Below are 56,857 nucleotides of genomic sequence, written 5' to 3' on the forward strand. Positions count from 1 at the left end.
GCATGCCCGTGACTGATTTCAGATCGATCGCGTTGGCTCGACACCACGCAAGCAACTCGTCGAGCATCGCCGTCTTGGGCACGCCCAGACCATGTTGCATGCCCGTGACTGATTTCAGATCGATCGCGTTGGCTCGACACCACGCAAGCAACTCGTCGAGCATCGCCGTCTTGGGCACGCCCAGACCATGTTGCATGCCCGTGACTGATTTCAGTGAAACACCATACTCGTTACACAACGCGATTATCGCTTGGATTTCATTCTTATATTCTCCATACGGCTTTTCGTTTATCGGCCTCGCTTCGGCGCGTGGGTGGGCATACATCGCAGTTACGGGAGACGTATCTTGTTTTTTACCAACCAGCGTTGCCGCGCGATTGAGTAGCATAAATATTCGATTGTTTACATCCTTGACATCGACTTCTGTCATCCCTTTGTATGTTTTGTCCAAAAATCTTAACAGTGTATCTTTGATAACTATCTCGGGAATCGCGGGAGACTCACCCCCTTTCACTGCCCCAGATTCAGCAAGCTTACCAAGTAATCCCTGCCTTCTTTTAAGATTTCTGACAAGTCCCTCTGCCTGTGGCGGCACCGGTTGTTCGGGCGCCGGGGATCTTCCGTCTCTCATAACGCTCCTTGCTATTAGGGCTTCTAGGGTTTCGGTGCTTATCGGGCTGAAGCCGTTTCCTCAATCGGCATCAAGCGGGTTTTTATTTCCGAATCTGACGATTTACGGCCGCCGGCTTCAATGACCGAGACGGCTAGGCGTTGCGCCTGCCCGACCGCTTGAGCCAGTTGTCGCTCGAGTGAGGCGATCTGTTCGGTTTTTAGTTGCAACGCTTGTTCCAGGCCGGCAATCGTCAACTTGGCCACGGCCCGTTCCCGTTCTTGATCTTTGCCGGTCAATTCAGCATCCATGCGCGCTTTTTGTTCAACTTCGGCGCGCGCTTGCTTGGCCGCCGCTTCGGTCGCTTGCGCCAGTTCGGCCGGCGCCTGCTCCATCGCCAAGCGCAAGGTCTTCAACTCTTCTTCGGCTTCTTTGAGCGCGCGTTCCCGTTCATCTAATTTTTGTTGCCTCAATCTGATTGATTCGGCAAATTCCCGTTCGCGATCTTTGGTTTTCAGCCGGTACTCGTCCTCGGCCTGTTGACGTTCCACCTTAATCCGATAAGCATATTCTTCCGCTTCCCGGCGCCAGCCATCGCGTTTGGTTTGAATCTCTCGCGTCAACTGTTCTTGCTGACGAGCCAGCTCAGCTTGAAAATTCGCCACTTGTTTATTGAAAACCGCCACCCCTTCAACAATGAGCGCCTGGAAACTTTCCAGCTTGCCGATAATTTCCGGCAAGATCGGCAACGCGGCTTTATCTGCTTTGACGCTTAACGACGATTCGTCCTTAACGCCCTGGGTGTCAACTTTGGCTAAGAGTTCTTGGTAGGCGTCCAGAATCTGCTTTTTGGTGAGTTTTTCATTGGGCATAGTCATAGTTTATGACTAACAGAGCTAGCCAATAAATGCAACTGGGAGACCATTGAAAAACTTTTTTTAACGATCTCAAAGTCCTATTTTATCCACCAGGCCGGCGCCGTTGCAGGCCATTAAGTATGAATGAGCGCTAGAGGTTATTCATCCGTTCCAGTGATAAAATCTAGATAATTTTCTCTATTAACCACGGTAAATTTTGAGTCAGGATATGTTGTTTTCCAAAGATTTGGCGCCTGAACGTTGTTTTTGTCTGACCATTTCGCTTCATATGCTTCCAGCTTGCCGTCACGTTCTTCAACAAAATCAACTTCTTGTTGCTCGTATGTTCGCCAAAAATAACTGTTGCCGTAAATTTCTTGGTACGAGCGCTTCTTAAGGCGTTCGGTAAAAATGAAATTCTCCCACAGCACGCCGACATCATTGCGACTGTCGAGGGAGTTGTACTGGTTAATAATGGCGTTTCTAACACCATTATCGAGAAAGTAATACTTCTGCTTGTTGCGAATTTCATTCCGGAGATTTCCGCTGTAGCTTCCAAGTCGGCGGATAATAAAAGTTTGCTCGAGAAGATCCAGGTAGCGCTCGATCGTTTTTGAGTCGACCTGTAAACTCGTTGCTAGCTCGTTAAAAGAAACCTCGTTACCCATCTGGAGGGCGAGCATCTTCACGAGGTCGATCAGAAAGCGGGTGCCCTTGCGACTTTCAAGCGCCAAGACATCCTTGAACAGATATGAATCAACGAGTTCAGTTAGGATTGCAATTTTCTTTTCAGGCGTCTCCGCGGATATCACCTCTGGGTAAGAGCCATAGACCAGATAATCGCTTACTCGATCCTTAAGTTCGAGTCGACTATTGGCATGCGTGCTCAACAACTCGAGTTGCGAGATCGGATAGAGGGTGATGGTCCGTTTTCTACCAGTCAGCGGTTCGCCCAGATGGGCGGCGAGATCGAATGACGACGAGCCGGTCGCAACAATCTTTCGGTCCGGGTACCGATCGATCATGATTTTTAGCGCCATGCCAATGTTCGGAATGTGTTGCGCCTCATCGATAGCGATCAACTCATAATCACCGACGTACTCATCAATCAGGGAAAAATCTTGAGAGCTTAATGATTGTTGCGTGCGGATATTATCACCAGAATCAAGCTTATACTTGAGTTTCGTATGACTTAGCATTTCAGATAAGAGCGTTGTTTTGCCAACACGTCTCGGACCATATACAACCAGAACCCGTTTCGGTTCGAAAAACTTCTCTAAATTATCGTAATGACGTTCAATCAACATTTTTCTCCTCATTCAGAGTCTATACGAAGTCCCGCAATTATGTCAAATATCGGGACTTAAGATCCCGTAATTCATATACCTAGCGGGGAAATCCCGAGCGTAAGCTCGGGGAGGACAGCGGGCAAGCCAAACTTGCGCTCATGTGATGCCACGGGCGGAAGCCTGTGGAGATTCACCGACGCGGAAGTGAGGAAGTCTTTCTAGAGTTTTCTCTTTTAAGAAATCTTCTGCTAATTTAAGTCGCGTGATTAAAATGTCGCATCATCTTGACTGATAAGGAATGAGGCGAGAAGGTGACGACAGGAGGCTAGCCGATGTCACCGGAGCTCATAGGGGTAGTGGCGATTATCGCCGTGGCGCTCGTTTTTGATTTCACCAACGGCTTTCACGACGCCGCCAACTCGATTGCGACGATCGTCTCAACGCGGGTTTTAACGCCGCGCCAAGCGGTGGTGTGGGCGGCGGTTTTTAACTTTATCGCCTTTCTGGTTTTTGGCACGACCGTCGCCAAAACAATCGGCAAGGGTCTTATTGAGATCGAGCAGGTCAACCAGTTGGTGATCTTTGCCGGTCTCATCGGCACCATCGGCTGGAACATTCTGACGTGGTGGATCGGCTTGCCGACCAGCTCCTCGCACGCCTTGATCGGCGGTTATGCCGGAGCGGCAATTGCCAAGGCCGGTTTTGGGGTCATTATCGCCGCCGGTTGGACGAAAACGTTGGTTTTTATTGTCCTGGCGCCTTCAATTGGTTTGATTCTCGGCCTCATCTTAATGACCTTATTAAGTTGGCTGGTGGCGCGCCGACCGCCGCGTCAGGTTAATCTTTGGTTTCGCCGCTTGCAACTCATTTCCGCCGCCCTTTATAGTTTGGGTCACGGCGGCAACGACGCTCAAAAAACGATGGGCATTATCGCGAGCCTCCTCGTTTCATCGGGTTATTTACAAGACTTTGCCGTGCCGCTTTGGGTTGTTTTGGCCGCTCACGGAGCGATCGCCTTGGGCACCTTGGCCGGCGGTTGGCGGATCGTTAAAACGATGGGCACGCGGATCGTTAAGCTAACGCCGGTCGGCGGCTTTGCGGCTGAAACCGGCAGCGCCGCTAGTCTCTTTTTAGCGACACACTTGGGCGCGCCGGTCAGCACTACCCACGTCATCACCGGCGCGATCTCCGGCGTGGGCGCCGCCGCCCGAATTTCCGCCGTCCGTTGGGGCGTCACCTTGCGAATTGTCTGGGCCTGGCTCTTAACGATCCCGTGCGCCGGCCTCATGGCCTTTTTAACTTATGAGATTCTCCGGTTGCTTATCGCCGCGTTTTAAAAGAAATAGAAGGAGGACGAATGGCATTTTTTCCCAAAAATATCGATTTTTTTGAGCTGTTTGACGCGCAGGCCGAGCAATTGAAGGCGGCGGCGGTTTTACTGCGCGAGGTCGAGCACGTCAAGGATCTCAACGAGCACGCCCGGCGCGTCCGCGAGGTTGAGCACGCCGCCGATCAAATCACCCACAAAATTTTTCAAACCCTCAACCAAACTTTCATCACCCCGATTGATCGGGAAGACATTATTGCCCTGGCCAGCCGGCTCGACGATGTGATCGACATGATTGATGTGACCGTCAGTCACCTGGCGCTCTATCATGTTTCGCCGCAAACGCGGGAGATCGAGCAGTATCTTAATCTCTTAGATTCGATTATCGAAGAGGTCGGCAAGGCGGTGCCCGAACTCAAACGCGGCTCCAAGGGTCAGCAAACGATCATTAAACAATCCGAGATTATCAACTTTATTGAAAACCAAGTCGATCAACATAACCGACGGACGATTGGCGAACTGGTCAATAATAGCCAGGATCCGATCACTGTCATTAAACTCAAAGAGGTCTACGAGGATTTGGAGGCGATCGCCGACCGGTGCGAGGACGTGGCCAATATCCTGGAGACGATCGTGGTCAAGAATCAGTGAGCGATGAGGCAATAGGTCGTAGGCAAGAGGCGGTTCTAATGAATCTTGAATTTTTTACCCAAGATTTGCTCTAGGGTTTTAATAGTCAGTTTGACTGAAGGATTGTTAGTTGAAGAGAGAATAAGCCGCTTACCAAATCTTTCTAAGAACGGCGTCAACACCTCATCGGCCCATGAAGGCGAGAGCGCCTCAACGCCCTCAAAATTTAAATTTAGGTCATCGTTTTTACCAAGCGTGACGAGATGGGGCGAATAGGCGGCATAGGCCTCTCGACCCGCCTGGCGGGAAGTGAGGACTGCACCAAATTTTTTCATTGCGATTTCCATCAATTCACCTAAAAGTTATTTCTGCAACGCAACCGCGAATTTGCATCGGTGACTTTGATAATACCAATTTGGCGTCTTTGCCCGTTAGGGCCAAGAAGGCATCGCCAGACCAGAATTTGAGATTTGAATTCATTTGCATCATTGCTTGTCGAACAAATTTTAAGCCATTGCCCCGATGTTCCGGCGCTCGGGCGGTTATAATTTCGGTAAAAGCCACTTTCAAGGCCTCTTGATGCGTCACCAACTGGGGGCGAATTCTTTTGAGAGTGGCCAAGATGCCAACGCCTCGATCAGCGAGCAAGATCGTCCTTTTGCCTAAGTCGTATGCAAAAAGCGCCCCGGGAATGTCCGGCCAGTTGCCTAAGTTGTGATCGAAAGAATTATTGCCGATTTCGCCAGTGACGGCAGTAATCAGCGGGGCATTATGATGCTGTTTCGGATGGATTTGCAGAGCGGCATTCATGCGTTCCAGCCGCGCCTTGAAAGCGTCGCTCGTTGCGCAGTGCCACTCGGGGATGGGTTCGGTTGGGTCAAGGTCGCTGGCCCAATCGAGCGCGCTTTGCGTCAACCCTTTGGTTTGTTGTTGCAAATTGGCGAGAGAATAGTACAAACGTCCGCCTGGAGAGATAAAAGTTGCCGACAATGTTCCGGCTTTGTGCCACCGGCGTAAAGTGGCAATCGAGAGACCAAGGTAGCGCGCCGCTCGCCCAATTGAGAGATAGTTGCTTTTCATAATTTGCTTGACCTAAATCTAAAATAAGTATACATTTATATACTTTTTTGTCAAGTGTATACAATTTATGGAATGGGGATTTTGAGGCGATCGCCGACCGGTGCGAGGACGTGGCCAATATCCTGGAGACGATCGTGGTCAAGAATCAGTGATTAATTAGGTAAGTAGCCCTATACCTTTTCGATAAAAAAAAGCGCCCCGAAGGGCGCTTGACTTGATATCTCTTACCCTCCACTCGAACCTATAACGCAATAAATTCGAGTTCTTGAGGGTGAATCACCCTCATCCCTATCTCCTTGACGGTGAGAGCCTTGGCCCTCATCTCTCTTCGTGAATGGGGATAATTACATACCCTCTTTCGATACTCGTGCAGACGAATCTGCGCTAGAAGTATCGGCGAGATGAGGTACAGGCCTGGCGCCCTGGGGTTGTTTTTGGTTTTCAGCCCCCAACGCAACGGGAAGCCCTTGCCGTTCATGGGGGCATCGGACAGGCGTTTCCAAAACCACCAGTCGATCCCCTTTGCGAACCTTGCGGGCACGTGATCACCTCCCAGGATGAAAACGTCGACGTCCTTGTGAGACGCCAGCATCGCGCCGATGTCATTAACGCGACGCTTCCGCTTAATCCAGATCGAGAGCGCTAGTCCGCCAATGAGTACTCCAGGAATGTTATGCTCCTTGAGGTACTGATCGGCAGCTAATAGACCAGCGACACCTCTCTTTGGATTACCCGGTGACGGAGGTAGCTGCATTTGGCGGAGCGTGCAAGATAGTCCGATTGCCATGATCTCTTATCCTTACTCACTAGATCCAGACGGGTCTTCATCGAAATACCGCTGTCTAAGCGACTCCACGAATCGCCCGTTTTCGAGTTGGGCTTTATAGTTAGTAAGCCCTTGGATGTAGGGAGCCATAAGCTCCTCTAGTCCGATCGTGCTTTGCCCACCAGACTCCAAAAACACGACCACCTCTCGGAGGATGCGCAATAGCCCGTCTTTATCGGGCTTCAGGCAAGCCGGAATGCCGGGCAATGTTGCGCCGGCATTCTCGACAAGTTCGCGAGCTTGCGCCAGCCAACACTTGGCTTCCTCGTAAGCCACTACGATCTGGAGATATCTCCTGATCTCCGCCTCGGCGAAACCGAGGACTTCGTACTCTTTGACCATTTGGTCTTCTTCTGCGTTTTTTTCCATGAGTCACCTTGATTCTAATCGGCCCTGAAGACTTGCGGGCTGGTATCCAGCCACCGATTAGAGAGAGTACTGACACTCCTCATTCTCGAGATGGCATTAGCTATTCATCTAGAAAAGGAGAAGTGTCATTTTTGCTCGTTTTTTTCACTTACAAAGAGTTCTCTCGATAAATTCGAGGTCAATCCTCAAGAATTTTCGTCTGACATATCTAATTGTTAGAGGTACAAAAACGAGTAACTGTACCAGATGAGGGGGGGGTGTCAAGGGGGATTAGTTCAGGTTGAAGTGTCCATCGTGTTGCACCAGCTGCTACTTTTCAACGAACATCCCCCATATTTTAGTCAAGGGAAATGTGAATTTAGGCGACCTGTCGTTTATTCGCTTTATTACCGGCACGCTCGCAATGCAACCGAATCGCAACGATGACGGAAGTAAAGATATCGCTAAAGTTCGTTTGCCGAACTATCCCGAGGTTGAGAACATCCAAGCTCTCAATAGCTGGCTCCCGATTGCGCGCAACATTCAGAAATGCTTCAGCTGCCGTTACTGCATCGTGGATAACTACTACAATAAATCGCAAAATAATCAGGAAATTGGGATGCCACCCGCGAATCTCATAGATCAAATTTAATGCGCCCATATGCATATGGATAATGAATATCTTTCATCACCACCATTGCCTGAACCAGGCGTTGAACATGATCAGCCTGCTCGCGTGGCACAAGAAGATTTATTATCTCCTTCGCCGTTAGAATCGGCTGATTCTAGACACATCTACCAACCGGGCCAGCACGCTTGCCCGGTCAACTGTGCGTACTGCGTCATTACTGAAGTCGAATCGCGCAGAGATTTGTGGAACAAGAAGACGATCCTGGGCATCAATAAAGCCGCGACGATCCTCAATCCGCCGCCGGATCTAAATGACAAAAAAGCCATTCAGGAATTCTACGATTTTCCGGTTGAGCTACTGAAAGGCGATATCGTTGGCTTTAATGCTATCTCGGATCCGTTTTGGCCAAAGTATCAAGATGCATTACAGCATTTTTTAGACAAAGTCCCGCCAGTGGCCAAGTTGGCAGTCTTCGTCACCAAATGGAATCCATCGGATCGCGTGCTCGATCAACTAGCTGAAATCCCAAATGTTCGCCTGACCGTTTCGATTACGGGGCTCGATGGTTTGGAGCGCACAAAAACCACTCACCGATTAAGCGTGTTGCGCCGAGCCAAAAAACGCAATATCCAGACCTTCCCAATCGTTCATCCGTATATTGCCGGCATGACAGATTTAAGTTTTTTACCGGAGTTACGGGATGTGGGCTACGACGTGATTGATGTGAAAGGCTTGCGTTATAATCCGCAAACCATGAATCGTTGGATGCCGGAAGCGTCGCAACGCGTTTACCAAGGCACGGCCGAACGGGAAATCTTGCCCGAAGATGGCTGGCGAGAACAAGTTGAAGCGGCCGGTCTGCATTTGATGCCACCACGCGAGTGGTACCGAATTGGCTGGGATAAGCTCACACCCCACCTTGATCAGTCTGAAGCTCAAGAACTGACGCAAAAGATTTTTGATCGATCGAATGTGACTTCATCCGATTCAATCCAGGCTGTGTTTGAAGCCGCCGTGAATCGCCGACTCTAACTTGGATAGATGAGCGCTTGAAACGTTCGCAGGTGATAGATTATTTGATGGTCTTGTTGTAGCCATGGGACGTTCTGGTTCGGGGCACCATATTGTCGTCAGCCAACTTAGCTGTCAGGATTGAGCTAGCTTGGCCGCACGGCGGTCAAAATTTAATAACATGAGGTGAGAGCTGATGCTCACACTGGAGAAAACGGTCGGTTTTTTGCCGATCTATGCCGGGCAGATGGAGCCGGCAAGTTGTAGCCGGGTTTGGCGCGGACCAAAGCCGGTCAATGCGGTGCATCTCATCCATATGGGCAATGTAAAGGATGTAGCGCGTTTGAACCCCAAGAATCTTAGGATGAAGCAATGGCTTGAAAAGGCCGATGCTCACTGGAATAAACATCACCAGTGGCCATGGTATCTACGGGAAGTACTCGACCAACTCGCCTATAAGGCGATCGGTCACATAAAAATGAAAACGCGAGGCATCAGTTCGCAGGCGGTGCTCATTTTTGTGCCATGGCTGACTAAAGATTTTGAGTTTTCCCGGCACTATAAAACGCATCGCTGTCTGGCGCCACTCCTCAATGATGGGGAGAGTCGGTGTGGCGAGTGCGAGGAATGCCGATTGTACGATCAGGCCAAAGCGCTCCGCGAGGAAATCTTGGCAGGTATACGGCGCGCTATTAACGCCGCCGCCGAGTATGGAGCGGGATATGTTGGCTTGGGCGCTTTCACGAGTATCTTCACTGAAAACGGGATACTGGTAGAAAAGGAGTCACCGATTCCGATCACGAGCGGTAGCGACGGCACGGCCTACGGCCTTCAGCTCTGCATTGAGCGGGCGGCGCGACAGTTGGGTATCTCGCTCAAACGGAGCACGCTGACATTTGTCGGCGCTTCCGGATCGGTTGGTCGGCGTGGCTGCTTGTTGCTCGCTCGGAGGTTTGGTCGGATCATCCTTTCGGCGCGGAATCGGAGCGGTCTCGAGGGCGTTCGCAAGATGCTTCTCAATAACGGCATCAAGGAGCGGCGGATTGTTATCGAAACTGACATCAATCGCGCCGTGTCTCAAGCCGATGTGATCGTTTTGGCAACCTCGGCGGAAAGCGCCGCCGAGGTTGCGCTTGATCATCACGCAATTCGCCCGGGGAGTTTGGTGGCCGACGTGGGCAAGCCGCCTAATTTCGCAACTGACCCCATTGCTTTGGCCCAACTACCGTTTTTGGTAGTTGACGGAGCGAACATCCGTTTCCCGGGTGAATTTCAGGATGAGTCCTGGAAATTACTCGACCAGGGCGGCCAGAATGCGGTTTGGGGTTGTTCGGCGGAAACTTTTTTGCGTGGGCTGACTGGCGAGAAGGAAAGTACGTCGGTCGGTTCGCAAAGAAGCATCAAGCCGCTGCTTCAGGTCGTGAGGATGATGAAGCGGTACGGCTTTAGAGTGGCGGATTTGCGTTCCGGCGGGTCGCCTATGCCAGTGGCCCGACTGGAAGAGGTGCGGCGAATCCGTCAGCAAGAAAGTCGCCGGCAAAAAGTCGGCGGCAAGTTTTTTTACCTCATGCCGGCGCGCATGAGGTAGGGTGGGGTCTTCGCCAAGACCCCTTTTTTCTTGTCTAAAAATCTTCGAGCGTGTAGCCTAATAAACATGGACGATCAAACGATCAACAAATTGGCCGTGTTGGCGCGGTTGGAGCTTCAGGCTGAAGAGCGGGCGCGGTTTGCCGCCAATCTTGCGGAAATTATCGCTTACGTCGAACAACTGAATGAAGTTGACGTGGCCGACGTGGAACCGACCAGTCAGGTGACGGGCCTTTTGAATGTGTTGCGGGAGGATAAGAGGGATGAGGCAAGAGGAATGAGGAAAAAGGAATTGGAGCAAATGGCGCCGGAGATGAGGGAAGGCTACGTCGTCGTGCCAAGCGTTCTTAGTCAGCCCGATTTATGATTAGTAATTTTTGATTGATGATTTTTGATTAAATTCATCATGAACTATGAACCATGAACTATGAACCTTGCCATTCAAACAATCACCGAAGCCTCTAAGCTTCTCGAAGAAGGAAAAATCTCGTCGCGCGAATTCACTGAAGAACACCTCGAGCGTATTCGCGAACGCGATGAGAGCATTCATGCCTATTTAACCGTTGATCGGGCAGGGGCGTTGGAGGCGGCCAGCAAATCCGATGAGCGGCGAGCCGAGGGTAAGAGCTTGGGGCCGCTCGATGGCATCCCGATCTCGATTAAAGACGTGATCGTCACCGAAGGGATCGAGACGAGGGCCGCCTCAAAGATGTTGGCGGGGTTTGTGCCGCCCTATGACGCGACAGTGGTCGCGCGTCTCAAGGCGGCTGGCGCGGTCATTTTAGGCAAGGTCAACTGCGACGCCTGGGCGCACGGCTCAAGCACTGAAAATTCCGATTTCGGGCCGAGCAAAAATCCTTGGGATTTGGGTCGGGTGCCGGGCGGCTCCTCGGGTGGTTCGGCTGCGGCCGTGGCCGCGGGGCTGGGCTTGGCCTCGATTGGCACCGATACCGGCGGCTCGATCCGCCAACCAGCGGCGCTCTGCGGTGTGACCGGCTTAAAGCCAACGTACGGCCGGTTGAGCCGTTATGGTCTCATCGCGATGGCCAGCTCGCTTGATTGCCCCGGGCCACTGGCGCGAAGCGCCGAAGACTGCGCGTTGTTATTTGAAGTCATGGCTGGCCGCGATCTGTTGGATTCCACGAGTTTGCCCACCTCACCCCTTACCCCTTACGCCTCATCACCTGATCGGCCTTTGGCCGAGTTAAAAATCGGCTTGCCCAAAGAATACTTTGCCGAAGGTCTTGATTCGCAAGTCGGGGCGGCCGTTAATCAAGCCGTGAAAACGCTCGAAAAGTTGGGTGCCACGATCATTGATGTCAGCTTGCCCCTGACGCCTTACGCCTTACCCGCTTACTATGTGATTATGCCAGCCGAGGTTTCAAGTAACCTCGCTCGCTACGATGGCTTGCGCTATGGCTATAGTGAAATCCGAAATCCGAAATCCGAAATCCGAAACGCCAATGAATTGATTATTAAAAATAGAAGCCTTGGCTTTGGCGCCGAGGCGAAGCGGCGGATTATGATGGGCACTTACGTGCTCTCTTCTGGCTACTACGACGCTTACTACAAAAAAGCGATGCAAGTTCGCACGCTGATCGTCGAGGATTTTCACCAAGTCTTTGATCAAGTCGACGTTTTGGCCACGCCAACCAGCCCGATTCCAGCCTGGAAGTTAGGCGAGAAGGTGAACGATCCATTGCAAATGTACCTGGCGGATATCTACACCGTCTCGGCCAATCTGGCCGGCATTCCCGGCATCTCAATTCCTTGCGGCTTTGTCACATCGTCATCCTTGACCGGAAGCGATAGCGTTCCGGATCGAGGATCTCAACCCCTTCCAATTGGCCTTCAACTTCTGGGCAATCAACTAGATGAAGAAAAAATCTTGCGCGTCGCCATTGCCTATCAGCGCGCAACCGATTGGCATTTATATGAACCGAAATTCGAAAATTTCTAATGAACTTGTTGCATAATTCACTTTTTTGTTATTGCGAGCTACGCGAAGCAATCCCGCCATGGCGGGAGACCGTGGCGATGACAAATTTAATTATGAAATGACTTCACTGTGCTATGATTGGAACCTCCTGGGAATAGACCTCCTGAAACACTTTTGATATCGTCAATTTATGCCAACGCCAAATTATCGGATCAACGTGTTGCTATCGAAGGATGCGCGAGCAGTGCTCGTGCGATCTGCAAAACGCGATCGAATTCCCACTGCCACTAAAGCCGCGCAACTACTTGAACTAGCGTTGGATATTGAAGAGGATGCACTCTTTGATCTAGTTGCGTCCAACCGAGATTCCAAGGCTGTTCGATATTTACGTCATACCGAAGCATGGTAACTATGAACTCATTGCATAATTATGTTGGTAGCTACAACGGTTTCGTGCGGGTTGCACACCGAAAACGGCTCGTCACCGATACGGCAGCATCGTCTCCTCACCGTTTCCAGCGTTCGCACCGCCCGAATCTATCTCGCTCCTAAAAGAATTATGCAATGAGTTCAATGTACGACTTGCGCTACCACCCTGACGTGGTGCGAATCGACATCCCGAAAATTTCAAGTACTTGGCGAGTAAAAATTTGCAAAGCCATTGAACAGCGCTTGGCTACTGAACCAGCACTTTATGGCAAACCATTACGGCGATCATTAAAGGGTTATCGAAAACTCCGCGTTAGCGACTATCGTATTGTTTTTCGCATTGAAGGTCGAGTTGTTAAAATTCTAATGATTGCTCACAGATCAACTGTCTATGAAGTAATTAAAAAACGGACATAGGAAACGACAACACCGACGAGGTGGAAGACACGAGGTGTTGCCAAGAAGAAAAAATTTTACGCGGCGCCATTGCCTATCAGCGCGAAAGCGATTGGCATCTAGAATCAGTTCCATATTAACTTGACGCCCACGGAATATGTATCTACATTTTGGTAGACACAAAGGAACTAAATGAAGACAAAAATTCAAAAATGGGGCAACAGTTACGCCGTTCGTCTGCCAAAAAAAATCGTCGTCAAGTTGAGCCTCAAGCTTGGCAGTCCGGTGATGATTGAAGAAGATCGGGGGCAACTGATCGTTAAAAAAGCTCCTCAAGAAAAAGCAGTCACCCACCAAGATTGGGAACAATTCTTGATCCCAACTGGCAGGAAAAAGAAGAGAAACGTAAGCGATCGTGTCGATGAAATCGTATATGGCGTATCTCGTTGATAGTTCGGTTTGGATTGCACTATATTTCAAAAACGATCCGCACTAAGCTTTATAAATACATTGAAGCTATTATTATGTCGAAAGAAATATTTCGTCCAAAAGAGCCAGAAGAACTACAAGAGCAGTTAGGAAATGCTGAAGCCCAATATGGGGTTCCTCTCTATTCTAGCGAGGCTGAACGAGATCGTATGTTGCGCGCAACGGCTCAAGAGTTAGCAGAAGTGTATCCATTAAAGTATCGAGCGTATAAAGCTTCACTTCTAGCCACTCGACGTAACACCGAACCGCCTCTAGAAGTTAGTAGATGGATTGGAGCAATTAATAAAATTGAACGCTACATTGCCAAATTAGACACCGAATCCAATCTAAAACTACGCGAACATCAACAAGCAGTTTTTGATGATCTCCTTGATTTTTTTGAGGCCGGTTATCATTCTGGGTATATCAAACTACCAACCGGCGCGGGCAAGACGGCCATCTTTCTTAAGCTTGCGGAAGTAACAGGGTTAAGAACTTTAATCCTTGTCCCCTCCGTAGCCCTCGTTGAACAAACCATTGAGAAAATTCAAGAATACCAACTTGGTCTCAATGCTTCTGCGTATTATAGCCACGGAAAAAATTTGTCTGGTCAAATCGTTGTCTGCACTTACCAGAGTTTTGAGAAGTTTTTGCGTGAAAGCAATGCGCAGAATCAAAAATACGAGCTGATTGTCACTGATGAAGCTCACCGATCTCTAACAGACGCAAGGAAAAAGGCCGTCAAAGAACTGACCGACGATAGTGTTGTGATCGCTCTAACGGCAACACCCGATTTCAATGAAAAAAAAACTGTCCGTAACTCCTATGGAACTTTGATTCACGAAATGACAATCAATGAGGCAATTCTAAGCGGGATTCTTTCAGGCGTTAGATGCGTTTACCTCAAGACCAAGGTCGATCTTAGCAAAATGCCCGCCACCCCGTCTGGCGACTATCGGGAAGATGAACTCGAGAAAATATTGAACATCACTGCAAGAAACAAGGCCGCTCTTTCTTTTATCGATCAGCAGGCGTTTCGTGATCAACGAGGGCAACTTAAGCGCACGGTTACTTTTTGCATTTCGATTAATCATGCCGAGAGAATTGCTCAAATGGCTCAAGAACGCGGAATTGCGGCCGAAGCAATCCATAGTGAACAAACTCATGAAGAACGCAGCGCGATTCTTAAGCGCTACAGCAACGGTCAGACTCGCTTACTGGCTACGGTGACAGCGCTCGCCGAGGGGTGGGATGAACCCAAGACGGAGATTATTTTAAACCTCCGTCCGACTCTCTCGGCAGTCTTAGCTGAACAACGATTGGGCCGGGGACTTAGAACTAGCCCAGGCAAGCGTGGCGCAATCGTAATCGACGTTTTAGATTTTGACGAAAGTCAAGATTCTCACAGTGCAGGCAGGCCAATCACCGCGCCTCACATTTTACATGGTAATGTGGTATTTCCACCTGGTTTAGACGATGGCCTATCTGGTCCTGGCGGCACACTGATTCGTAATGATTTACCAGACATGGAAGGTGTTGAGGCAATTGTGGGGGAAAGAGACGTATACCAACTTTTTGAACGCCTCCAGGGTTCAGACGCGACCACTGCAGGTGAGAAAATTTTAAAGACCTTGGAAGATGTTAGGTCGATATTTACTCAAGCTGGTTATAGTAGCGATGATGCTCTAAGAAGACTTGCGGCGCTTTCAAAAGAAAATTTTTTAAAAACAAATTTTACTTCAAACCGCTTTCAGGGCACGGGACGGAGTCTTCTGCGCCGATATTTTATGGATATACTTGGCAAAACTCCTCCTTCGCAAATTTTATCGCCTGATCTTCAAGATTTCTTCAAAAATGTTCTTGGGGAACTTCGTAAACATGGTCGCATCTTGAATACGCCTAAGCCTGCGCTTCTCATACTTTTACGGCGTGCCGCCGGTCAGCCAGTATTCGAGGAAGCGCTCAAGATTCATGCGAATATTGCCCAGTCGAATCAGCAACCGGAACTTGCGACACTAGATGAGTTTATGCAAGCTTACGATTTGCCTAAACCAGAAAAGGGTTATACAAGATCAGACTTTTTGCAATTTTTAAAAAATTTCATAAGAGATGACGCAAGAAGCGATGGCGAATCGCCCAAAAGAAATCGTAAATTGCTCGATCAAAACCACCGAATCACTATACAGAGACTTATAGATGATCTTACCGCCGAGGAGAAACAGTCGAAATTGCAAGTAGATGTCTGCCAGATAATACGAGAACATCCATATCTCTTCGGAATGACTCTTGAAGAACTAAAACAATCTGACGCGCGAGCCAAAGATGGGGCGTTTTCAGTCGGATCACTGCTGAATACTCTCAAGATAAAAAATGATACAGAATTAAGGTCTCTCCTGCGCGTTGGTTTTGATGCTATAGAAATCAGTCAATTGCGAGATAGAGCCAGAGAATCACTCAAGTTAGATTTTGAAAAGAAAAAATTTTCGCGTTTTATTACGCCAGAACGTTTTTCGCAGTTAACTTTTTTGCTTTTTGGTCAAGAACTCCCTGGCGAGTCTATCTATACATTCTTTGGGTTACCACGCAACCCAAGTCGTGAACAGTTTATTTCTCTAATCGATAGCATTATGGATGAGGTCTTTGCTAAACCGTTTTCACCCATGGATCCAGAGATCGTCATTCCTGCTATTAAAGATTCTCTAGGTCAGCAAGCAGTTTGGCCAAGATTTGAAGATTTGGGGAACGTGCGTTTACGTTCAGGATCAATTGATCCGAATGATGCGTCTTTGCGCACACTCTATGATCTCGTCGATCGGTGGAATCTAGCTAGAACGGGCCAGGTAATAGAGCTTACGCGGGATGACTATGAACGATTTAAACGCGTATTCAAAACAGCATTGCCTAGCTTAGGTGATAAGAAAACTGCTATGGCTGATTTGCTTCGAGCGAGAATGAAGCATAGAGAAGGAAAATGAAAGCAATCTTGAACGATGTCTCTTTACCATAAAAAACAAGCCGAGCCTTCAATGATCGGCAATATCTTTATTCAACTCGGGCGGGCTCTAGCTGGCTTGTGGCGGTTGATTTTTGGCTCAAAAGCAAAAAAACTCGATGCGGCGAGGATGCTCGCCCAATTTGCCGAGATTGAGCGTCTGCTCGATTCGGGCGACTCAATCCACGCCTCGCAGGCGATCGTCCGGGCCGATAGTTTTTTAGATGCGGTGATGCGCCAAGTCGGCGGGCAAGGCAGTTCATTTGGCGAACGAGTCAGAAGCCTTGAAGCGCGTTTTGAGCGAAGCCTCTATCAGCAAATCTGGGAGGCCCACAAGCTGCGCAACTTAATCGCCCATGAACATCCGCAGATTACTGTCGGTCAGGCACGATCAGTGTTACAGACATTTAGAAAAGCAGCTTCTGTTTTAGGAGCGTTCTAATGATGAGTAGCGAAGTAGTAAGTAGCGAAGTAGCAAAGTTTGTTCGAACCGATGGCTTCGAGAGTTTGGTACTTTGGCAAAAGGCGATGGACCTTGTGACGGAAATTTATCGGTTCAGTGAACACTTTCCAAAAACAGAAGTCTATGGATTGACATCGCAACTACGAAGAGCAGCCAGTTCAATCCCGGCCAATGTTGCTGAAGGGTACGGTCGGTCATCAATCAAGGAAGAGCAACGCTTTCTTTCGATTGCCTATGGCTCACTCATGGAAGTTGAGACCTTCTTAATTTTGGCTCAAAGGCTGGGCTATCTAAACGATCACCAATTTGTCCAACTAAATACGCTTCGTGGAGACGTCGGTAGCTTATTGATTGGTTATAGAAGGAGTAAGCAGGAGTAGCCTTTGCTACCTGCTACATTGCTACATGGCTACTATTCAATACGAAGTCACCATTGGCATGGAAATTCATGCCGAGTTGGCGACCAAGACTAAGATGTTTTGTGGTTGCCTGAACGCGCCGTTTGATTCGCCAGCTGGCGGAGGGCCTAACGCCAATGTCTGCCCAGTCTGTTTGGCGTTGCCCGGATCATTGCCGGTGATGAACCGACAGGCGATTGAGTGGGCGGTCGATCTTGGTTTTGATCTCGGATCAAAGATCGCCGAATTCACCAAGTGGGATCGAAAAAATTACTTCTATCCCGATCTGCCGAAAGGCTACCAAATTAGTCAATATGATTTGCCGCTTTTGACCGGCGGGGCGATCGAATTTAAGCTGGACAACGAGATCAGAAAAATAAATTTAACCCGAGTCCATTTGGAGGAAGATACTGGCAAATTAGTCCATTCATCGTCGGGTCGCGAGTCGCTGGTCGATTTCAATCGAGCGGGGGTGCCGCTCTTAGAGTTGGTGACGGAGCCAGAACTTCATTCGGCCGAGGAGGCGAAGAAGCTTTGCCAGACCTATCAATTTATTCTCCAGCGGCGGGGCATTGCCCGGGCCGATATGGAAAAAGGGGAGATGAGGTGCGAGGCGAATATCTCAATAAGTCAAAAATCAAAAGTCAAAAGTCAAAAATTAGGCACCAAGGTCGAAGTAAAAAATCTTAATAGCTTCCGGGCGGTGGAGCGGGCGATTAAGTATGAGGTCGAGAGGCAGATTGAGACCCTTGATGCGGGTGGGCAGGTTGAGCAAGAGACGCGGGGTTGGGACGACGCCAAACAGCAAACTTATGTTCAACGCAAAAAAGAGACGGCGGCCGACTATCGCTATTTTCCTGAACCAGACCTGCCGCCGGTGACGCCGGCAAATCTTTGGGATTTAGTTGCCAAAGAGCGCGATGCTTTGCCCTATCCGCATGAAGAGGCGGCCGAGGTGATTCATGAATTTGGCTTGCCAGCCGAGGTGGCGGAATTGTTTACGACCAACGCCGAAGCCTTTGCTTATTGGGCGGAGTTGCGCGAGGAGTTGGCCGAACCGACGACCGAGCAGTTAAAACAACTCCAACTCGCCGCCTCGGTTTATGCCAATCTTGACCTTGCCCGCCAGCTTAATCCCACCCAACTGGTCGAATTGGCCGGGTTGGTGGTAGTCGGCGCCATTTCTCAATCACAAATCCGCGAGGTAGTGGCGGTTGTTATTGAGCGTGGTCTTGAGCCATCTGAAGTGGTCGATCAATTAGGGTTAAAACAAATCAGCGATCAAGGCGAAGTCGAAGCCATTGTCGATCAGGTGCTAGGCGAGCAGTCGGAGGTGGTCGCCAAATACCGCTCGGGCAAGTCTGAAGTCTACGGCTTTCTCTTTGGCCAAGTGATGCGAGTGTCTAGAGGCAAGGCGAATCCGGCTATCATCGGCGAAATTTTAAAAAGGATGCTAAAGGAGGGATGATGTCAAAAGAATATCTGGGGAAGATTATTGAGTTAGTCACCGCCGCCTTTGGCTTGGTAGCGGCATTGGCTTGGAATGCGGCCATCCAAGAATTGATTGAACGATTTTATCAGGCTGGCGATACCCTGACGGGCAAATTTATCTATGCCTTAGTAATTACTTTGTTCGCCGTGCTTATCACCATGGTGCTTGCTCGCATGCACGATCGAATCGGCAAGAAAAAGTAATAATTTGCTATACTTAGATGGTAAAGGAGGCTGTATGCCTGCGATTACGTATCTTGACGAAGGTCCAGAGATTCCACCTGGCACAAATTCAATTCGTACTATCAGACAACATCGCCCGCGCGGCGGTTTCATCGTCCTCTTTTTATTTTTAAGTTTGCTGATGGGGTTTTTAGGGTCGGTCGCAGGTTTTTTATTGCTCACTAATGATGCCGTTGCGACTAAATTAGGCCTGAATACAGACGCAGGCATCGATCTTGGGTTAGGTAAGACCGAACGAGTAGTTCTTGAGGAAAGTTCAAAGGTCATTGATTCGGTTGCCAAGGTGAGCCCGGCGGTGGTTTCGATTAGCACAACGCGGAATATTCAGGATCTATTTGGTCGCATGATTGAACAAAAAGGCGGTGGAACTGGTTTTATCATTACATCGGATGGTTTAATTGTTACCAACAAACATGTCGTCTCGGAGACGGGCGCGACTTATACAGTTTTCACTTCTGATGGGCGAGATTTTGAGGCTAAAGTTTTGGCTCAAGATCCATTAAACGATCTTGCTGTCGTGAAGATTGAAGCGACTGGTTTGCCAGTGGTTGAACTCGGGAGTTCGACTGACCTTAAAATTGGTCAGCATGTGATTGCAATCGGGAATGCCTTGGGCGAATTTAATAACTCGGTAACACTTGGTGTTATCTCGGCCAAGGAGCGGCAAATTACTGCCGCTGGCGGGGGCGTTGAAGAAAGTTTAAGCGGTCTCTTGCAGACTGATGCGGCAATCAATCCTGGTAACTCGGGCGGTCCGCTTGTGAACTTATCCGGTCAAGTCGTGGGCATCAATACTGCCGTTGCGGGTGGGGCCGAGAACATCGGCTTTGCAATCCCGATCGATGTTGTCAAAAAAGCGATTGAATCGATTAAGGCGACCGGTGAAATTAAACGTCCGATGCTCGGCGTTCGCTATATCCCGGTTACTAAGGAATTGGCGAAGGTCAATCAACTGCCAGCCGACTATGGCGTTTGGGTTTTGCCTGGGAGTACGCGAGGCGACGTAGCTGTCTTACCTGGTTCGCCAGCTGACAAGGCGGGGCTTGAAGAAAACGACATCATCACAGAAATCAATGACCAGCGCGTGGACGAAAATCATACACTAGTTGCTCGCTTGGCTGACTTCAAGCCAGGTGACAAAGTTACACTGACCGTGATTCAGGCTGGCGAGACGAAGAAAATCGAGGTCACTCTCGGTGAGCTTGAGGCGAATTGAGTCATTCCGATGGCAAGGGTTAGTTACTCGATGGCTTCGGGAGATTCATTTTCTAATTCCTGCATAAGTTGATTGATTTTGAGTTCCCGTTCAGCAGTGCGAAGAGCGGTTATAACTGGCTTGAACTGGCCGCCAAGAACACGTTCAATCATTGAAAAGCTTTTCTGGATTCGGTGATCAGTAATTCTGTCTTGGGGGAAATTATACGTGCGAATTTTTTCGGAACGGTCACCGGTGCCAATTTGAGTTTTTCGGTCAATTCCAAGGGTTTGTTTTTGTTTTCGTTCTTTGAGCTCAAGGAGGCGAGAGCGAAGGACGGTGAGCGCTTTTTCCTTATTTTTATATTGTGAACGTTCGTCCTGACAGTTCACAACGATTCCGGTCGGTTGATGAGTGATTCGAACTGCCGTTTCCACTTTATTCACGTTTTGGCCACCAGCGCCACCCGAACGGTAGGTTTGGATAGTGAGTTCTGTTGGATTGAGATCAATGTCAACCGGTTCTGCGATTGGCAGGATAGCCACGGTGACAGTCGAGGTATGAATTCGACCTTGTTTCTCGGTTTGCGGAATTCTTTGAACTCGGTGCACGCCCGATTCAAATTTGAGCGAATTATACACATCCGCGCCTTGGATTTCTGCGACCAAGGAGCGAAAGCCACCGAGGGGCGTCCGGTTAGAGTCAAGAATAGCTACCTGCCAGCGTTGGGTTTCGCCGTAGCGTTCGTACATTCTGAAAAGTTCAGCGGCAAAAAGTTCAGCTTCGTCGCCGCCCGTGCCGGCTCTAATTTCAAGGATCACCCCTCGTTCCTGGTGCGGGTCGGGCGACAGTAAGGCATCTTCGAGCTGACTGATCTCGCTGATCGCAAGTTCGGCCAGCTCGGGGTTACTCTCTTTAAGCGCCCGCGCCTCTTTGAGTTGTTTCGCCAATTCTTCTCGGTTCATGGCTAAAAGTTTACCAGATAGGAGGAACTTGCAGAAGTGGTTTGAATCTGATACCATCACCCAGAAATTATGAAGTCAGGAATTCACCCAACCTACTATCCAACTGCCAAGGTTACTTGTAATTGCGGTATGTCTTTTGAAGTTGGCTCGACACAGAGCGAAATTCGCGTCGAGGTGTGTTCAAATTGCCACCCATTTTATACCGGCAAACAGAATCTGATCGATACTGCTGGTCGAGTCGATAAGTTTGAAGCTCGCCGCAAGCAAGCTCAAACTTATCAGGCTGAAAAGGCCAAATCCCAGAAAGATTCAGCTCAACCTAAAAGTGAAAAAAAGAGCGGTCGCGATGCTTTGAAGGAACTTCGTAAAACCGTGCTCCAAAAAGAGGTAATTAAATGACTACACCTTTGCCGAGCCTGCGCGATCTTGTAGATGCCGGCGCTCACTTTGGTCATCGTCGCTCGCGCAGTCATCCTAAAGCTCATCCCTATGTGTATGCTATCCGCGATCGCGTGTTGGTTGTGAATCTTGAGAAAACGCTTGAGAAACTTGAAGCGGCGCGAAAAGCGATTGAACAGTTTGCAAGCGCCCAGAAGAGCCTGCTTTTTGTTGGTACGAAACCTCAAGCTAAGGTCGCTATCAAATTAGCCGCCGAATTTTTAGATCAGCCTTATATCACACATCGTTGGTTGGGTGGAATGCTGACGAATTTTGATACCATTCGTCTGAATTTAGGCAAACTCACTCGCTTGGAAGAGGTGGCGGCTTCGCCGGAATTTGCAGAATTCACCAAAAAAGAGCGAGGTCTTATCGGCAAGCGCATTGAGCGGCTCAATAAAATTTTCGGCGGGCTTAAAAAACTCGACAAACTGCCTGATGTCTTGGTCGTGATTGATATTAATGAGGAAGACATCGCTGTCAGAGAAGCGCGGGCAAAAGGTATCCCTGTTATCGCCTTGGTTGATACTAATGCTAATCCCGAATTGGTCACTTACCCAATTCCGGGCAATGACGACTCGCGCAAAACTATTGAAATTATTTTGGGCCAGCTTACGGAGGCCTATCGGCGTGGTCAATCAAGATCGTTAAAACAGGAAGAAAATACGATTGTTGAATTGACTGAAGAATCTTTGGAACTTTTGCCGCAGTCGTCAGCTGAAATTAAGACTCGCGCAAAAAAAGCCGTAAAGGCGCAGGCGAAGAAATCAGTTGCCAAAAAGACCGTCGTCAGAAAGACGGTCAGCAAGAAACTAGCAAAGAGCTCAACTCCGATCGAAAAATAAAATGCCAATTTCAGCCGAACAAGTTAAAAAGCTTCGTGAAGTCACGGGCGTGGGGGTAATGGAGGCTAAAAAAGCCTTGGTTGAGCATCAAGGCGACTTTGAGGCGGCTGTGATCGCTCTCCGCCAGACGGGTGTTTCTAAAGCGGTCGAGAAAACCGATCGAGTTGCCGCCGAGGGGGTAATTGGCAGTTATGTTCACACTAATAAACAAGTCGCGGCGTTTTTGTCGCTCAACTGTGAAACTGATTTTGTTGCTCGCACTGATGATTTTCAGCGTCTTGCTAAAGATATTGCGATGCACATTGCCGCCTTGGCGCCGCGTTATCTTTCTCGAGATTCTATTCCAAACGATCTCCTCGATCGCGACCCATCTCTGCTTGAGACAGTTTTGCTTGACCAGCCTTTTGTTAAAGACGAGTCGCAAACGGTTGGCGAACTGATTAAATCATCAATTCACAGGCTCGGCGAGAATATTCAGATTACTAACTTTGCCTATTTTGCGGTTAAGGGACCATCAAGTTGCACAGTCAATCCAAAGACCCAATAATAAGAACCTACAGGCGAATTCTACTCAAGATCTCGGGCGAGATTTTGCGTGGCGAGGCAAGTGAAAGTTTTGATGAGGCAATTCTCGAACGACTTGCGACTGAAACCAAAGAAATTGTCGACGCCGGCCTGGAGCTGATGATTGTGGTTGGCGGCGGTAACATTTTTCGCCATTCAACTCACGCTCATCACGACATGGATCGCGTCACCGCCGATTACATGGGCATGTTGGCGACAATCATTAACGGCCTTGCGCTTCAATCCGCTTTTGAACATGTTGGGCTCAAGACACGAGTTATGTCGGCGATCCGCGCCGAACAGGTTGTTGAACCTTATATTAGGCGGCGGGCAATTCGGCATGTGGAAAAAGGGCGTGTCGTTGTCTTGGTGGCTGGCACCGGCAATCCGTATTTTACGACCGATTCAGCGGCCGTTTTACGCGCCTCGGAGCTTGGATGCGACATTCTCTTGAAGGGCACAAAAGTTGACGGCATTTATACTCATGATCCAAAAAAAGATCCGACTGCCGAACGTTTTAACGCCCTCTCGTGTACAGAAGTTATCGAGCGGAAATTGCATGTCATGGATTTGACCGCTTTTACGATGGCGCGCGATAACCAGCTTCCGATCCTTGTTTTTGATATTCTAACCCCAGGCAATGCGGTGCGAGCGGCCAAGGGCGAGTCGATCGGAACCCTTGTTCAGCCTTAGTAGTTTCAAGGAGGAAAATGACAATTTCCCAATTGCGTCTGGCGAAAGATCGAATGAAAGAGGTAATTGAAAAATTTAGTGGCGAGCTTGCCGGTATTCACACTGGTCGCGCCAGTACTACCTTGGTTGAAAAAATTGAAGTTGAAAGTTATGGTCAACGCCTGCCGTTGAAGGCGATTGCAACGATCAACGTTCCTGAACCGACTCAAATCGCAATTGTGCCTTGGGATAAAGGACAACTCGTTCAAATCGAGGCGGCGATTCGGGAGTCGGATTTGAGTGTGAATCCAACCAATGACGGTCAGGCCGTAAGGATCAATTTTCCGCCTATGACGCAAGAGCGCCGCGGAGAACTCACTAAACTTGTCAAAAAAATCGGCGAGGAAGCTAAAGTTGCTCTCCGGACCATTCGCCATGATCTCCTTGAAGAGGTCAAGAAAGACCCCGCGGCGACCGAGGATGACAAATTCAGCGCCATCAAAGACTTCGACAAGTTGGTTGAAGAGCACAATCTCCGCGTCGATCAGCTAGTTAAAGACAAAGAAGCTCAAATCTTGAAGGTTTAACTATGACATTGATCCTCACGATTCTCCTTTTTATTTTGATTTTTGGCATCGTGATTATCATTCACGAAGCGGGTCATTTTTTGGTGGCGCGGCGCGAAGGCATGCGCGTTAAAGAATTTGCTTTCGGCTTTCCTCCTCGGATTTTCAGCAAGCGCAAAGGTCAGACGCGCTACACGTTTAATTCAATCCCATTGGGCGGGTATGTGAGCATTTTAGGTGAAGAAGAGGAGTCGGAGGCAAAAGACAGTTTTAACAAAAAAAAGCCGATGGCGCGCCTTCGCGTAGTTTTAGCAGGAATTGGGATGAATTTTATTCTAGCTTGGGTTCTTCTTATTCTGTATTTTTGGGTGGCGCCATTTGGGCCGAAAATTGACGCTGTGGCCGTGGCCAATGTCTATGCCGGTTCGCCAGCCGAGGCGGCTGGTATTAAGATGAATGATTTTATCGTCTCGGCCAACGGCACGTTACTGACCTCGGATGAGATATTAGGTGAATTTACTCGCGCTCACAGAGGAGAGGCGGTGACTCTGGTTATTCGAAGTCAAGGCAAGGAGAAAGCTCTAACGGTTCAATTAAGCGCTGACGAAAAAGCGCCACTGGGTGTTGCGATTGCGGATGTGGGTGCTCTCCCGACTATTCCTTGGTATTTGGCGCCTTGGCATGCTCTCGTCGAGATGTTTAATGTTACGGTCGCGGTACTTGGCTTTCTCGGTCAATTGATTGTCAAAATTTTTGGCGTCTCGACTTCGGCTTCGATCCAAGCTGTTTCTGGGCCAGTCGGCATCTTCTCTCAACTTAAACAAATTATGATTTTAGGAGCGCCTGCGGTCGTGCACTACGCCGCCTTGATCTCACTCGCGGTTGGTATTTTTAACCTTCTGCCGATTCCAGCCCTCGACGGCGGCCGTGCCATTTTTCTCTTCTTCGAAAGTATTTTCGGCAAGCGCGCTCTCTCGCACGCAACTGAAGCCTGGGTTCACGCCATCGGTTTTTTTGTATTGATTCTCATTATCATTGTTGTCACTTACTTTGATATTCAGCGCTTAGGATAGTTGCTTGTGAGTCTGATGGTTTTTCTGCATACTTAAATAGTTGTGTTTTTCAATAATCCTCACGACTAATACAGTTTATAAGGACAATGTATGCGTCAGAAGCAACTCTTTGGAAAAACTCGTCGCGACATTGCCAAAGAAGAGGTAAGCGCTAACGCTCAATTTTTGACGAGGGGCGGGTTTATCGAGAAAACGGTGGCTGGCGTCTACAATTTTTTGCCTTTGGGTCTGCGTGTTCTTAAAAATATTCAAGAAATTATCCGTGAAGAGATGAATGCGCTTGGAGCGAATGAGCTTTTGCTCTCATCGCTTGCGCCGGTGAGTCTGTGGCGCGAAACCGATCGCTTTGAAAACTACGACGCTCTAATGAAAGCAATTGGCGCCAACCCCGCCTCGCGCGCAATCAATGCCACGGCATACATCTTAAACCCGACTCATGAAGAAGTTGTCACTCCTTTAGTTGGGAAATTTATCTCAAGCTATAAAGATTTGCCGCTAGCAGTTTATCAGATTCAAACTAAATTCCGTAATGAACCGCGAGCAAAATCAGGTTTATTGCGCGGGCGCGAATTCAGCATGAAGGATCTCTACAGTTTTCATCGCGATGAGGCTGATTTTGAAAAATACTACACTCGAGTAGCCGAGGCTTATAGGCAAATTTTCACTCGTTGCGGCCTCAAAGCCATTAAAACTGAAGCTTCGGGCGGCGCGTTCAGCAAATTCTCGCACGAGTTTCAGGTCATCACGCCGAGTGGCGAGGATACTATTTTTTATTGTGAAAATTGCGGTTGGTCGCAAAATCGTGAGATTGCGACTCTAAAAGAAGGTGATATGTGTCCGACTTGTCAAAAAACAGTTGCATCGGCTAAAGCGATTGAAGTTGGCAACATTTTCCCTCTCAAGACACGTTTCAGCGATGCCTTTGGCCTTGCTTACGCAGACGAGACGGGTAAAAAACAGCCGATTATCATGGGTTGTTACGGCATCGGGCCGAGTCGCGTGATGGGGGCAATTGTTGAGGTCCACCACGACAAAGAGGGGATTATGTGGCCAGCAAGCGTAGCGCCTTTCCAAGCGCATTTAATTTCTATTCAAGCCGATCTTGAAGCCGAAAAACTTTATCAGGCGCTTAAAGAGGTGGGCATTGAGATTTTGTATGACGATCGCGATCTTTCGCCCGGTCAAAAGTTTGCCGACGCTGATTTAATTGGTCTGCCAGTGCGCTTGATCGTGAGCGCCAAGACATGTGCGACCGACTCTGTTGAATTGAAATTACGGAGCAAATCTAAATCAGAACTCGTCAAACGAAACGTGCTGGCGCGCAAAATTAAGGAGGGGTAATTATGGCAGAGATGAAAAAACTAGTGATTGGCAACTGGAAAATGAATCCATCGCTTGAAGAAGCGCGTAAAATTGCTGGCAAATTGCATGAGCGTTTAGCTAAAGAAAAAAATTTGCCAGAAGTAATAATCTGTCCACCTTTGCCATGGCTGATTCCGGTTAAGGAATCTTTTTCAAATCATATCCTTTTAGGTGCGCAGAATGCCGTGCCGGGTAAGTTTGGCGCTGAAACGGGCAGTGTTTCTGTTGGCATGCTGAAACCTTACATTCAGTATTTGATTATCGGCCATTCAGAACGCCGATTAAGCGGTCGAGAAACCCACGAAACAATCGCGCTCAAGGTGCGCGATGCTCTTAAACAAGGTGTCACGCCAGTGGTTTGCGTGGGTGAATTTGTTCCTCTCTATGATAAGCATCGTCGGCGTGGCCGACCGACACGCAAAGAAGCCGAGAGTAATATCTTTATGCAACTTCGGCGAGCGCTCAAAAATGTGCCATTGACGGATTTTAGTAAGCTTGTGCTTGCTTATGAGCCAGTTTGGGCAATTGGGACAGGCGAATCAGCGAGCGCCGAGTACGTTCTGCAGATGGTCAAGCGTTTACGCAAGACCCTTAGTCGCTTGGGTGGCCGCCGTCGCGCCACGCGAGTTCGGATTCTGTATGGCGGTTCAGTTGATGCTAAAAATGCCGCTGATTACGCCACGACTCCAGGCGTTGATGGCGTGCTGGTCGGCACGGCTTCACTCAAGGCCCCCGAGTTTATGAAAATAGTTTCAGCGTTTGCTTAGGAGGAAAGACTATGCTTCGTGTTGCAATTAACGGTTTTGGGCGAATTGGTCGAGTAGCGGCCAAGATTATGCAAAAGCATTCGGAACTTGAACTTGTTGCTGTTAATGATCTGGGGGATGCGGTCACGCTTGCGCATCTCTTGAAATATGACACCGTTTATGGTCGCTACGAAGGCCTGATATCGGCCAATGACAATATAATTACGATTGATGGCAAGTCGGTCGTCGTTTTGAGTGAAAAAGAACCCGATAAATTACCTTGGGGAGAGTATCAGATTGATGTGGTTATCGAAGCGACCGGCAAGTTTACGAAGAAAGATGATGCCGCCAAACACTTGCAAGCCGGCGCCAAAGCCGTTGTCATTTCGGCGCCAAGTAAGGGCGAGAACCCCGCGCCAACTTTTTTGCGCGGTGTCAACGATAATAAGTTAAGCGACGAACAGATAATTAACAACGCTTCATGCACAACTAATTCGATCGCGCCCGCAATTCAAGTGCTCGAAGAAGTGTTTGGCGTTGAGCGAGCGTTGATGACAACCGTTCATGGTTACACCTCGACTCAACATATCCAAGATGGCCCCCATAAAGATCTTCGTCGTGGCCGAGCCGCGGCGGCTAATATTATTCCGACCAGCACCGGCGCGGCAGTCGCTACAACCGAGGCAATCCCGACGCTCAAAGGACGATTTGATGGTCTAGCTCTCCGAGTGCCAGTTATCAATGGCTCACTTTCAGATATTACCGCAGTCCTGAAGAAAGAGGCGAGCGTTGATGAGGTGAATGCGGCCTTCATTGCCGCGGCGAGCACCGAGCGTTATCAAGGCGTTTTGACCGTAACCAATGAGCCAATTGTTTCTTCAGATATTATTGGCGATTCGCACTCTGCAACCATTGATCTCGAACTTACGAGAGTAAATGGCAATCTTGTTAAAGTCTTCGTCTGGTACGACAATGAATTTGGCTATGCCAGCCGTCTCGTTGAGATGGTGGAAAGATTAGGCGCGCATGACTGAAATTGAAATTATTGAGAAACAGTACCAAGCTTTACATGCCTGGTCCGAAGAAGTGCGCTGGCGATCAACGGATATAGAGATACTTACATCTTTGGATTGGTTGCCAATGCTCATGGTTGCTAAGGCCGATATGCAAACAATCAAAGATGAAATTTACGAAATAAAAGTTTTGCGCGATGCACTCCAACGTGATATTGAGCGGATCAGACGTTCGTCAAAATTTTAACGGTCGTAGAATTTATAGATCGCGGTCGAGTATTTCTAGAGCGGGAAGTTTAAGGCCGGCAAGAAACTCAAGCGTGGCGCCACCACCTGTCGATACAAACGTGAATTGATTAAAATCAACCTTTTGCTCGTCTAAAAATCCGATCGTATCTCCGCCGCTCACAATCGTGAGCGCCGACTGGTTATTAGCGATTGAACGTGCTATGTCAAGGCTGGCAAATTTAAATTCTTGCGCGGTTAAACTTGTGACACCCAGCGTCCCATTCCAAAAAATCGTTTTTGCGCTAGCTAATCTTTCTTTGAACATATCGCGAGTTTTTGAGCCAAGATCCATAGTTTTTTCATTCTGCCAGACAAAGTCGCTTGGCAGAGCAAATTTGCTTGGGTCGCGTTTATAGAATCCGTTTGCTTTCTCAAGTTGATTGTCGTCTACAGTCGAGCGTTTAACATTTATGCCTTGAGCTTTGGCAAATGTATTCGCCATTACGCCGCCAAGCAGAAACAAATCAGCCCGATCAAAAAAACGCTCAATTAAAGGCAATTTTGTCTCGGTTTTTGCGCCACCAAGCACGAGCATGAACGGGTGTTGAATGCGCGCATTGAGCTTAGAAAGATTCTCAATTTCTTTGGCAAGCTGAAAACCGGCGACGATTGGAATGTGTTTGGCCACGCCAACGGTTGAAGCTTCAGCTCGATGCGCCATCGCAAAGGCATCGAAAACGTAAAGATCGCCAAGGCTGGCGAGGTCAGCCGCAAATAAATCGTCGTTCGCCCCCTCGCGCCAATCAAACCGAATATTTTCGAAGAGATGGAGGCCTTTATCGATAATGTAGGCCGGAAGAGGGAAGTTCTCGATGAATGTTTCGCCAAGTTTTTCAGGTTGAAGGCCAAGCAAGGTTTTTAGGTGAAGCGCGACCGGTTTCAGGCTTAAACGTGGATTGCCGGCTTGGATAAGTTCAACGCGTTCTTTAGGGCGCATCACTGGCCGGCCGAGCTTGCTCACAAGTATTATCCTTTTTGCGCCGTGAGTGCGCAGATATTCAATTGTTGGCAAGCACGCTCGCATCCGGACATCGCTTGCGAGTTGACCAGTTGGAGTGAGTGGATCATCAAAATCAACCCGCGCCACGACATACTTGCCTTGAACATCAGTCTCTGAAAGTTGTTTCATCATTAATAATCGTAGCAACCTAGTTGAACTCGTCAAATCTCCCAGGTATACTTTTTAACTATGACGTCTTCGGCAGGAAAGTTTCCCCACATCGAGGCAGTCGTGCGGGAGATTGTCCCGCTCGCGACTGATATGAAGGAATTTACATTCGAACGCGCTGACAGAATGCCGTATGCATTTCGAGCTGGCCAGCACTTTCTTGTTTGGAATGGCAATAAGTATTCGGCCTTTTCGTTGACTTCGTTGCCTCGTGAGACAAGTCGATTTAATTTTGCCGTTAAACGTCATGGCGAGCTAACAAGCTACTTACTCGATGAGGTTGCGATTGGCGATAAGGTGACGATCACGTTACCTCAAGGCCGCGGTTTTGATCCAGAAAAACTTGTTGGCCGCGAACTTTGGTTTATTGCTGGTGGAATCGGGCTCATGGGGCTTTCGGCTCAAATTTTAGAAATCGAAGCCGAGCCTGAAAGATTTGGTCAGAATCATAAACTTTTTTACGGCCTTAAAGATCGCAGTGAACTTCTTTGGCCCGATCGACTTGAAAGCTGGCGCAAATTTATGACAATCGACATTACGGGCGATGGCCGACATCTCTTGGGCGATTTACTTCACGAGGGGATTGAGGGGCACGCTCAAGTCACGGCTCTAATTTGCGGTCCCGCTGTTTTTTTTCAACCGATTTACCGCCTTTTGGTTAAAATTGGGGTCCTACCCGATTATATTTTGACAAACATTTGGGAGTAGATATGAGTTCCGTTCAAGTGACTAAACATCAAAAAAAACCTCACTCGCGTCACGAATTTACGGTTGAAGTTTCGGCTGTTAAGATGGTTGAATTTTTCGAGCGCGCCTATGAAAAGTTGGCCGCGACGGTCGAGATTAAGGGTTTTCGTCGTGGTCAGGCGCCAAAACTAATGACAATTCAGCGGATTGGAAGCGAACGTTATTTTCAGACCGCCCTCGATCTGGCCTTGCCTACCACCTATGTCGAAGCGGCGAAATCACTTAATTTAAGGCCAGTTAGTCCGCCTGAAATTAACATCGTTGGCTATGGCGAGGGCGCCCCGTTTACCTACGTCGTTGTCGTCGACGTAATTCCTGAAGTTGATCCTGGCAAATACAAAGCAATCAGAGTCAAGCCGCCCAAGAGTAACATTTCAGTCGCTCAAAAAGAGATTGACGAAGTGCTCGAACGGTTACGCAAACAGCAGGCCAAAGTGGAGCCGGTCGGCCGTCCGGCTCAAAAAGGCGACCGTGTCGAGATCGACTACGTGGGCACAGTTGATAACGTGAAGAGGGATGACCTTTCAAGCCAGCATTTTCCACTCATGCTCGGCGAAGGCGTTCTTTCAAAAACATTTGAAAGTCAATTGATTGGCAAGAAAAAGGGTGAAACCGTGGAATTTGAGGACAAGGTCAATGATCAGAAAGTGCATTTCGCGGTTGTTGTGCATGAAGTTACTGAAGTAACTTTGCCGGAGCTCACGCCTAAATTTGCCGAGCAGTTCGGTCGTAAAAATGATATCGATCTAAAAGAGGCGATTGAATCGCAATTGAAGGCTGAAAAGGAAGCGGCCGCTCGCCATGAACTTGAGAATGTTGTTTTAGAAGCAGTGATGAAGGAGGCGAGGCTCGATATACCGAGAAGTCTGGTTGAAGAGGAAATTTCGCGTCGGATTGATCAAATCAAACAGCAGTTGGGCACAATGTTTCCAAAGTTTCTCGAGAGAGAAAAAAAGACTGAAACAGAACTCCGCAAGGAGCTTGTTCCGCAAGCCGAGAGAATAGTTAAAACAGGGTTGATCATGGGTGAAATTGCCAAGCGAGAGGGTTTTGGCACGGATCGCAAGTCAGGCGAAGACGATATTGCTCTGCAACGTCGGGTTGTTCATGAGACGCTTAATTTCCTGATTGCCTCGGCAACCGAAATAAAGGCTACTGACAACTAGTTGACCGTCTTGATTTTTGCTTTGGATTAGCTCACACTCACGCCGCATCTTGGATGGAAATGGAAGGGGATTAACAACAATGGAGAAATTTCCGGCGGTTATCTTGGCTGGCGGCGCCTTTCGGCAGAGGTTTTTTTGGCGTGAAAAGACGCCCAAATGCTTCAAGGAGGTTGGTGGGGCGCCGTTGGTCGCGTACGCTGTAGCGGCGGCGCGCCATTCACCACTTGTTAACTCGGTTACTTTGGTTGCCGAGCTCAACGAGTGTTTGCTCGGCAAAAATTGTTTCCGGCAATTTGTCGATAGATTCGTTGAACCGGGCGCGACAATTATTGGGAGCATGCGGGCTGGTTCGAAGAATTTGGGCCCGGATGAGCCCACGCTCTATCTCTGCGGAGATATGCCAAAAGTTACTGCCGAAATGGTGACGCGGGTGGTCGAGGTCTGCCAGCGCAAGCCCGAAGCGGATGCCTGGTACATCTACTGCTCGCAAGCGAACGCGAGCCGAGCGATGCCAGCATTCCCCCATACCTACGCCCAACTGGCCGAAGGGACGTTCTGCGGGACTGGGGTCGGCATCCTCCGGCCGAAAGTGCTCGCTTCGCCAATCATCGGAGCGCTCGAAGAGTCACGCAAAAGCGTGCTTGGTTTACTCGGTCAGTTGGGTTCGAATTTTGTGTTTCGGTACTTCTTCGGACCGAAGCCAACCCTTGGCGAGCTCGAGGCAAGAATGAGTGAGATTTTTGGCTATCGTTTTATTGGTCTCGAGGCGCTTGACGGCGAACTCACGATCGACATCGATACGCCTAAGAAGCTCGAGCTTGTCCAGCTTGCGCCCGCTTCTTGAGCGCCCTTCGGGGCGCCTCTTTTTTATTCTCGCCCGGCAATGTAATATCAAAATGAATCGAAAACAAAGGAGATTTCTATGAGCGAACTAAGATCGCAGATTCTTATTCCGACCGTGATTGAAAAATCCCAGTTTGGCGAACGCGCTTATGATATTTACTCGCGTCTTCTCAAAGAGCGAATCATCTTTGTTAGCGGTACGATCGAAGACTATATGGCGAATTTAATCGTTGCCCAGCTTCTCTTTTTGGAATCCGTCGATCAGAATCGCGATATTCAGCTTTATATCAACTCGCCCGGCGGGTCGGTAACGGCTGGGATGGCGATCTATGACACGATGGAACATATCAAGCCGCCTGTTAGCACGATCTGTGTCGGCATGGCCGCTTCAATGGGCGCATTTTTGCTCGCCGGCGGCGCCAAAAGCAAACGTTTTGCTCTACCCAATGCGAAGGTGATGATTCATCAGGTCATGGGCGGCGCCACTGGCCAGGCAACAGATATTAAGATTCAGGCCGAGGAGATTCTGCGCGTCAAGGCAACGATGAACAAGATTCTTTCAGAAAAAACCGGCCAGCCAATTGGTAAGATCGAAGAAGATACCGAACGCGATAAATATCTCTCGGCGGCAGAAGCTAAGGCTTACGGCCTCATCGATGATGTGATTGGAGCAGTGAGTCATGCAGATAAAAAATTGTAGCCGAACGCGAGATTTTGCTTTAGATTTCGGGTATAGTCCAGAGCAGAAAGGATGGTTACGACCATCTTTTTGCTATTTAAGGAGGCAGAAGCATTGAGTAGAGATGCAAGATTTGTTCCTGGCGTCATGTTCGATTGGATGGGGACACTTTATGACCCGGAAGCAGAGGAGCTTTACCCCGGAGTGATCGAGGTTCTCGAGCACCTCAAAGTCGCCTACTACCGTCGGGGGATCGTCTCGATCGTTCGGATCGACATAAAAAAAGAGTGTCTCGATCAGATTGAACGAACTGGAGCTTCCAGTTACGTTTCGGATGTTCTGGTTACGCGCGAACGCGACAAATTTTTTGTCTGTAACGAACTCCTCAATCTGTGGGGCATCGACCCGCAATATCTTTACGTGGTCGATGATCGATGTGCTCCGCGTCGATCACTCCATTGGGGTTCGATCGTTGGCGCCAATCTGGTCTGGATGCGTCGAGGAAGATATAAAGATGAGATGCCTATAGGTTACGAAGTGACACATGTCATCACCGATATTCGTGAACTGCCGGCAGTGCTCAACTTGCCGCCGATTGCCATCTGTCGGCGCAGGAATTCTCTTAACTAATGAGGCCGCCGCTCATTTGAGCGGTTCGGCCTCTTCTCTTGTGTCGCAAGTGTTGACAGGACGAGCTTTCATAGCCTATACTCGCAGTTAGTGAGGTTCGAATGACCCACGAGGGTTAATAGAAGCAAAAAGCGTATGCAGATTTGCAAACGATGCAACTGCATCGTTTTTGTTTGTTACAACGGGCTTCGACTTTGAACTTTGATAATTGACGCCAGCATAACTTGGTTTTTGAATTGGTTGAAAAATGAGCCTCGCCGGTTTTAGACCGGCCGCCACTGCGAGCGTTATCGCAGATATTTGAAGTTTCAAACTTCTCTTTTTGAAGAGTTTGATCCTGGCTCAGGATGAACGCTGGCGGTGCGCCTAACACATGCAAGTCGAGTGGGTTTAGACCCACGGCAGACGGGTGAGTAATGGCAAGGAACGTACCACGAGGTCGGGCATAACCCGCCGAAAGGCGGGATAATTCCCGATACGCCTCCGGGTGAAAGTTTTTCGCCTCGTGAGCGGCCTTGCTCCTATCAGCTTGTTGGTAAGGTAACGGCTTACCAAGGCTCTGACGGGTAGCTGGTCTGAGAGGACGACCAGCCACAATGGCACTGAGACACGGGCCATACTCCTACGGGAGGCAGCAGTTGGGAATATTGGACAATGGGCGAAAGCCTGATCCAGCGACACCGCGTGGAGGAAGACGGTCTTCGGATTGTAAACTCCTTTTCTCTGAGACGATTATGACGGTACCAGAGGAATAAGCACCGGCTAACTACGTGCCAGAAGCCTCGGTGATACGTAGGGTGCAAGCGTTATCCGGAATTATTGGGCGTAAAGAGCTCGTAGGTGGCTTTGTTCGTTCCGTGTTAAATCTCCAGGCTCAACTTGGAGGCCGCACGGAAGACAGCAAAGCTCGAGTCCAGCAGGGGTCAGCGGAATTGGCGGTGTAGCAGTGAAATGCGTTGATATCGCCAGGAACACCGATGGCGAAGGCAGCTGACTAGGCTGGTACTGACACTAAGGAGCGAAAGCGTGGGGAGCGAACAGGATTAGATACCCTGGTAGTCCACGCCGTAAACGTTGCTGACTAGGTATTCGAAGTATCGACCCTTTGTGTACCGAAGCTAACGCGTCAAGTCAGCCGCCTGGGAAGTACGGCCGCAAGGCTAAAACTCAAAGGAATTGACGGGGGCTCGCACAAGCGGTGGAGCATGTGGTTTAATTCGATGATAAGCGAGGAACCTTACCAAGATTTGACATCTCCGGAACCCTGCAGAAACGCGGGGGTGCCCTTCGGGGAGCCGGATGACAGGTGATGCACGGTCGTCGTCAGCTCGTGTCGTGAGATGTACGGTTAAGTCCGCAAACGAGCGAAACCCTCATCCTGTGTTGTATTTCACGGGAGACTGCCTCGTTCAACGGGGAGGAAGGTGGGGATGACGCCAGATCAGCGTGTCTCTTACATCTTGGGCGACACACGTGCTACAATGGCGACAACAGCGGGTCGCAAAGCTGTAAAGCAGAGCTAATCCCTTAAATGTCGCCTCAGTTCGGATTGAGGGCTGAAACTCGCCCTCATGAAGCCGGAATCGCTAGTAAACGCAGATCAGCCATGCTGCGTTGAATACGTTCTCGAGCCTTGTACAAAATAGAATGCGCCATTCCTTGTCAGTGGCGAGTCCGTTCAAATCGGACCTGGCCGCCAGAGACGGTCAGAAGCGAACGCGCAGTCCTGCGGAGCGATCCACAGGGTGAAGGGTGCTAGTAGCAGTATCCAGCTTGAATTTTATAAACGGCGTGATCGGTGGACGATCCTGCGTACAATTGGAGAAGTCATCTCTGTATTTTTCCGGTCGCGTATTTGGAATCGAGATGGATGCGAATTGCACTGACAAGACAATGGGAGAGCTTATAGACTCCTCTATGTGTATTCACGTGGGGGTAGATTCATCGTAAGATGGTATCGATGGGCTATAAGCAGTCTGCAGAGTCCATAGTACCCGGAGTCTCAACAGTTGTTGAGATCGAAGGGGAAGGGACTAATCCAGCCATAAAAGGATGGAGGAACTCAAACAGTTGTGCGAACAGATTGAGTTCCTTCGGGGCTAGAGCTTCGCTAGGGTACGGGAAAACCGTGTGCCCAGCGGCGACGGAACTCATGGTAGTAATGCCTGTGCAGTATCCGGGAACACCGCCCGTCACGTGAGCCGAGTTGGTAATACCCAAAGTCCCACTTTTGTGGGCCGACGGTAGGATCAGTAAGGAGCACGAAGTCGTAAAATTGTTGCGACCTTGCTAGGTAACCGGCAAGAAAAACCCTGCTGTATCGGTGAAACCCCTCCTCTCTAGTAGAATAAAGATGTGAGGACAATACCGAGGGAACCCATGCCTTCAATGGGACTCCGTAGAGACTACACGCAGGCTCCTTTGCAGGAGATTGAATCGTATCTCGTTGGCGCAAGTCACGATGGTACTTGGAATCAGCGTCACAAGACTTTTCGCTATACACAGCGAGAACGCTCTTGGCTTGAGCTGGTTCAGCGGCTACTCGGTAGCCTGAACAGACGGAGTTGGCTGTACCGTGAAGGTCAACAACGCACCGTCTGGGCACTAGAAACGACATATTGTCCTTCAGGTGACTCGTGGCACTTATTGCCACATAGTCAAATAGAATGGATTGGGTACATTCGTGGTTTCTTTGATGCTGAAGGTGGCTTACCGAAGAATGCGACAAGTCGGTTTTATTTACAATTTGTACAGAAGAACCGCAGGAAGCTCGATATAATTCGCTCGACTTTGGAGGAGTTGGACATCCCATGTGGAGCCCTTCATATACCCAGTAAGCGAGTTGATCCAAATTATTGGCGCTTTTTCGTCTCGACACGGTCACATCGAAAGTTCGCCGACGTAATTGGATCTTGGCATCCACGCAAGTCGTACATTCTCTCTGGAAGGATGAAGATATAGTCCATGCCCTGTAGTAATATTGGGAACACCATGAACAAGGTATCCCTAGGGGAATCTGGGGATGGATCACCTCCTTTCTAACGGAATTTTGAGAGCTTTGCTCTCGACCGTAGGTCGGTCTCATTTTTCAACCATTCAGCAACCAAGAGTCGTCCGGAGGGACGATTTTTGGTTTGAGGAGATGTGAAGTGAAATTACGCATTCGAAACGGAACAAAAATTTATTTCAACAGATGGTTCGCGGTAACGATTTTTGGGCTTCTGATTGCAAGTATTGCCATTTGGATTTTATCGAAGCCAAAATCAGCGATTCAGAGCGAAGTAGTTCAAGCCGCGGCTGAAGCACAAGCCAATATCGCGCGTGTTTTGGCGGCGCATGTTGATTGGACGAGCACCGATTTTCGCGTTGCCAACCAGGATTCAATCAACTGGCAGAGATGCAAACTCGAAGTCAATGCCGCTCAATTCGACACCGGCTATAGTGTCTTTGTCGATCAAATCAAAATCGGTGAAACACTCGCGATTCCGCACGACAGTTTGCAAGCAAAAAACGGTGCGGTTTATAATTATTCAACCAATCCCCCTCACCGCTTTACGATTCGTTGTCAAAATGCCGACACTCGCATGGGTATCTTTATCGGTTCGGTCGCCCAGTGACCCTAACAGGAGGGTGTGCTATTCTGAAAACAATGAACCAAGCTCTCAAACTTGGCTGGATTAGTGTTCTCGTCTGGTGGTATCAGATTGTGCCTGGGTTGCTTGTGCATCATGCCCGGCTTTTCTTCTTGATGGTGATTGACTATTTTTCATTTGGTATTCTCGCGAGCACTCTTTTTGAGCCGTGGAAGCGCGATGAGATCTCAACGGAAAACTTAAGTTTGCAAGATAGAATTCAAGTTTTTGGCCTCAACTTAATCACTCGTTTCTTTGGTTTTCTCATGCGATCGGCCGCTATCACGGCTGGCGTCATCATCCTTCTGGCGTTGGCTTTAGTCGCTTGTTTGGTTGCCGTCTTTTGGCTTATGGCGCCCTTGCTTGCACTCATTCTCGGCGTCAATGGCATCCTGACCATCCTTGGGGGCGAGCGATGATTCGTTTTGAGGGCGCGCTTGGCATTGAGCTTGCTCGACTTCAGATTCATCTTGAATCAAAATCGGCTGTTATGCTTCGATCGCTAATTATTGCCGGTGCGAGTTTTGCTCTGTTATATCTGTGTCTGACGCTTTTTAATCTCATCCCGGTCTGGCCAACTTTGTTTGGTTTCGTTGAACTGGGTTTTGGTATAGGTTTCTTATGGGGAATGCGCGAACTCTATTTGACTTGGGTATTGCATCACACCTTGCCGTCAGTTGCGCTTGCTCTGCGCACCCAGCACCCTGATTGGTTAACCACGACTAATTTTCTCGACTACGTTTCACCAGAATTGGGCAGAATTTTTTTACGAGCGCGGACTGAAGCGGGAGTTCAAGTTGATACCTTGATTAAAGCTAGTCTTACCGAACCCGTGATCAATTCGCTCCTCGCGCGCGCCGGGTTCTTAACGCCGTTAGCCACTGAAACGGAAACTACCTCGGCGCCAAAATTGCCCGAACCGATTACCGCACCCGATGCTTTACTTGCTTACGCCGCCCAAGAAGCAATTGTGCTCAAGCAGGCAGTGATCGACGTTAATCACTTTCTCTACGTGCTCGCGGAGCATTATCAGCCGGTTGCCGATCGCTTATTTGCTCACAATCTTGAGCTCAATGATTTAGCCGAAGCGATCGCGTGGTATGAACGCCATCGCCATCGCGTTCAGCGCAGATTCTTTTGGGAGCGGGGGAAGGTGGGTATTTATGGCATTGGTCGAGATTGGTCGGCTGGGTACACGCCTACCTTGTCGCACTTCTCGATCGATCTCGCGCGCTATCTCCAGGATGCAGACTTGCAAACACAGATCGTTGGTCGTGAGCAAGTGATCGATCAGATCGAGCAGATTTTAGCGAGTGAGACGCGCACGAACGTACTTTTAGTTGGTCGCGTTGGCGTTGGTAAGCGCACCGTGGTGAATGGGCTCGCGGCGCGAATTGCGTCGGGCGAGGTTTCTCGCAGTTTGGCAAATAAGCATGTCCTCGAGCTCGACGTTGCCCAAGTGTTGGCCGGACTTGGAGACAGGGGCGCGATTGAGTTTCGCTTGATGCGCGTTTTACGCGACGCCGAGCGTGCTGGCAACATCATTTTATTTGTCAATAATATCCACACCCTGCTTTCTTCGGCCTACGGCAAGGTTGGCTCGATTAACGCGGGCGAAGTACTCGCGCCGTTTTTACGCTCTGGGCGGATTCAGCTTATTGCCGCAACAACGCCAATGGACTATCACGCAATCATTGAAGCCCAGGGCACGGTGAGAGATTCTTTTCGGCGAATCGAGGTTCAGGAACCAGCGCCAACCGAGGCGGTGATACTTGCCGAAGATGTGGCTCTTCATCTTGAAGCGCGCCACGGTGTCTTTATTGCTTTGCCGGTCATCAAAAAGGCGGTTGAGTTTGGCCATCGCTATGTGCAAGGCGCGCCTTTGCCAGAAAGTGCGCTCACGCTTTTGGAGGCGGCGGCAATTCGAGCCTCAAATGAACAACGTGAATTGGTGACGTTTGAAGATATTGATGTGGTGGTTTCGGAGCAGACACGTGTGCCGGTCGGCGAGGTTCAAATGAGCGAGAAAGCTCGCCTCTTAAATTTGGAAGATGTTTTACATGATCGCGTGATCGGCCAAGATGAGGCAATTGTGGCGGTGGCAAGCGCCTTGCGCCGAGCGCGGTCTGGCCTAGGAACCGGCAAACGACCAATTGGCAGTTTCCTTTTTTTGGGGCCGACGGGCGTTGGCAAAACCGAGACGGCGCGCGCCTTGGCGGAAACGTATTTTGGGAGTGAAAAATCAATGGTGCGCCTCGATATGAGCGAGTTTCAAAGCCCAGCCTCGCTTGCGCGATTGATTGGCGCGCCAACTGAAGCGCAACAGGCGGGGAGTGGCCAGCTTACAAGCGCGATTAAGGATGCGCCGTTCAGTCTGATCCTTCTCGATGAGGTTGAGAAATCCCATCCAAACATTCTCAACGTGTTTCTGCAGATCCTCGATGATGGCCGGGTGACTGATGGTCGAGGTGAGACCGTTGATTTCACGAACGCAATCATCATTGCGACTTCGAATGCCGGCTCCGAATTTATTCGGAGCCACATTCAGGCAGGTGAAAATATGGAACAATTGCGCGACGAACTTTTGAATGCACTTCAGAGCCAAGGTTTATTCAAGCCAGAGTTTCTTAATCGATTTGACGCAGTGGTCGCCTTCAAACCGCTTTTACCAGATCAATTGATGCAAATAGTTGATTTACAGCTTAAGGGTTTGAATGCGCGTCTGGCAGAGCAAGATGTGCAAATTTCACTCACCGAGGCGGCTAAAAAACGCTTGGCCGAACTTGGTTATCAGCCGGAATTTGGCGCGCGAGCGTTGCGACGAGTTATGCAAGATCGAGTTGAAAACATGATTGCCTCGCGCTTGCTGGCCGGTGAAATAAAGCGTGGCCAGACCCTCGCCATCGACGCATCAGATCTTGAATGATTGACCACTCATCTTCATTCTTTCTCTATTACCGTATACAATCATCTCGCAGCCGGAACTCCCCGTTCGATAAAAAATTTTGAGCGGGACGAGGGAGCCCGGACGAGAGGATTTTTGAGGCAGAAAATTGATCGTTGTACCTCTCATCTGCATCGCCCGCACGTCGGGCCATCGATCAATTTTCTGCCTTCCAGTAAGATTTCGGAGTTGGTTACGGGGTAAGTAACCATGTGTCTGGCGACTGTCAGACATGCGTGAAGTAGTAGACATCAGGCTATTTCACGCCTCCGATTTTTACCTAGGTCGGAATGCCGAAATAAGTATGAGTACATGTACATTGCGCTCACGGCATTTCGACCTTTCTCTCGGCCTCGTTCTCGCCACGGGGCCATTTTCTTGTTTACAGAAGGATTTTCCGCTATAGTTTTTGCGTTTAGGGCGTGTAGCTCAGTCGGTTAGAGCGCGTCACTGATAATGACGAGGTCCCAGGTTCGAATCCTGGCACGCCCACCAAAATCTGACTTTACTCGTCATCCTTCTGGAGTTCGAGGCCGAGGTCGCTGAGAAACTCCTCGATCAGTCGGGCCGAACTCTCTCCGACGCCAAACACTTCTCTTAGTGCTTTTGGAGTGTAGGTGTCGGCAAGGACACGGAGAGTCGCATCCGGAGCATTGTTCCAGAGTGGTGGTCTGTTTCTTTCCCAATCTATAGATGTTTCACATTGCCTAGGAATTTGAAGAGCAAAGGCGAGTGGGCCAAATATCTTCAGTTTTTTTACGACGTCTAGAATGCTTTCATCCAGCATCTGAATGTCAGCTTCAGCCGAGTAGAAGTTTGAGGCGGACGGAATTCGTCCGATCTCTACCTTATCCTTTGCTCGATCTCTGAGGTATCTTGATATTCCCGCATGCTTTAGTTTGATACCATTGAATACTAATCTTTTTATTCTCCGTAGTCTGCTCACACTCATCCCTTTTATGCGAAGCAGGTCGGTAGCGCTTGTTTCTAGAAGCTGCTGAATGGTGTAAATGCCACCATCTTGCAGTACTCGGATCATATTTCTTCTGCAAGTATCGGGGTAGCCAGGTAAAGTTGAGTCTTCTAGTAACAAGGTTGGTGGAGTTACTTTGTCCCAAGCCACCCTCGCCAGGACAAAAACCACTCCATCTACTCGTTGATTATACTGGATGGTAAAGTAGTGGTCTTCTGGATTAGCTCCCAGGAACACCTCTATCGCTTTGGATAGATCCTCCACTTCGCCGACTGAAGCTATGACCTCGAACCTTGGCTGGTTGTCAGGGTTACATTGAGATTCCACGTTGATTTCCTCCTATTGAAAAATAATTTTTCAAAGAACTAGTCAATTTATACCAGAAACTCTTCGATTTGTTAACAACTTAGGTAAGAACTTACGCTATACTCAAATTGTGTTATTGACACCACATATTTTGGTCGGTGCAACTGTTGGCGTCGTTGCCCAAGATCCAGTAGTTGGGTTTCTTGGTGGAGTTGCGAGCCACTTCGTTTTGGATGCAATTACGCACACCGATCCGGGTACTTGGCACTTCGATGAGCCATTTCCTCAAAAACTCGACGAACGTGATCTGACAGTTGGTTTTACCGATGCAGCGGTCGCGTTCTTTAGTTTTCTGCTTTTAGCCGGCGTCGCGCCCCTCGTTGCGCCAGGCCCACTCGCAGGCGCTCTCGGTGGTTTGTTACCCGATGTGATTGGTCTTGCCCCGCTTTTTATACCTAAACTCGCGACCGTCAAGGGGCTCGACCGTTACTATGCCTTTACTCACCGCATTCATCGCACGGCGCCGCCTTCAAAATGGCTACTTGGCATTTTCACGCAAATTATTGTGATAGGATTTGCCGTATGGTACTTGCTCGGCTCATAGTATTTATGCTAACTTTCGGTGTCGGGCTTGGGTTGATTCGGAGCGCCGAGTGGTGTGTGCGCAATTTCGGCACGATGGACTGGGCGGAAAAACATCTGGGCCCTGGCGGCAGTTATTCTGCTTGGAAACTTTTTGGGGTGATTACGATTATTCTAGGATTCCTCTACGCAATCGGGCAGTTCAATGTTACGCCACAGGATGCAGGGATACTCTCAACTGCGCCTTAACCAGGGCCAGTAGCTCATCTGGCAGAGCGCCACATTTGCAATGTGGAGGTACGGGGTTCGAATCCCCGCTGGTCCACCAAAATCTGACTTTCAGAAAATTGACCGGCGCGATTTTTTCTAGAGTTATGATAAGATTATTTCACATTGAAATAACCAGAGAGGAGATATTAATGACTCTTACGAAAGAAGATTTAAAAGAACTTCGATCGATTGTGAAAGAAGAAGTATCCAACGGAATTGGAATGACCGAAGGGCGGTTGAATGACAAAATCGAAACTTCCGAAGGGCGGTTGAATGACAAAATCGAAACTTCCGAAGGGCGGTTGAATGACAAAATCGAAACTTCCGAAGGGCGGTTGAATGACAAAATCGAAACAAACTTCTATTGAACAGTCAAAAAATGAAATCATCTCCATTTTGAGTCGAGAGATTAACGATTTAGCCGAGATTAATCATGCGATCATTGAGCGAGTGGACAAAATTTCGGAGCTCGAAAAACGGATTATTCGAATTGAGAATAAGGTCGGCATAGCCGGTTGATTTTGATGTGCTCCTCGATATCGCCTCCATAGAACTGATATCGATCTCGAATCTAATGAGTTTAATCGGCTCTTTCATCTCACTTATAATAAACGGGAGGTAAAGAAGAGCCAGAAAATTTATCAACTCCTCAACCCATCAGTAATGAGTCGGTTAATTGATGCTCGTTATGAGTTGGGTAAATTTGAACTCCTGTTCCGCGATCGAATCATGCTCATAAGCGTGCCCAACATGCTCGATTTAAAATATACTAATTTTAAGAAAAAAATCGAGATCGACCATCGAGATATTACTATCGTACAGGATGAATTGGAAAAGCTACTTCATTATGTGGGTGACATCGTTCCAAAACTTGACCGACCATAAATACTTGACATCCATGAGAGAGAGGTAGGATTCAATTAGAATGAGTTGAATAAGGGGGAATATGAAAGAAGAGCAAGGGCTTTGGGGAAAATTACGGTTGCTTTATACGAATCCACGTGAATTCTGGCAGTCAGTCGGTCAAGACCATAACATTCGTACTCCACTTATTTTATGGTTCTTCCTATCTCTCCTGCCGATCATTTTGCTGGGCGCGTTCATGCTTACATTGGGTAACGCTGATGCATCTCGCTATTATTCTCTGATTGCGCTCCTCTTCATTGTTGTGTCCTTTATTGGTTTGTTCATGAATAGCACCGGCCTCTATTTTGGAGCCAAAGCCTTCAATGGCACGGGAAGTTTTACGCAGACTTTGAAAATCTACGTATATTCCACGCTTGCACCTTTTCTTCCTGCCTTCTTTATTACTCTTTTATTCATATTTTTCCTGTTTTTGATTGATCGGGGGAATGAGTCTGCTACGTTCTCGCCGCTTGTCGTAGGGACTATGATGCTTATTCCTGCCCTAGGCATCCTCATCTACCAAATCGTACTCATTGTCCGAGGACTCGAGGTTGTCCATACGCTTTCGAATGGCAAGGCAATCTTAGCCTGGCTCCTTGGATTGGTCTTGACGTCAATAGTGTCCAGTATGGTGGCGCCGGTTGTGGGTATTCCACTGGCTGGCTTTCTTGCAGATTCGATTGAGTCTTCCTCCACATCTAATCCGGAAACATCCCAACTAGAACAAGAATTCTCAATGTAGGGCTCCTGTGCTAAACGCTAACTATCAGGCGTAATACAAAACACACCGGCCAGAGCCGGTGTGTTTTGTTGTTGTTTAGTGGATCAGTTGACTGCAAGGATCATGCCCATCACTACGAGCGTGAGTAGTTGATTACCATTATTGATTAGCCACAAATCCCATGATCGGTCTTCCCAGGCGGTGTTCATTAAAGAATATGTGGCGACGAAACCAAGCCAAATCCAAAATCCAAGCAGGGCGCCCTCGCCAAGCGTATTTGCCTGTTTATATTCGATGAAGTAGGCAAAGATATATGCCGTTATGAATGCCGCCGCGATACTCGCAACGTAGCTCGCGCTGGCGCCAGAAAGATTACTTTTTTTATTGCCGATCGCCTTCATCCAGGATTCAGTGAAGACTCCATACCAGGTCGCGCCAATTACAACTGCGGCCGCCGCGGCCATGACGATCGCCCATAGATTGACAGAGACTTCAGACATAAAATTTCTCTCCTTCTTCTTTTTAAAGTGTAAAGAATGAAGAATAAAGAGTAAAGAATACATTTATTACTCGACAAGTTCTGGCTAAGAGTGTCAAAATGCAAATTATGGATTATTCTCGGATTTTTGTTACTGGCGCTTCGAGCGGAATTGGCGCCGCGCTGGCGCGCGCGTATGCCCGACCGAATATAATTCTTGGTTTGGCGGCGCGCCGCGTTGAAAAACTTAAAGCGGTCGCTCAGGACATTCGAGATCGTGGCGCCCAAGCGTATATTTATGAACTCGATATAACGGATATCGATGCAACTGAATGCGTCGCCCAAAAATTTGTAAAAAGTGCGGGCGGGATTGATTTAGTGATTGCTAATGCCGGCATTGGCGGCTGGGCGCATCCAGTTCAAACCGATCCGAGAAAATTAACTACGATTATCAACACGAACGTGAACGGGGTTATTAACACGGTCGGGGCGTTTTTGCCGTCAATGGTGGCCGCGCGGCGCGGTCACCTGGCTGTTTTGAGTTCAATCGCCGGTTTTAGGGGTCTGCCCGGCGGAGTCTATTCGGCTTCAAAGGTTGCCATTCGTTATATGTTGAATGGTTGGCGATTTGATCTCAAGCCTTACAATATCCATGTTACAACTCTTTATCCGGGTTTTGTTGAAACCGAGATGACGGGGAGTAAGCGTTGGTATCCATTTTTAATCAGCGCCGATCAGGCGGCGGTTGAAATAAAACGGGCGATTCAGCAAAAGAAAGCACATTGGGTTTTTCCTTGGCCATGGCGTTTGATCGTGCCGATTTTGCGGATTTTGCCAGGCGTTTTAATTCGCAGGCCAGTTCGTTCGCTTTCGAACCGTAAATAATTTACAATTATGATATGCAGATTAAGAGTTCAGCTTTTGAGAATAATGGCTCCATTCCTAGGCAGTATACTTGCCAGGGAGAAAGTTTAAGCCCGCCACTTACAATTAACGATGTGCCAGTTGAGGTGAAAAGTTTAGCTTTGATTATGGAAGATCCAGATGTGCCGCGTTCAATTCGCCCCGATGGCATGTGGGATCACTGGGTGATTTGGAATGTCGATCCAAAAACAGTTGAAATTTTGGAAGGCATCGAACCCAAAGGAGTGTATGGCCAGACAACCTCAAATACTCAAAAATACGTCGGTCCCTGCCCACCAGATCGCGAACATCGCTATTTCTTCAAGCTTTACGCGCTTGATGCTAAATTAACTCTCACGCCAGGGAGTTCAAAACGTCAACTTGTCTCGGCGATGCAGGGGCATATCTTGACTACTGCGACCCTGATTGGTCGCTATAAGAAATTTTAGCCCAACCGCTTGACAACCCCTCAAAACATCGGTAGAAATATAAATAGGCATGAGTGTTAACCCAACAACTTGGAGGAAACGCGCGGTCTAGGCTCACCACTTTTTGGTGTTTTTCCGCCGCGGTCGGCGGTTTTTTATGTCCGATGGCCTGCTGTCCTGAAGTAAATATTTCGGAGAGCTGGTGATCAGCCGAACTTTCACAATATGGTTCTAAAAGTGAAGTGGCAATCACACCGAGAAAATTATGGGAATCGTATTGAGCAAAGAGCTTCTGCGGTTCTCCGGATACATTAAGGGCGTATGGTGGATGCCTTGGGAGAAGAAGCCGACGAAGGACGTAGCGGGCTGCGATAAGCTTCGGGGAGGTGCCGAGCAACCTTTGATCCGAAGATGTCCGAATGGGGAAACCTTCCTGCTTGAAGAGCAGGAGACGTCAGGTTTGCTCCCCCACAGTAATTCCACCGTCAGATCCAGACACTAACGGATCGTACGACGGTTTTTAAAGCGGATTCACTGTGGAGGGGCAAACCTGATGTCGGGCACCTGGGGAACTGAAACATCTTAGTACCCAGAGGAAGAGAAAACAAAACACTCTGTTTTGAGTGAAATTTTATGATGGATTTCAGAATCGGATGTAGGTGTTCGTTTATCACGGATTCCGACCTCCGTTTTCTGTCATCCGTCCTCTGAAATTTGTGATTCCGCTAGTAGCGGCGAGCGAACGCGGACCAGCCTTGCGACGGGATGGCAAAAATGAATAGCTGAATGCTCCTGGAACGGACAGCCAAAGAGGGTGAGAGACCCGTAAGCGAAATTCTTTTTTGTTCTGAACGTTGCCGTTTTGTTCTTTAATTTGAGCAAAATGCAAGTACATCGAGACACGTGAAATCTCGATGGAAGACCGGTGGATCATCATCGAAGGCTAAATACTTCTTCTCACCGATAGTGAACTAGTACCGTGAGGGAAAGGTGAAAAGTACCCCTAGCCGGGGAGTGAAATAGCACCTGAAACCGTATGCCTACAAGGAGTCGGAGCTCGAGCTTGCTCGGGTGACGGCGTGCCTTTTGAAGAATGAGCCAACGAGTTTGTCGTCGTGGCCGGCCTGCCTTTGGCGGGTCTAGGTTAAGGAACGAGAGTTCCGGAGCCACAGCGAAAGCGAGTCTTAACCGGCGATTTAGTCGCGATGACAAGACCCGAAACCGGGTGAGCTACCCATGGTCAGGATGAATCTCGTCGAAAGACGAGAGAAGGTCCGAACCCACCAGCCTCGTAAAACTGGGGGATGAACTGTGGGTAGAGGTGAAACGCCTATCGAACCCGGAGATAGCTGGTTCTCCTCGAAATATATTTAGGTATAGCCTCACGTAGGCGCCTGGGGGTAGAGCACTGATTGGATTTCGGCGTCGCAAGATGTCGCATCCAGCCAAACTCCGAATACCAGGTTAGCTATTGCGTGGGAGTCAGTCCGTGGGGGCTAAGCTCCACGTGTCAAAAGGGAAACAACCCAGACCATCAGCTAAGGTCCCAAAATTCTTTCTAAGTGGAAAAGGATGTGATGAACCAAAGACAACTAGGAGGTTGGCTTAGAAGCAGCCATCCCTTCAAAGAGTGCGTAACAGCTCACTAGTCGAGGTTTGTCGCGCCGAAAATTTAACGGGGCTCAAGATAGATACCGAAGCTATGGGTCAGCGCTCTGCGCTGGCGGTAGAGGAGCGTTCGTATTGCAGTGAAGCGGAAGCGTAAGCGACCGTGGAGCGATATGAAGTGCGAATGTTGGCATGAGTAACGAAAAGCAGGCGAGAACCCTGCTCACCGAATGTCCAAGGTTTCCCGGGCTACGATAATCGACCCGGGGTTAGTCGGTCCTAAGCCTGACCAGCAGGCGATGGATTTCAGGTTGATATTCCTGAACTTCCTTTGTTGTACCCACGCGGGACGCTTCTTCAAGCTTCATCACGCTGTATGGTTATGAGTGATGAGGGGAGCGGGAGACGAGAAAAGCGCGTGACTAATTGGCAAAGGAAACCGTACCGCAATCCAACACAGGTGGACGAGGCGAGGAGCCTAAGGTGAACGAGAGAACCCTCTTAAAGGAACTCGGCAAAAAAGCGGCTGTAACTTCGGAATAAAGCCTACCTGACGCAAGTCAGGTCGCAGCGAATGTTTGCCAGGCGACTGTTTACCAAAAACACAGGTCTCTGCAAACCCTTCGGGGGACGTATAGGGGCTGACGCCTGCCCAGTGCTAGAAGGTTACGGGGAGGATTGATTCCAAGTTTACTTGGATGAGGTCTGAACTTAAGCCCTAGTGAACGGCAGCAGTAACTATAACTGTTCTATGGTAGCGAAATTCCTTGTCAGGTAAATTCTGACCCGCACGAACGGCGTAACGGTCTGGTAACTGTCTCTAAGAGGGACTCGGTGAAATTGCACTACCGGTAAAGATGCCGGTTACTTACAGCAAGACGGAAAGACCCCGTGGAGCTTTACTACAGCTTGATATTGGTTCACGTGCTACTTTGTGTAGCGTAAGTGGGAGCGTCACGCGCCAATGAAACACCACTCTTGGTACCGCGTGAATCTAACTCTGTTGGTAGGACCAACAGAAGACAGTGTCTGGTGGGTAGTTTAACTGGGGCGGTTGCCTCCTAAAAAGTAACGGAGGCGTTCAAAGGTACTCTAATTCCGTATGGAAATCGGAATGATAGCGCAATCGCATAAGAGTGCTTGACTGCAAGGCTGACACGCCGAGCAGCTACGAAAGTAGGAGATAGTGAACCGGTCCGCATGTATGACAGTCGGACCGATCAACGGATAAAAGTTACCCCGGGGATAACAGGCTGATAGCGCCCAATAGTCCACATAGACGGCGCTGTTTGGCACCTTAACATTGGGGTGCTGCAGGAGTAATTCTGTACCAAAAATGTGGCTTATAACGGTGAACCCCCACTCTTTACAGTGGTACAATGAAGTAAAGAAGGGCGATACCGTGGGAAGTCTGACCTCAATCCAACACGCGATTTTGGTAGGAAGTATGCTAGGCGATGGTACACTACGCAAACAAGGCGCAAGAAAGAACGCCTTATTTGAAGTGAACCATTCAGTCAAGTTTAAAACCTATGTTGATTGGAAGTGGAAACACTTTCAAGAGTATGTTTTAACACCACCAAAATCACGCCTCGGTAAAGGCGTTCGTGTTGCGTATCGGTTTACGACTCGTAGCCTTCCGATTTTTACCAGTTATTACCGCTGGTTTTACCCAAATCAGAAGAAACAGCTTCCAGATAATATTAAGCTAGATGCCAAAGGTTTGGCAGTTTGGTTTATGGATGATGGAACACGATGTCGGAATGCAACCTATTTCAATACCCAGCAGTTTCGCATCGCAGAGCAATGTCTCTTGCGGCGGCAACTAAAGAAGATTGGAATTAGGTCGACATTAAGTCGAGATAAGCAGTATTGGCGTTTATACGTTGATACTGAAAGCACGAAAAGACTAATGCAAATTATTAGCCCTTACGTTTTATCTTGCTTCCAATACAAATTGAGATATGACCCCGTAACGACTGAGTCGAAAGACGAGATTTCGAACGCAAGTTCGAGATAACACGCCACCTCCTATTTTGTCAGCTAGACATGGCTTAGGCCTCTGTCTAGTAATAGGAAGAAGATATAGTCTGCACCATATGTAAATATGGATTAAAGTACGATGTCGGCTCATCCTATCCTGGGGCTGAAGCAGGTCCCAAGGGTTTAGTTGTTCACTAATTAAAAGGGTACGCGAGCTGGGTTCAGAACGTAAATTACATTGCGCTCTACTCTTGAAATGGAGTAGGATACGGGTGCACATCGCACACAACCGACCCAACCCGTCGGTTACCGTATCAACATCTGACTAAAATCGGTGAAACCCAATCACCAACGACCAAACGTTGGAAAGGGCAATACCGAGGGAAGATCAGGTCGTGACGAACGAAGAGAAAGCCTACATAGCGGGATTTTTAGATGGTGATGGTTGCATTATGGCGCAGTTGGTTCGTCGAAAAGATTACATTTTTGGCTACCAAGTGCGGACAAGCATTGTCTTTTACCAGAATCAGACTCACCAAGAGATCCTTTCTTGGCTCAAATCGATGCTAGATATTGGCTACATCCGTCAGCGGAATGACGGTATGGCTGAATACACCATCGTTGGATTGCGTGACGTGCGACACATTGTTGCACTGTTGCTTCCGTTCCTTCGTCTCAAACAGGAATTAGCACAACTGATCATTCACTTGATTGATTCGTATCCAGCCACCATGACGCCAAACGAACTCGTTCGTCTTGGCAGACTGGTAGATGCGACGGCAGCGTTCTCGTATTCAAAACGACGAACGAATACCGTTGCGACTGTGATCGATTTCCTGCACCAACACGATCTTTTCCCCGTAGAGACTTCGACTACTCGCAAGAATGGTAGTCGGGATTCCTCGTAGGCGAGGGATAATACGTCAGCCCCTCCTTTGGATTATTTCTTCCAAAGAGGGTGAAGATATAGTCCGTGCCACCAGGAATGGTGGAACAACACGCGTGAGACAGTTTGGTCCTCATCTGCTGTGAGCGTTTTGAAACTTGAGGGGGTCTATTCCCAGTACGAGAGGACCGGAATGGACGGACCGCTGGTGTACGAGTTGTCTCACCCCGAGGCAGTGCTCGGTAGCTATGTCCGGTTCGGATAACCGCTGAAAGCATCTAAGCGGGAAGCCGGCCCCAAGATTAGGTTTCTTTAAGACCCGTCGGAGATTACGACGTTGATAGGCTCGAGGTGGAAGGCGCGTAAGCGTTGGAGCCGTAGAGTACTAATGGTCGCAGTATTCGGAGAACCGCAGAGGTTCGTTGATCGTGGTGATCGCTACTTCACATAATTTAGCTAGAGTGCTGGTGCCTGGTGCGCGGGGGACACACCCGTTCCCATTCCGAACACGGTAGTTAAGCTCCGTAGCGCTGATGATACTACAGCCGCAAGGCTGTGGGACAGTAAGTCGGCGCCGGCACTCTGGCTAGATGAAAAAGACGCGTTTGCGTCTTTTTTGGTATACTAATTTCGTAATCAAAATAAGGAGGTTTATGCATTGGATCACACTTATCCTCGGTATTTGGGTTTTTATCTCGCCGTGGCTTCTAGGTTTCTCCGACAACGCCGCTGGACTTTGGAGCAATATTCTGGCGGGGCTTATTTTGGTCATAGTCTCAATTTATGGACTCTCAAATACGGAGTCATAAGTAAGTTCTTGGTTCATGCGGGGCGAAGCAACCTGGTAAGCGTTATCACTGGCTAAAGCCCTCGTGATGTAGTTGAGAGACTACATCTAGGGATTGATGCAATATCTGATACCGTAGACTGAATGCCGATGAGAATTATTACTGATTTCCACATCCATTCACGTTTTGCGCGGGCGTGTTCAAAACGATTGACTTTACCAATAATTGCGGCTTGGGCACAGATTAAGGGTATCGATCTTGTTGGCACCGCCGATTTTACTCACCCAGTCTGGTTATCGGAGATCAGAAAACAGTTAACAGAAGATGGGGAGGGGATTTACAGACTTCGAGATGAGTTCAGAGTTGATCTGCCATACGCGGTGAAAGAACCTCGACCGGTGCGATTTACCCTCACGCATGAAATCGCGACGATTTGGAGTCAGAATGGGAAATTGCGAAGGATGCATACTGTTGTGGTGGCGCCAAATCTTGAGGTTGCGGAAAAATTGACCAAAACTCTTACTCCCCATGGTAAACTCGGCGCTGACGGCCGGCCAATTTTAGGCATGAGCGCACGGACCCTGGCCGAATTGGCATGGTCAGTTGATGAACGGATGCTAATAATTCCGGCGCATGCTTGGACGCCATGGTTTGCGGTTTTTGGCTCACAGTCGGGATTTGATTCACTTGAAGAGTGTTTTGGCGCCGATCTCGTCGATCGAATTCCGGCGATTGAAACGGGGATGAGTTCGAATCCGGCAATGAATTGGCAACTCTCCGCGCTTGATTCAGTCGCGCTTATTTCTTGTTCCGATGGCCATTCACCAGATAACCTCGGCCGCGAAGCGACGGTTTTCCATGTCGAAGATGATCTATCCTTTGGCCTCGTTGCTAAAATGATCTGGGAAGCCGCTCCGATCAGACGTCAAAATAATCAAACACACAAATCACAAACCATGAATTATCTTGACTATACGATTGAGTTCTTTCCCGAAGAGGGTAAATATCATCACGATGGTCACCGTCTCTGTGGGGTAAACTGGAATCCAGAAGAGCGCAAACGACACCAAGGTATGTGTACCAGTTGCGGCAAACCTGTCACAGTCGGCGTTCTCTCGAGGATTGATGCCCTGGCTGATCGTCCGCTTGGCTTCAGGCCCGATGGCGCGCCGCGTTTTCTCTCGATCGTTCCCATTCGCGATATTGCTTCGGCTCTGCTTTTAGTCGGTAAAAAGACCAAAGCAGTCGATAAACTTTACACCTCGCTCATAAGCTCGCTTGGCCCGGAGTTTGATGTGCTGCTAGATGCTCCAGTCGAAAAAGTACGCGAGGCAAGTTCGGAGAATTTTGCCGAAATTATCGCCGCGATGCGCGCTGGCAACGTCTGCATGCGCCCCGGTTATGATGGAGTTTATGGCGTTTTGGAACTTCCTTCACATCAGCCAAAGCAGACGTCGTTATTTCAAAAGGCGTAGTCTATGACCGATAAAACTCACCAAATTCTTGGACTCGCGACCGCCACAGTCGGATTTTTTGTGATTCATCCCGATATTGATCTTACCTGGTCGGTCGCTGGCACTCTTCTCTTTGGTTCGTTTTTTGGCTCGATCTTGCCAGACATCGATCAACCGACATCGAATTTTTGGGATTCAGTGCCGCTTGGGAAGATCATCAATAGGCCGCTTGCCAAGACGCTTGGTGGTCATCGTAATCTCTCACACTCAATTCTTGGGTTTCTCTTATTTACCTGGATCGTTGGCTGGTTATTCACGGCGCTCATTCGTCCAGACAGCTTTGTCAGTCAAGTTATTTTCCTCGAAAGTTTCCAACTTGGATTTATTGCGCACCTAATTGCCGATTCAGTTACCGTTCAGGGAATCCCGGTTTTTTGGCCATTGGGCGGCAACATGGGTTTTCCGCCTCGACCACTGCATGGAGCGCGTATCCTAACAGGCAAGTGGTTTGAGAATTTAGTTGTTTTCCCGGTGTCGATTCTTGGTTTTATTTTTCTACTCGCCAATTACTCGAATCGCCTTTGCTTGATTTTGTCAGATTGGTTATGTCGGTAGTGTCGATATGCCTGAATTACCTGAAGTCGAGATAGTCGCGCGAGGTTTGGCCAAGCGATTAGTCGATCAAACCGTGATCAATGTCCAGGTGTCGAATCAAAAGAGTTTCCTTGCAGACGCGGCAGATATTCAAAAGCACCTCATTCGCGCGCGCGTCCTATCGGTGAGGCGACGGCAAAAGTTGATTCTGATTGAATTATCGAACGGCTGGATGTTAGTTATTCATCTTAAAATGACGGGACAATTGATATTTTTATCAAGCAAAAAATCCTTCGTCGGTGGGCATCCGGAGAAGGTTTACACTCAATCGTTGCCTAACAAACATACGCATGTGGTCATTAATTTCAGCCACGGTATTCTATATTTCAACGATTTGCGCAAATTCGGCTGGATGCGTCTCTTTACTCGGCGAAAAGAGACGGACAGCAGACATCGGTCGATCGAAGAATTCTTGCAAGCGTTAATGCTCGGGCCAGAGCCACTCGAAGGAGATTTTACGGTTCAGTGGTTAAAAGATCGGTTGCAGAAGCGACAGATTCCTATCAAGCAAGCATTAATGGATCAAAAAATCGCCGCCGGGGTCGGAAATATTTATGCCGACGAAGCTTTGTTTCGAGCTGGCATTCAACCCGAACGGTTGGCAAAATCTTTGAAAATCCAAGAAATCGCAAAATTACATCGAACCATTCGAGATGTTTTGCGCTTAGGCATTATTCGGGGCGGCACTAGTGTCAATACCTATCTAAATAGCGAGGGCACGCCCGGTAAGATGCAAGCGTACTTAAAAGTTTATGGGCGTAGAGGGCAAAGGTGTTTCAAATGTAAGCATCTGATTAAACGAATTCGAATTGGTCAACGCTCAACACATTTTTGTCCAGTGTGCCAGAAATAATTTGTCATAACTTCCTTGTCTTTTCTCCTGTCAGTCGGTAATCTCAAGAAATGAAACCGACTTTACTTGTCCTGGCGGCAGGTGTTGGCAGTCGTTACGGCGGACTTAAACAGCTTGATCTCGTTGGTTCGCTGGGGACAATTATCGATTATTCAGTTTACGATGCCCTGGAGGTTGGTTTTGGCAAAATTGTTTTTGTAATTAACAAACTTCTGCAAGCGGAATTTGAAACGAAAATCGGCAGGAAATATGCTAAAGTTTGCGAGATTGCGTACGTGCGCCAAGAGCTCACGAGCGATTTGCTAGTTGGATTCAATCTACCGTCCGCGCGCAGTAAGCCCTGGGGAACGGGACATGCAATTTTAGTTGCCGAAGAGGCGATTCAAGAACCTTTCGTGGTGGTGAATGCGGATGATTTTTATGGCCGAGAATCTTTTCGGGTGATTGCAAATTTTTTACGTTCGTCGAATGAGTACGGCTTGGTTGGTTTTACGCTTAAAAACACTCTCTCAAAGCACGGGACAGTCTCACGCGGCATCTGCCGTCTTGATAAAGGTAGTTATCTCACGAACGTGACTGAACTAACTCGGATCGGTATTGACGATGATCAAATTTATTATCTCGATGCTTATGATCAGCGCCAGGCGCTGACTGGCCGCGAAACAGTTTCAATGGGAATGTGGGCTTTCCAGCCGACAATTTTCAAGCACTTGCGTCAGCAGTTTCTAGAATTTCTTACTGCGCGCGGCCAGGATCTCAAAGCTGAATTTTTTATTCCAACTGTTGTCAGTCGCCTTATCGAGACCCAGCAAGCTAGAGTGCGGGTTTTGAGCTCCAATTCCAGATGGTTCGGCATGACACTTAAAGAAGATCGAGAAAACGTTCGTCAAACACTTAACGCCTTAAAGGAGCAATATGAAGATTTCATTCCACAGTCAGGCGCTCGATAAACTTGCGCTTGAAGCCTTAATTGTACCGCTCGCAGTTGGTGGCGCATCTAAAATGCCGGCCGAATTGCAATCTAAAATCCCCCAAACAGCTTTTGCAAGTTTTCAGGGAAAAATTGGTCAGCACGTCGCTATTTTCCCGAATCAAGGCGTTCTTGAGAGAATTATCTTAGTGGGTTTGGGTGATACTCAAAGCGACATTGCCTTGACTGAACGCTTGCGGCGCTCGGTCGCTTTTGGGACGCGTGAGAGTCTTAAGTTGTCAGCGAGTAAAATTGGAATCTACCTGCCGGAAACTAATGAGACTGTCCTCTATGAATCCGCGCTAATGCCGATTTTAGCGGCTTATAGATATGAAAAACATCGTTCCAAAAAAGAAGATCATAAAGAACTTGAACATCTTGTTTTAATCGGTGACAAGAAGCTTGCCAAGACCCGATCGATTCTTGAGTGGGTTGCAATTATTGCTGACAGTGTGCGAATTGCGCGCGACCTTGTGAATGCTCCGAGTAATATTATGACACCGAAGAGGCTTGCTCAAGCGGCGCGAACGATGATGAGTGGCATCAAGCATTGCACAATCGCAACTTGGGGATTGCCTGAACTGATGCGCAAAAAGTTTGGCGCTCTTCTAGCCGTTGCCCAGGGTTCGGATGAAGAACCTCAACTCATCACTCTGCAATATCAACCGCCAGCCGCGAAGAAAACAGTTGTTTTTGTTGGTAAGGGTGTAACCTTTGACACCGGCGGCATCAATCTCAAGCCTGAACGCGGGATCGAGGGCATGCAGATGGATATGGCTGGTGGCGCGATTGTACTCACAGCCGTAACTGCAATCGCGAAGCTCAAGCTCCCAATTCGCGTCATCGCGATCGTACCAGCGACTGAAAACATGCCAAGCGGCGCCGCGCTTAAGCCTGGAGATATAGTGACTACGCTAGCTGGCCTAACAATTGAGGTTGCTAATACCGATGCCGAGGGGCGCATGATTTTAGCCGATGCGCTTACTTACGCCGCCGATTTTAAACCCGATCAGATAATCGATTGCGCCACGCTCACCGGCGCCGCTCTCGTTGCTTTGGGCGAAGAGCAGGCCGCCTTAATCGGCAATAATTCTACGTTCGTTGATCAAATAATAAAGGCGGGTACGGTAACTGGAGAAGAGCTGTGTCGTTTGCCGCTCACCGATGATTACCGAGAGCATGTTAAAAGCGAGATCGCTGATGTTAAAAACGTTGGCCGAAAGAGCAATGCCGGGGTAATTTCAGGGGCGGCGTTTTTAGAAAAATTCGTTCCCAAAGATCTGCCTTGGGCGCATATCGATTTGGCTGGACCGGCCATTCGTTCTTACCCTCGCTCCTATGAACCAAAGGGTGGCACGGGCTGGGGAGTCCGTCTCCTGATTGAATATATTCATTCATGCATTTCAGAGGCATAAAATGCGAATTCTGCTTATTCAATGTCGGACTGATGCTTCGCAGGCGCATGAACAATACTGTGTGCAAACGCATGCTGGTCAATCAGTTAAAACCTTGACAGTTGTTAATCCGATTATAGAGCCAGGTT

General features: G+C 48.7%; 61 protein-coding genes, 2 tRNA genes and 3 rRNA genes (1 of these 66 cut by a window edge). 54 read left to right on the plus strand and 12 right to left on the minus strand.

Annotated elements, in window-relative coordinates:
* The 3 genes from HYW32_02720 to HYW32_02730 form a co-directional block, all read right to left on the minus strand.
* On the minus strand, positions 1-631 hold a 631-nt coding region (locus tag HYW32_02720; GenBank protein ID MBI2589908.1), incomplete at its 3' end, for a hypothetical protein.
* A gap of 38 nt (positions 632-669) precedes the next feature.
* On the minus strand, positions 670-1,482 hold the full coding sequence (locus tag HYW32_02725) for a hypothetical protein (protein ID MBI2589909.1): 813 nt from the start codon (positions 1,480-1,482) through the stop codon (positions 670-672).
* Positions 1,483-1,625: 143 nt separating this feature from the next.
* Complete coding sequence (locus HYW32_02730; protein ID MBI2589910.1) at positions 1,626-2,774, minus strand: ATP-binding protein; 1,149 nt, start codon at positions 2,772-2,774, stop codon at positions 1,626-1,628.
* A 314-nt stretch (positions 2,775-3,088) separates the two neighbouring features.
* Here HYW32_02730 and HYW32_02735 point away from each other — a divergent pair, with 314 nt between their 5' ends.
* Entirely contained in the window at positions 3,089-4,093 is a 1,005-nt protein-coding gene (locus HYW32_02735) for an inorganic phosphate transporter (protein ID MBI2589911.1), read from the plus strand.
* Positions 4,094-4,113: 20 nt separating this feature from the next.
* Complete coding sequence (locus HYW32_02740; GenBank protein MBI2589912.1) at positions 4,114-4,734, plus strand: DUF47 domain-containing protein; 621 nt, start codon at positions 4,114-4,116, stop codon at positions 4,732-4,734.
* Between the two features lie 35 nt (positions 4,735-4,769).
* On the opposite strand, the gene HYW32_02745 is transcribed toward HYW32_02740, so the two are convergent.
* The 5 genes from HYW32_02745 to HYW32_02765 form a co-directional block, all read right to left on the minus strand.
* The gene (locus HYW32_02745; GenBank protein ID MBI2589913.1) at positions 4,770-5,048 is read right to left on the minus strand and encodes a DUF4325 domain-containing protein; all 279 of its coding nucleotides are present in this window, start codon (positions 5,046-5,048) and stop codon (positions 4,770-4,772) included.
* 16 nt (positions 5,049-5,064) lie between these two features.
* Complete coding sequence (locus tag HYW32_02750; GenBank protein MBI2589914.1) at positions 5,065-5,793, minus strand: MerR family transcriptional regulator; 729 nt, start codon at positions 5,791-5,793, stop codon at positions 5,065-5,067.
* Between the two features lie 241 nt (positions 5,794-6,034).
* Positions 6,035-6,547, minus strand: coding sequence for a hypothetical protein (locus tag HYW32_02755; GenBank protein ID MBI2589915.1), 513 nt, complete (start codon positions 6,545-6,547; stop codon positions 6,035-6,037).
* Positions 6,548-6,592: 45 nt separating this feature from the next.
* A complete protein-coding gene (locus HYW32_02760; GenBank protein ID MBI2589916.1) occupies positions 6,593-6,988 on the minus strand; it encodes a hypothetical protein in 396 nt (131 codons plus the stop codon).
* A gap of 358 nt (positions 6,989-7,346) precedes the next feature.
* On the minus strand, positions 7,347-7,634 hold the full coding sequence (locus tag HYW32_02765) for a hypothetical protein (protein ID MBI2589917.1): 288 nt from the start codon (positions 7,632-7,634) through the stop codon (positions 7,347-7,349).
* Here HYW32_02765 and HYW32_02770 point away from each other — a divergent pair.
* The 13 genes from HYW32_02770 to HYW32_02830 all read left to right on the plus strand — a co-directional run bounded on the left by HYW32_02770 (position 7,629) and on the right by HYW32_02830 (position 20,231).
* Complete coding sequence (locus HYW32_02770; protein MBI2589918.1) at positions 7,629-8,630, plus strand: hypothetical protein; 1,002 nt, start codon at positions 7,629-7,631, stop codon at positions 8,628-8,630. The two genes, HYW32_02765 and HYW32_02770, sit on opposite strands and share 6 nt — an antisense overlap.
* 175 nt (positions 8,631-8,805) lie before the next feature.
* Positions 8,806-10,197, plus strand: a complete 1,392-nt coding sequence (locus tag HYW32_02775; protein ID MBI2589919.1) for a hypothetical protein — start codon at positions 8,806-8,808, stop codon at positions 10,195-10,197.
* Positions 10,198-10,263: 66 nt separating this feature from the next.
* The gene (gene gatC / locus HYW32_02780) at positions 10,264-10,563 is read left to right on the plus strand and encodes an Asp-tRNA(Asn)/Glu-tRNA(Gln) amidotransferase subunit GatC (protein MBI2589920.1); all 300 of its coding nucleotides are present in this window, start codon (positions 10,264-10,266) and stop codon (positions 10,561-10,563) included.
* A gap of 60 nt (positions 10,564-10,623) precedes the next feature.
* On the plus strand, positions 10,624-12,156 hold the full coding sequence (gatA, locus tag HYW32_02785) for an Asp-tRNA(Asn)/Glu-tRNA(Gln) amidotransferase subunit GatA (GenBank protein ID MBI2589921.1): 1,533 nt from the start codon (positions 10,624-10,626) through the stop codon (positions 12,154-12,156).
* 169 nt (positions 12,157-12,325) lie between these two features.
* The gene (locus HYW32_02790; protein ID MBI2589922.1) at positions 12,326-12,544 is read left to right on the plus strand and encodes a hypothetical protein; all 219 of its coding nucleotides are present in this window, start codon (positions 12,326-12,328) and stop codon (positions 12,542-12,544) included.
* A gap of 155 nt (positions 12,545-12,699) precedes the next feature.
* Positions 12,700-12,981 carry a type II toxin-antitoxin system RelE/ParE family toxin gene (locus HYW32_02795; GenBank protein MBI2589923.1) on the plus strand — a complete coding sequence of 94 codons (282 nt, stop codon included), beginning with the start codon at positions 12,700-12,702 and terminating at the stop codon, positions 12,979-12,981.
* 171 nt (positions 12,982-13,152) lie between these two features.
* Entirely contained in the window at positions 13,153-13,410 is a 258-nt protein-coding gene (locus tag HYW32_02800; GenBank protein ID MBI2589924.1) for an AbrB/MazE/SpoVT family DNA-binding domain-containing protein, read from the plus strand.
* Positions 13,411-13,484: 74 nt separating this feature from the next.
* Entirely contained in the window at positions 13,485-16,403 is a 2,919-nt protein-coding gene (locus HYW32_02805; protein ID MBI2589925.1) for a DEAD/DEAH box helicase, read from the plus strand.
* A gap of 15 nt (positions 16,404-16,418) precedes the next feature.
* Positions 16,419-16,862 carry a hypothetical protein gene (locus HYW32_02810; GenBank protein MBI2589926.1) on the plus strand — a complete coding sequence of 148 codons (444 nt, stop codon included), beginning with the start codon at positions 16,419-16,421 and terminating at the stop codon, positions 16,860-16,862.
* Between the two features lie 2 nt (positions 16,863-16,864).
* On the plus strand, positions 16,865-17,263 hold the full coding sequence (locus tag HYW32_02815; GenBank protein MBI2589927.1) for a four helix bundle protein: 399 nt from the start codon (positions 16,865-16,867) through the stop codon (positions 17,261-17,263).
* A gap of 25 nt (positions 17,264-17,288) precedes the next feature.
* The gene (gatB, locus tag HYW32_02820; protein MBI2589928.1) at positions 17,289-18,749 is read left to right on the plus strand and encodes an Asp-tRNA(Asn)/Glu-tRNA(Gln) amidotransferase subunit GatB; all 1,461 of its coding nucleotides are present in this window, start codon (positions 17,289-17,291) and stop codon (positions 18,747-18,749) included.
* Complete coding sequence (locus tag HYW32_02825; GenBank protein MBI2589929.1) at positions 18,749-18,976, plus strand: hypothetical protein; 228 nt, start codon at positions 18,749-18,751, stop codon at positions 18,974-18,976. Before gatB ends, HYW32_02825 begins: the two co-directional genes overlap by 1 nt.
* 34 nt (positions 18,977-19,010) lie before the next feature.
* Positions 19,011-20,231, plus strand: a complete 1,221-nt coding sequence (locus tag HYW32_02830) for a trypsin-like peptidase domain-containing protein (GenBank protein MBI2589930.1) — start codon at positions 19,011-19,013, stop codon at positions 20,229-20,231.
* A gap of 23 nt (positions 20,232-20,254) precedes the next feature.
* Here HYW32_02830 and prfA read toward each other — a convergent pair whose 3' ends face one another.
* Entirely contained in the window at positions 20,255-21,232 is a 978-nt protein-coding gene (prfA, locus tag HYW32_02835) for a peptide chain release factor 1 (GenBank protein MBI2589931.1), read from the minus strand.
* Positions 21,233-21,244: 12 nt separating this feature from the next.
* Between prfA and rpmE the strand changes: the two genes are divergently transcribed.
* The 10 genes from rpmE (at position 21,245) to HYW32_02885 (ending at position 28,701) form a co-directional block, all read left to right on the plus strand.
* The gene (gene rpmE, locus HYW32_02840) at positions 21,245-21,574 is read left to right on the plus strand and encodes a 50S ribosomal protein L31 (GenBank protein MBI2589932.1); all 330 of its coding nucleotides are present in this window, start codon (positions 21,245-21,247) and stop codon (positions 21,572-21,574) included.
* Complete coding sequence (gene rpsB / locus HYW32_02845) at positions 21,571-22,458, plus strand: 30S ribosomal protein S2 (protein ID MBI2589933.1); 888 nt, start codon at positions 21,571-21,573, stop codon at positions 22,456-22,458. Before rpmE ends, rpsB begins: the two co-directional genes overlap by 4 nt.
* 1 nt (position 22,459) lies before the next feature.
* Positions 22,460-23,005 (plus strand): elongation factor Ts, encoded by a 546-nt coding sequence (locus tag HYW32_02850; GenBank protein ID MBI2589934.1) that lies wholly within the window; start codon positions 22,460-22,462, stop codon positions 23,003-23,005.
* Positions 23,002-23,715 carry a UMP kinase gene (locus HYW32_02855; protein ID MBI2589935.1) on the plus strand — a complete coding sequence of 238 codons (714 nt, stop codon included), beginning with the start codon at positions 23,002-23,004 and terminating at the stop codon, positions 23,713-23,715. Before HYW32_02850 ends, HYW32_02855 begins: the two co-directional genes overlap by 4 nt.
* A 17-nt stretch (positions 23,716-23,732) precedes the next feature.
* On the plus strand, positions 23,733-24,281 hold the full coding sequence (gene frr / locus HYW32_02860) for a ribosome recycling factor (GenBank protein MBI2589936.1): 549 nt from the start codon (positions 23,733-23,735) through the stop codon (positions 24,279-24,281).
* A 2-nt stretch (positions 24,282-24,283) separates the two neighbouring features.
* Positions 24,284-25,333 (plus strand): site-2 protease family protein, encoded by a 1,050-nt coding sequence (locus tag HYW32_02865; protein MBI2589937.1) that lies wholly within the window; start codon positions 24,284-24,286, stop codon positions 25,331-25,333.
* A gap of 90 nt (positions 25,334-25,423) precedes the next feature.
* The gene (locus tag HYW32_02870; protein ID MBI2589938.1) at positions 25,424-26,674 is read left to right on the plus strand and encodes a hypothetical protein; all 1,251 of its coding nucleotides are present in this window, start codon (positions 25,424-25,426) and stop codon (positions 26,672-26,674) included.
* 2 nt (positions 26,675-26,676) lie between these two features.
* Positions 26,677-27,462 carry a triose-phosphate isomerase gene (tpiA, locus tag HYW32_02875; protein MBI2589939.1) on the plus strand — a complete coding sequence of 262 codons (786 nt, stop codon included), beginning with the start codon at positions 26,677-26,679 and terminating at the stop codon, positions 27,460-27,462.
* Positions 27,463-27,473: 11 nt separating this feature from the next.
* Entirely contained in the window at positions 27,474-28,475 is a 1,002-nt protein-coding gene (gap, locus tag HYW32_02880; GenBank protein MBI2589940.1) for a type I glyceraldehyde-3-phosphate dehydrogenase, read from the plus strand.
* The gene (locus HYW32_02885; GenBank protein MBI2589941.1) at positions 28,468-28,701 is read left to right on the plus strand and encodes a hypothetical protein; all 234 of its coding nucleotides are present in this window, start codon (positions 28,468-28,470) and stop codon (positions 28,699-28,701) included. The genes gap and HYW32_02885 overlap by 8 nt, the downstream gene beginning before the upstream one ends.
* Positions 28,702-28,713: 12 nt before the next feature.
* Here the strand turns inward: HYW32_02885 and HYW32_02890 are convergent, their stop codons facing one another.
* Entirely contained in the window at positions 28,714-29,871 is a 1,158-nt protein-coding gene (locus HYW32_02890) for a phosphoglycerate kinase (protein MBI2589942.1), read from the minus strand.
* 60 nt (positions 29,872-29,931) lie between these two features.
* Here HYW32_02890 and HYW32_02895 point away from each other — a divergent pair, with 60 nt between their 5' ends.
* The 11 genes from HYW32_02895 (at position 29,932) to HYW32_02945 (ending at position 41,046) form a co-directional block, all read left to right on the plus strand.
* Complete coding sequence (locus HYW32_02895) at positions 29,932-30,618, plus strand: hypothetical protein (GenBank protein MBI2589943.1); 687 nt, start codon at positions 29,932-29,934, stop codon at positions 30,616-30,618.
* 2 nt (positions 30,619-30,620) lie between these two features.
* Positions 30,621-31,823, plus strand: a complete 1,203-nt coding sequence (tig, locus tag HYW32_02900; protein ID MBI2589944.1) for a trigger factor — start codon at positions 30,621-30,623, stop codon at positions 31,821-31,823.
* A 79-nt stretch (positions 31,824-31,902) separates the two neighbouring features.
* Positions 31,903-32,667 carry a nucleotidyltransferase family protein gene (locus tag HYW32_02905; GenBank protein MBI2589945.1) on the plus strand — a complete coding sequence of 255 codons (765 nt, stop codon included), beginning with the start codon at positions 31,903-31,905 and terminating at the stop codon, positions 32,665-32,667.
* 78 nt (positions 32,668-32,745) lie between these two features.
* Positions 32,746-33,366 carry an ATP-dependent Clp endopeptidase proteolytic subunit ClpP gene (gene clpP, locus HYW32_02910; GenBank protein ID MBI2589946.1) on the plus strand — a complete coding sequence of 207 codons (621 nt, stop codon included), beginning with the start codon at positions 32,746-32,748 and terminating at the stop codon, positions 33,364-33,366.
* Positions 33,367-33,459: 93 nt separating this feature from the next.
* Entirely contained in the window at positions 33,460-33,975 is a 516-nt protein-coding gene (locus HYW32_02915; protein ID MBI2589947.1) for a hypothetical protein, read from the plus strand.
* Positions 33,976-34,297: 322 nt separating this feature from the next.
* Positions 34,298-35,615: ribosomal RNA gene (locus HYW32_02920) — 16S ribosomal RNA — on the plus strand.
* Between the two features lie 739 nt (positions 35,616-36,354).
* Positions 36,355-36,936, plus strand: a complete 582-nt coding sequence (locus HYW32_02925) for a hypothetical protein (protein MBI2589948.1) — start codon at positions 36,355-36,357, stop codon at positions 36,934-36,936.
* Positions 36,937-37,124: 188 nt separating this feature from the next.
* Entirely contained in the window at positions 37,125-37,592 is a 468-nt protein-coding gene (locus HYW32_02930; GenBank protein MBI2589949.1) for a hypothetical protein, read from the plus strand.
* Positions 37,593-37,624: 32 nt separating this feature from the next.
* Entirely contained in the window at positions 37,625-38,026 is a 402-nt protein-coding gene (locus HYW32_02935; protein MBI2589950.1) for a hypothetical protein, read from the plus strand.
* Positions 38,023-40,533, plus strand: coding sequence for an ATP-dependent Clp protease ATP-binding subunit (locus tag HYW32_02940; protein MBI2589951.1), 2,511 nt, complete (start codon positions 38,023-38,025; stop codon positions 40,531-40,533). Before HYW32_02935 ends, HYW32_02940 begins: the two co-directional genes overlap by 4 nt.
* A 436-nt stretch (positions 40,534-40,969) precedes the next feature.
* Positions 40,970-41,046 (plus strand) — tRNA-Ile (locus tag HYW32_02945).
* Between the two features lie 10 nt (positions 41,047-41,056).
* Here HYW32_02945 and HYW32_02950 read toward each other — a convergent pair.
* Positions 41,057-41,851: a hypothetical protein gene (locus HYW32_02950; GenBank protein ID MBI2589952.1), complete on the minus strand. Its 795-nt coding sequence runs from the start codon at positions 41,849-41,851 to the stop codon at positions 41,057-41,059.
* Positions 41,852-41,960: 109 nt separating this feature from the next.
* Here HYW32_02950 and HYW32_02955 point away from each other — a divergent pair, with 109 nt between their 5' ends.
* The 7 genes from HYW32_02955 (at position 41,961) to HYW32_02985 (ending at position 44,330) form a co-directional block, all read left to right on the plus strand.
* Positions 41,961-42,434 carry a hypothetical protein gene (locus HYW32_02955; protein ID MBI2589953.1) on the plus strand — a complete coding sequence of 158 codons (474 nt, stop codon included), beginning with the start codon at positions 41,961-41,963 and terminating at the stop codon, positions 42,432-42,434.
* 5 nt (positions 42,435-42,439) lie between these two features.
* Positions 42,440-42,661: a hypothetical protein gene (locus HYW32_02960; GenBank protein MBI2589954.1), complete on the plus strand. Its 222-nt coding sequence runs from the start codon at positions 42,440-42,442 to the stop codon at positions 42,659-42,661.
* A 3-nt stretch (positions 42,662-42,664) separates the two neighbouring features.
* Positions 42,665-42,740, plus strand: a tRNA-Ala gene (locus tag HYW32_02965).
* A 91-nt stretch (positions 42,741-42,831) separates the two neighbouring features.
* Positions 42,832-43,050, plus strand: a complete 219-nt coding sequence (locus tag HYW32_02970) for a hypothetical protein (protein ID MBI2589955.1) — start codon at positions 42,832-42,834, stop codon at positions 43,048-43,050.
* Positions 43,022-43,201 carry a hypothetical protein gene (locus HYW32_02975; protein MBI2589956.1) on the plus strand — a complete coding sequence of 60 codons (180 nt, stop codon included), beginning with the start codon at positions 43,022-43,024 and terminating at the stop codon, positions 43,199-43,201. Before HYW32_02970 ends, HYW32_02975 begins: the two co-directional genes overlap by 29 nt.
* Before the next feature lie 39 nt (positions 43,202-43,240).
* Positions 43,241-43,567 (plus strand): DUF3137 domain-containing protein, encoded by a 327-nt coding sequence (locus tag HYW32_02980; GenBank protein MBI2589957.1) that lies wholly within the window; start codon positions 43,241-43,243, stop codon positions 43,565-43,567.
* A gap of 61 nt (positions 43,568-43,628) precedes the next feature.
* Positions 43,629-44,330 carry a YIP1 family protein gene (locus tag HYW32_02985; protein ID MBI2589958.1) on the plus strand — a complete coding sequence of 234 codons (702 nt, stop codon included), beginning with the start codon at positions 43,629-43,631 and terminating at the stop codon, positions 44,328-44,330.
* A gap of 83 nt (positions 44,331-44,413) precedes the next feature.
* Here HYW32_02985 and HYW32_02990 read toward each other — a convergent pair whose 3' ends face one another.
* Positions 44,414-44,809, minus strand: coding sequence for a DUF1761 domain-containing protein (locus HYW32_02990; protein ID MBI2589959.1), 396 nt, complete (start codon positions 44,807-44,809; stop codon positions 44,414-44,416).
* Between the two features lie 98 nt (positions 44,810-44,907).
* Between HYW32_02990 and HYW32_02995 the strand changes: the two genes are divergently transcribed.
* The 11 genes from HYW32_02995 to HYW32_03045 form a co-directional block, all read left to right on the plus strand.
* Positions 44,908-45,672, plus strand: coding sequence for an SDR family NAD(P)-dependent oxidoreductase (locus HYW32_02995; protein MBI2589960.1), 765 nt, complete (start codon positions 44,908-44,910; stop codon positions 45,670-45,672).
* A 14-nt stretch (positions 45,673-45,686) separates the two neighbouring features.
* Complete coding sequence (locus HYW32_03000) at positions 45,687-46,139, plus strand: YbhB/YbcL family Raf kinase inhibitor-like protein (protein MBI2589961.1); 453 nt, start codon at positions 45,687-45,689, stop codon at positions 46,137-46,139.
* Between the two features lie 285 nt (positions 46,140-46,424).
* Positions 46,425-50,997 (plus strand): 23S ribosomal RNA (locus HYW32_03005).
* Positions 50,998-51,058: 61 nt separating this feature from the next.
* A 5S ribosomal RNA gene (rrf, locus tag HYW32_03010) occupies positions 51,059-51,175 on the plus strand.
* 73 nt (positions 51,176-51,248) lie between these two features.
* Positions 51,249-51,404, plus strand: a complete 156-nt coding sequence (locus HYW32_03015) for an SPW repeat protein (GenBank protein ID MBI2589962.1) — start codon at positions 51,249-51,251, stop codon at positions 51,402-51,404.
* 122 nt (positions 51,405-51,526) lie between these two features.
* Positions 51,527-52,858, plus strand: a complete 1,332-nt coding sequence (locus HYW32_03020) for a DNA helicase UvrD (protein MBI2589963.1) — start codon at positions 51,527-51,529, stop codon at positions 52,856-52,858.
* A 3-nt stretch (positions 52,859-52,861) separates the two neighbouring features.
* Positions 52,862-53,452, plus strand: a complete 591-nt coding sequence (locus HYW32_03025) for a metal-dependent hydrolase (protein MBI2589964.1) — start codon at positions 52,862-52,864, stop codon at positions 53,450-53,452.
* Between the two features lie 7 nt (positions 53,453-53,459).
* On the plus strand, positions 53,460-54,344 hold the full coding sequence (gene mutM, locus HYW32_03030) for a bifunctional DNA-formamidopyrimidine glycosylase/DNA-(apurinic or apyrimidinic site) lyase (GenBank protein ID MBI2589965.1): 885 nt from the start codon (positions 53,460-53,462) through the stop codon (positions 54,342-54,344).
* A 50-nt stretch (positions 54,345-54,394) separates the two neighbouring features.
* Entirely contained in the window at positions 54,395-55,294 is a 900-nt protein-coding gene (locus tag HYW32_03035) for a nucleotidyltransferase (GenBank protein ID MBI2589966.1), read from the plus strand.
* Positions 55,260-56,729, plus strand: a complete 1,470-nt coding sequence (locus HYW32_03040; GenBank protein MBI2589967.1) for a leucyl aminopeptidase — start codon at positions 55,260-55,262, stop codon at positions 56,727-56,729. The genes HYW32_03035 and HYW32_03040 overlap by 35 nt, the downstream gene beginning before the upstream one ends.
* A 1-nt stretch (position 56,730) precedes the next feature.
* Positions 56,731-56,857: the start of a hypothetical protein gene (locus HYW32_03045; protein ID MBI2589968.1), read on the plus strand. Its footprint extends 587 nt past the window's final position; the window shows 127 of its 714 coding nt (coding positions 1-127); the start codon lies at positions 56,731-56,733; its stop codon lies beyond the right edge, outside the window.

The organism is Candidatus Berkelbacteria bacterium, from assembly GCA_016187225.1.
Lineage (GTDB): Bacteria > Patescibacteriota > UBA1384 > JACPKC01 > JACPKC01 > JACPKC01.

Coding starts and splice junctions, on each gene's coding strand:
- tig (MBI2589944.1), top strand. CDS start 30,621: ATGAGTTCCGTTCAAGTGACTAAACATCAAAAAAAACCTCACTCGCGT.
- HYW32_02770 (MBI2589918.1), top strand. CDS start 7,629: ATGCATATGGATAATGAATATCTTTCATCACCACCATTGCCTGAACCA.
- HYW32_02760 (MBI2589916.1), bottom strand. CDS start 6,988: ATGGAAAAAAACGCAGAAGAAGACCAAATGGTCAAAGAGTACGAAGTC.
- HYW32_02775 (MBI2589919.1), top strand. CDS start 8,806: ATGCTCACACTGGAGAAAACGGTCGGTTTTTTGCCGATCTATGCCGGG.
- HYW32_02745 (MBI2589913.1), bottom strand. CDS start 5,048: ATGAAAAAATTTGGTGCAGTCCTCACTTCCCGCCAGGCGGGTCGAGAG.
- clpP (MBI2589946.1), top strand. CDS start 32,746: ATGAGCGAACTAAGATCGCAGATTCTTATTCCGACCGTGATTGAAAAA.
- HYW32_02825 (MBI2589929.1), top strand. CDS start 18,749: ATGTCAAAAGAATATCTGGGGAAGATTATTGAGTTAGTCACCGCCGCC.
- HYW32_02725 (MBI2589909.1), bottom strand. CDS start 1,482: ATGCCCAATGAAAAACTCACCAAAAAGCAGATTCTGGACGCCTACCAA.
- HYW32_02730 (MBI2589910.1), bottom strand. CDS start 2,774: ATGTTGATTGAACGTCATTACGATAATTTAGAGAAGTTTTTCGAACCG.
- gatC (MBI2589920.1), top strand. CDS start 10,264: ATGGACGATCAAACGATCAACAAATTGGCCGTGTTGGCGCGGTTGGAG.
- HYW32_02850 (MBI2589934.1), top strand. CDS start 22,460: ATGCCAATTTCAGCCGAACAAGTTAAAAAGCTTCGTGAAGTCACGGGC.
- HYW32_02960 (MBI2589954.1), top strand. CDS start 42,440: ATGCTAACTTTCGGTGTCGGGCTTGGGTTGATTCGGAGCGCCGAGTGG.
- HYW32_02975 (MBI2589956.1), top strand. CDS start 43,022: ATGACAAAATCGAAACAAACTTCTATTGAACAGTCAAAAAATGAAATC.
- HYW32_02815 (MBI2589927.1), top strand. CDS start 16,865: ATGAGTAGCGAAGTAGTAAGTAGCGAAGTAGCAAAGTTTGTTCGAACC.
- rpmE (MBI2589932.1), top strand. CDS start 21,245: ATGAAGTCAGGAATTCACCCAACCTACTATCCAACTGCCAAGGTTACT.
- HYW32_02755 (MBI2589915.1), bottom strand. CDS start 6,547: ATGCAGCTACCTCCGTCACCGGGTAATCCAAAGAGAGGTGTCGCTGGT.
- HYW32_02810 (MBI2589926.1), top strand. CDS start 16,419: ATGTCTCTTTACCATAAAAAACAAGCCGAGCCTTCAATGATCGGCAAT.
- gatA (MBI2589921.1), top strand. CDS start 10,624: ATGAACCTTGCCATTCAAACAATCACCGAAGCCTCTAAGCTTCTCGAA.
- HYW32_02750 (MBI2589914.1), bottom strand. CDS start 5,793: ATGAAAAGCAACTATCTCTCAATTGGGCGAGCGGCGCGCTACCTTGGT.
- HYW32_03020 (MBI2589963.1), top strand. CDS start 51,527: ATGCCGATGAGAATTATTACTGATTTCCACATCCATTCACGTTTTGCG.
- HYW32_02985 (MBI2589958.1), top strand. CDS start 43,629: ATGAAAGAAGAGCAAGGGCTTTGGGGAAAATTACGGTTGCTTTATACG.
- HYW32_03015 (MBI2589962.1), top strand. CDS start 51,249: ATGCATTGGATCACACTTATCCTCGGTATTTGGGTTTTTATCTCGCCG.
- rpsB (MBI2589933.1), top strand. CDS start 21,571: ATGACTACACCTTTGCCGAGCCTGCGCGATCTTGTAGATGCCGGCGCT.
- prfA (MBI2589931.1), bottom strand. CDS start 21,232: ATGGTATCAGATTCAAACCACTTCTGCAAGTTCCTCCTATCTGGTAAA.
- HYW32_02940 (MBI2589951.1), top strand. CDS start 38,023: ATGATTCGTTTTGAGGGCGCGCTTGGCATTGAGCTTGCTCGACTTCAG.
- HYW32_03000 (MBI2589961.1), top strand. CDS start 45,687: ATGCAGATTAAGAGTTCAGCTTTTGAGAATAATGGCTCCATTCCTAGG.
- HYW32_02925 (MBI2589948.1), top strand. CDS start 36,355: ATGCCTTCAATGGGACTCCGTAGAGACTACACGCAGGCTCCTTTGCAG.
- gatB (MBI2589928.1), top strand. CDS start 17,289: ATGGCTACTATTCAATACGAAGTCACCATTGGCATGGAAATTCATGCC.
- HYW32_03025 (MBI2589964.1), top strand. CDS start 52,862: ATGACCGATAAAACTCACCAAATTCTTGGACTCGCGACCGCCACAGTC.
- HYW32_02895 (MBI2589943.1), top strand. CDS start 29,932: ATGACGTCTTCGGCAGGAAAGTTTCCCCACATCGAGGCAGTCGTGCGG.
- HYW32_02805 (MBI2589925.1), top strand. CDS start 13,485: ATGTCGAAAGAAATATTTCGTCCAAAAGAGCCAGAAGAACTACAAGAG.
- HYW32_02735 (MBI2589911.1), top strand. CDS start 3,089: ATGTCACCGGAGCTCATAGGGGTAGTGGCGATTATCGCCGTGGCGCTC.
- HYW32_02830 (MBI2589930.1), top strand. CDS start 19,011: ATGCCTGCGATTACGTATCTTGACGAAGGTCCAGAGATTCCACCTGGC.
- HYW32_02970 (MBI2589955.1), top strand. CDS start 42,832: ATGACTCTTACGAAAGAAGATTTAAAAGAACTTCGATCGATTGTGAAA.
- HYW32_02935 (MBI2589950.1), top strand. CDS start 37,625: ATGAACCAAGCTCTCAAACTTGGCTGGATTAGTGTTCTCGTCTGGTGG.
- HYW32_02795 (MBI2589923.1), top strand. CDS start 12,700: ATGAGTTCAATGTACGACTTGCGCTACCACCCTGACGTGGTGCGAATC.
- HYW32_02885 (MBI2589941.1), top strand. CDS start 28,468: ATGACTGAAATTGAAATTATTGAGAAACAGTACCAAGCTTTACATGCC.
- gap (MBI2589940.1), top strand. CDS start 27,474: ATGCTTCGTGTTGCAATTAACGGTTTTGGGCGAATTGGTCGAGTAGCG.
- HYW32_02765 (MBI2589917.1), bottom strand. CDS start 7,634: ATGCATATGGGCGCATTAAATTTGATCTATGAGATTCGCGGGTGGCAT.
- mutM (MBI2589965.1), top strand. CDS start 53,460: ATGCCTGAATTACCTGAAGTCGAGATAGTCGCGCGAGGTTTGGCCAAG.
- HYW32_02905 (MBI2589945.1), top strand. CDS start 31,903: ATGGAGAAATTTCCGGCGGTTATCTTGGCTGGCGGCGCCTTTCGGCAG.
- tpiA (MBI2589939.1), top strand. CDS start 26,677: ATGGCAGAGATGAAAAAACTAGTGATTGGCAACTGGAAAATGAATCCA.
- HYW32_02995 (MBI2589960.1), top strand. CDS start 44,908: ATGCAAATTATGGATTATTCTCGGATTTTTGTTACTGGCGCTTCGAGC.
- HYW32_02740 (MBI2589912.1), top strand. CDS start 4,114: ATGGCATTTTTTCCCAAAAATATCGATTTTTTTGAGCTGTTTGACGCG.
- HYW32_02990 (MBI2589959.1), bottom strand. CDS start 44,809: ATGTCTGAAGTCTCTGTCAATCTATGGGCGATCGTCATGGCCGCGGCG.
- HYW32_02890 (MBI2589942.1), bottom strand. CDS start 29,871: ATGAAACAACTTTCAGAGACTGATGTTCAAGGCAAGTATGTCGTGGCG.
- HYW32_02790 (MBI2589922.1), top strand. CDS start 12,326: ATGCCAACGCCAAATTATCGGATCAACGTGTTGCTATCGAAGGATGCG.
- HYW32_03040 (MBI2589967.1), top strand. CDS start 55,260: ATGAAGATTTCATTCCACAGTCAGGCGCTCGATAAACTTGCGCTTGAA.
- HYW32_02800 (MBI2589924.1), top strand. CDS start 13,153: ATGAAGACAAAAATTCAAAAATGGGGCAACAGTTACGCCGTTCGTCTG.
- HYW32_02870 (MBI2589938.1), top strand. CDS start 25,424: ATGCGTCAGAAGCAACTCTTTGGAAAAACTCGTCGCGACATTGCCAAA.
- HYW32_02865 (MBI2589937.1), top strand. CDS start 24,284: ATGACATTGATCCTCACGATTCTCCTTTTTATTTTGATTTTTGGCATC.
- frr (MBI2589936.1), top strand. CDS start 23,733: ATGACAATTTCCCAATTGCGTCTGGCGAAAGATCGAATGAAAGAGGTA.
- HYW32_03035 (MBI2589966.1), top strand. CDS start 54,395: ATGAAACCGACTTTACTTGTCCTGGCGGCAGGTGTTGGCAGTCGTTAC.